The organism is Kitasatospora sp. NPDC002551, assembly GCF_040296005.1.
GTDB lineage: Bacteria > Actinomycetota > Actinomycetes > Streptomycetales > Streptomycetaceae > Kitasatospora.
Genome location: NZ_JBEOWI010000022.1, coordinates 54,952 through 112,622, shown reverse-complemented (window position 1 = coordinate 112,622; position 57,671 = coordinate 54,952). Strand labels below are relative to the sequence as shown.

51 protein-coding genes and 1 pseudogene (1 of these 52 running past the window's edge) are annotated in these 57,671 nt (G+C 71.9%); 18 read left to right on the top strand and 34 right to left on the bottom strand.

The genetic code is table 11. From position 1 onward, the window contains the following. Positions 1–498 precede the first annotated feature (498 nt). From ABT093_RS20165 to ABT093_RS20155, 3 genes are all read left to right on the top strand, one after another. Positions 499–1,575, top strand: a complete 1,077-nt coding sequence (locus ABT093_RS20165; protein WP_350566069.1) for a bifunctional DNA primase/polymerase — start codon at positions 499–501, stop codon at positions 1,573–1,575. Further along, on the top strand, positions 1,572–3,149 hold the full coding sequence (locus ABT093_RS20160) for a DNA primase family protein (protein ID WP_350566067.1): 1,578 nt from the start codon (positions 1,572–1,574) through the stop codon (positions 3,147–3,149). Before ABT093_RS20165 ends, ABT093_RS20160 begins: the two co-directional genes overlap by 4 nt. 123 nt (positions 3,150–3,272) lie before the next feature. Then, positions 3,273–3,641, top strand: a complete 369-nt coding sequence (locus ABT093_RS20155; RefSeq protein ID WP_350566065.1) for a DUF6009 family protein — start codon at positions 3,273–3,275, stop codon at positions 3,639–3,641. A gap of 249 nt (positions 3,642–3,890) precedes the next feature. On the opposite strand, the gene ABT093_RS20150 is transcribed toward ABT093_RS20155, so the two are convergent. The 5 genes and pseudogenes from ABT093_RS20150 to ABT093_RS20130 form a co-directional block, all read right to left on the bottom strand. Next, positions 3,891–4,577 (bottom strand): cytidylate kinase family protein, encoded by a 687-nt coding sequence (locus tag ABT093_RS20150; protein ID WP_350566063.1) that lies wholly within the window; start codon positions 4,575–4,577, stop codon positions 3,891–3,893. 55 nt (positions 4,578–4,632) lie between these two features. Further along, positions 4,633–4,962: pseudogene (locus ABT093_RS20145) on the bottom strand (transposase); the annotation flags it as partial. A gap of 129 nt (positions 4,963–5,091) precedes the next feature. Next, entirely contained in the window at positions 5,092–5,607 is a 516-nt protein-coding gene (locus tag ABT093_RS20140; protein WP_350566061.1) for a hypothetical protein, read from the bottom strand. 275 nt (positions 5,608–5,882) lie between these two features. Then, positions 5,883–6,596: a hypothetical protein gene (locus tag ABT093_RS20135; RefSeq protein ID WP_350566059.1), complete on the bottom strand. Its 714-nt coding sequence runs from the start codon at positions 6,594–6,596 to the stop codon at positions 5,883–5,885. Beyond that, complete coding sequence (locus ABT093_RS20130) at positions 6,593–7,210, bottom strand: RNA polymerase sigma factor (protein ID WP_350566057.1); 618 nt, start codon at positions 7,208–7,210, stop codon at positions 6,593–6,595. Before ABT093_RS20130 ends, ABT093_RS20135 begins: the two co-directional genes overlap by 4 nt. A gap of 888 nt (positions 7,211–8,098) precedes the next feature. Here ABT093_RS20130 and ABT093_RS20125 point away from each other — a divergent pair. Then, positions 8,099–9,925, top strand: coding sequence for a hypothetical protein (locus ABT093_RS20125; protein WP_350566055.1), 1,827 nt, complete (start codon positions 8,099–8,101; stop codon positions 9,923–9,925). Between the two features lie 7 nt (positions 9,926–9,932). Here ABT093_RS20125 and ABT093_RS20120 read toward each other — a convergent pair whose 3' ends face one another. After that, positions 9,933–11,678: a hypothetical protein gene (locus ABT093_RS20120; RefSeq protein ID WP_350566053.1), complete on the bottom strand. Its 1,746-nt coding sequence runs from the start codon at positions 11,676–11,678 to the stop codon at positions 9,933–9,935. Positions 11,679–11,972: 294 nt separating this feature from the next. Here ABT093_RS20120 and ABT093_RS20115 point away from each other — a divergent pair, with 294 nt between their 5' ends. After that, complete coding sequence (locus tag ABT093_RS20115) at positions 11,973–12,128, top strand: hypothetical protein (RefSeq protein WP_350566051.1); 156 nt, start codon at positions 11,973–11,975, stop codon at positions 12,126–12,128. A 73-nt stretch (positions 12,129–12,201) separates the two neighbouring features. Here ABT093_RS20115 and ABT093_RS20110 read toward each other — a convergent pair whose 3' ends face one another. Then, on the bottom strand, positions 12,202–12,900 hold the full coding sequence (locus ABT093_RS20110) for a hypothetical protein (RefSeq protein ID WP_350566049.1): 699 nt from the start codon (positions 12,898–12,900) through the stop codon (positions 12,202–12,204). A 290-nt stretch (positions 12,901–13,190) separates the two neighbouring features. Here ABT093_RS20110 and ABT093_RS20105 point away from each other — a divergent pair, with 290 nt between their 5' ends. Continuing rightward, the gene (locus ABT093_RS20105) at positions 13,191–14,903 is read left to right on the top strand and encodes a hypothetical protein (protein WP_350566047.1); all 1,713 of its coding nucleotides are present in this window, start codon (positions 13,191–13,193) and stop codon (positions 14,901–14,903) included. Positions 14,904–15,239: 336 nt separating this feature from the next. Here ABT093_RS20105 and ABT093_RS20100 read toward each other — a convergent pair whose 3' ends face one another. The 3 genes from ABT093_RS20100 to ABT093_RS20090 all read right to left on the bottom strand — a co-directional run bounded on the left by ABT093_RS20100 (position 15,240) and on the right by ABT093_RS20090 (position 18,197). Next, complete coding sequence (locus tag ABT093_RS20100; protein ID WP_350566045.1) at positions 15,240–15,668, bottom strand: hypothetical protein; 429 nt, start codon at positions 15,666–15,668, stop codon at positions 15,240–15,242. 45 nt (positions 15,669–15,713) lie between these two features. Next, entirely contained in the window at positions 15,714–16,394 is a 681-nt protein-coding gene (locus tag ABT093_RS20095) for a replication/maintenance protein RepL (RefSeq protein ID WP_350566043.1), read from the bottom strand. Positions 16,395–17,168: 774 nt separating this feature from the next. Next, on the bottom strand, positions 17,169–18,197 hold the full coding sequence (locus ABT093_RS20090) for a hypothetical protein (protein ID WP_350566041.1): 1,029 nt from the start codon (positions 18,195–18,197) through the stop codon (positions 17,169–17,171). A 107-nt stretch (positions 18,198–18,304) separates the two neighbouring features. On the opposite strand from ABT093_RS20090, the gene ABT093_RS20085 reads away from it, so the two are divergent. From ABT093_RS20085 to ABT093_RS20075, 3 genes are all read left to right on the top strand, one after another. Beyond that, positions 18,305–19,123, top strand: coding sequence for a type I-G CRISPR-associated protein, Cas3-extension family (locus tag ABT093_RS20085; protein ID WP_350566039.1), 819 nt, complete (start codon positions 18,305–18,307; stop codon positions 19,121–19,123). A 31-nt stretch (positions 19,124–19,154) separates the two neighbouring features. Continuing rightward, complete coding sequence (locus ABT093_RS20080) at positions 19,155–19,964, top strand: NUDIX domain-containing protein (protein WP_350566037.1); 810 nt, start codon at positions 19,155–19,157, stop codon at positions 19,962–19,964. A 410-nt stretch (positions 19,965–20,374) separates the two neighbouring features. Next, the gene (locus ABT093_RS20075) at positions 20,375–20,647 is read left to right on the top strand and encodes a hypothetical protein (protein ID WP_350566036.1); all 273 of its coding nucleotides are present in this window, start codon (positions 20,375–20,377) and stop codon (positions 20,645–20,647) included. A 210-nt stretch (positions 20,648–20,857) separates the two neighbouring features. On the opposite strand, the gene ABT093_RS20070 is transcribed toward ABT093_RS20075, so the two are convergent. After that, on the bottom strand, positions 20,858–21,643 hold the full coding sequence (locus tag ABT093_RS20070; RefSeq protein ID WP_350566034.1) for a hypothetical protein: 786 nt from the start codon (positions 21,641–21,643) through the stop codon (positions 20,858–20,860). 144 nt (positions 21,644–21,787) lie between these two features. Between ABT093_RS20070 and ABT093_RS20065 the strand changes: the two genes are divergently transcribed. The 4 genes from ABT093_RS20065 to ABT093_RS20050 all read left to right on the top strand — a co-directional run bounded on the left by ABT093_RS20065 (position 21,788) and on the right by ABT093_RS20050 (position 24,986). Beyond that, positions 21,788–22,327, top strand: a complete 540-nt coding sequence (locus ABT093_RS20065) for a hypothetical protein (RefSeq protein WP_350566032.1) — start codon at positions 21,788–21,790, stop codon at positions 22,325–22,327. Next, positions 22,324–23,286: a coiled-coil domain-containing protein gene (locus tag ABT093_RS20060; RefSeq protein WP_350566030.1), complete on the top strand. Its 963-nt coding sequence runs from the start codon at positions 22,324–22,326 to the stop codon at positions 23,284–23,286. The genes ABT093_RS20065 and ABT093_RS20060 overlap by 4 nt, the downstream gene beginning before the upstream one ends. Then, on the top strand, positions 23,283–24,077 hold the full coding sequence (locus ABT093_RS20055) for a hypothetical protein (protein WP_350566028.1): 795 nt from the start codon (positions 23,283–23,285) through the stop codon (positions 24,075–24,077). Before ABT093_RS20060 ends, ABT093_RS20055 begins: the two co-directional genes overlap by 4 nt. A 141-nt stretch (positions 24,078–24,218) precedes the next feature. After that, the gene (locus ABT093_RS20050) at positions 24,219–24,986 is read left to right on the top strand and encodes a hypothetical protein (RefSeq protein WP_350566026.1); all 768 of its coding nucleotides are present in this window, start codon (positions 24,219–24,221) and stop codon (positions 24,984–24,986) included. Positions 24,987–25,265: 279 nt separating this feature from the next. Here the strand turns inward: ABT093_RS20050 and ABT093_RS20045 are convergent, their stop codons facing one another. Continuing rightward, entirely contained in the window at positions 25,266–25,901 is a 636-nt protein-coding gene (locus ABT093_RS20045; RefSeq protein ID WP_350566024.1) for a helix-turn-helix domain-containing protein, read from the bottom strand. Positions 25,902–26,569: 668 nt separating this feature from the next. On the opposite strand from ABT093_RS20045, the gene ABT093_RS20040 reads away from it, so the two are divergent. Then, on the top strand, positions 26,570–27,427 hold the full coding sequence (locus ABT093_RS20040; RefSeq protein WP_350566022.1) for a ParA family protein: 858 nt from the start codon (positions 26,570–26,572) through the stop codon (positions 27,425–27,427). Beyond that, positions 27,424–28,620: a hypothetical protein gene (locus ABT093_RS20035; protein WP_350566020.1), complete on the top strand. Its 1,197-nt coding sequence runs from the start codon at positions 27,424–27,426 to the stop codon at positions 28,618–28,620. The genes ABT093_RS20040 and ABT093_RS20035 overlap by 4 nt, the downstream gene beginning before the upstream one ends. A gap of 79 nt (positions 28,621–28,699) precedes the next feature. Here ABT093_RS20035 and ABT093_RS20030 read toward each other — a convergent pair whose 3' ends face one another. After that, positions 28,700–28,909, bottom strand: coding sequence for a hypothetical protein (locus ABT093_RS20030; RefSeq protein WP_350566018.1), 210 nt, complete (start codon positions 28,907–28,909; stop codon positions 28,700–28,702). 161 nt (positions 28,910–29,070) lie between these two features. Between ABT093_RS20030 and ABT093_RS20025 the strand changes: the two genes are divergently transcribed. From ABT093_RS20025 to ABT093_RS20015, 3 genes are all read left to right on the top strand, one after another. Further along, positions 29,071–29,355, top strand: a complete 285-nt coding sequence (locus tag ABT093_RS20025) for a hypothetical protein (RefSeq protein WP_350566016.1) — start codon at positions 29,071–29,073, stop codon at positions 29,353–29,355. Beyond that, positions 29,352–29,624 (top strand): hypothetical protein, encoded by a 273-nt coding sequence (locus ABT093_RS20020; protein WP_350566014.1) that lies wholly within the window; start codon positions 29,352–29,354, stop codon positions 29,622–29,624. Before ABT093_RS20025 ends, ABT093_RS20020 begins: the two co-directional genes overlap by 4 nt. 174 nt (positions 29,625–29,798) lie before the next feature. Next, on the top strand, positions 29,799–31,316 hold the full coding sequence (locus tag ABT093_RS20015) for a DUF2637 domain-containing protein (RefSeq protein WP_350566012.1): 1,518 nt from the start codon (positions 29,799–29,801) through the stop codon (positions 31,314–31,316). Positions 31,317–32,770: 1,454 nt separating this feature from the next. On the opposite strand, the gene ABT093_RS20010 is transcribed toward ABT093_RS20015, so the two are convergent. The 21 genes from ABT093_RS20010 to ABT093_RS19910 all read right to left on the bottom strand — a co-directional run. Next, a complete protein-coding gene (locus ABT093_RS20010; RefSeq protein WP_350566010.1) occupies positions 32,771–33,532 on the bottom strand; it encodes a prepilin peptidase in 762 nt (253 codons plus the stop codon). 89 nt (positions 33,533–33,621) lie between these two features. Beyond that, a complete protein-coding gene (locus tag ABT093_RS20005; protein ID WP_350566008.1) occupies positions 33,622–36,840 on the bottom strand; it encodes a LysM peptidoglycan-binding domain-containing protein in 3,219 nt (1,072 codons plus the stop codon). A 6-nt stretch (positions 36,841–36,846) separates the two neighbouring features. Further along, entirely contained in the window at positions 36,847–37,266 is a 420-nt protein-coding gene (locus tag ABT093_RS20000; RefSeq protein ID WP_350566007.1) for a hypothetical protein, read from the bottom strand. Next, the gene (locus tag ABT093_RS19995; RefSeq protein WP_350566005.1) at positions 37,263–37,721 is read right to left on the bottom strand and encodes a TadE/TadG family type IV pilus assembly protein; all 459 of its coding nucleotides are present in this window, start codon (positions 37,719–37,721) and stop codon (positions 37,263–37,265) included. Before ABT093_RS19995 ends, ABT093_RS20000 begins: the two co-directional genes overlap by 4 nt. Next, positions 37,718–38,131 (bottom strand): TadE family protein, encoded by a 414-nt coding sequence (locus tag ABT093_RS19990; RefSeq protein ID WP_350566003.1) that lies wholly within the window; start codon positions 38,129–38,131, stop codon positions 37,718–37,720. The genes ABT093_RS19995 and ABT093_RS19990 overlap by 4 nt, the downstream gene beginning before the upstream one ends. A gap of 43 nt (positions 38,132–38,174) precedes the next feature. Beyond that, a complete protein-coding gene (locus tag ABT093_RS19985) occupies positions 38,175–38,405 on the bottom strand; it encodes a hypothetical protein (RefSeq protein ID WP_350566002.1) in 231 nt (76 codons plus the stop codon). A gap of 32 nt (positions 38,406–38,437) precedes the next feature. Next, on the bottom strand, positions 38,438–39,337 hold the full coding sequence (locus ABT093_RS19980) for a type II secretion system F family protein (protein WP_350566000.1): 900 nt from the start codon (positions 39,335–39,337) through the stop codon (positions 38,438–38,440). Beyond that, positions 39,334–40,230 (bottom strand): type II secretion system F family protein, encoded by an 897-nt coding sequence (locus ABT093_RS19975; protein ID WP_350565998.1) that lies wholly within the window; start codon positions 40,228–40,230, stop codon positions 39,334–39,336. Before ABT093_RS19975 ends, ABT093_RS19980 begins: the two co-directional genes overlap by 4 nt. Continuing rightward, positions 40,227–41,783: a TadA family conjugal transfer-associated ATPase gene (locus tag ABT093_RS19970; protein WP_350565995.1), complete on the bottom strand. Its 1,557-nt coding sequence runs from the start codon at positions 41,781–41,783 to the stop codon at positions 40,227–40,229. The genes ABT093_RS19975 and ABT093_RS19970 overlap by 4 nt, the downstream gene beginning before the upstream one ends. Next, positions 41,776–42,591, bottom strand: coding sequence for a CpaE/TadZ family protein (locus ABT093_RS19965; protein WP_350565994.1), 816 nt, complete (start codon positions 42,589–42,591; stop codon positions 41,776–41,778). The genes ABT093_RS19970 and ABT093_RS19965 overlap by 8 nt, the downstream gene beginning before the upstream one ends. After that, positions 42,591–43,280, bottom strand: a complete 690-nt coding sequence (locus ABT093_RS19960) for an SAF domain-containing protein (RefSeq protein ID WP_350565992.1) — start codon at positions 43,278–43,280, stop codon at positions 42,591–42,593. Before ABT093_RS19960 ends, ABT093_RS19965 begins: the two co-directional genes overlap by 1 nt. A 51-nt stretch (positions 43,281–43,331) precedes the next feature. Next, a complete protein-coding gene (locus tag ABT093_RS19955; protein ID WP_350565990.1) occupies positions 43,332–44,039 on the bottom strand; it encodes an ATP/GTP-binding protein in 708 nt (235 codons plus the stop codon). Between the two features lie 260 nt (positions 44,040–44,299). Beyond that, positions 44,300–44,662, bottom strand: a complete 363-nt coding sequence (locus ABT093_RS19950) for a hypothetical protein (RefSeq protein WP_350565988.1) — start codon at positions 44,660–44,662, stop codon at positions 44,300–44,302. Between the two features lie 1,052 nt (positions 44,663–45,714). Continuing rightward, positions 45,715–48,519, bottom strand: coding sequence for a type IV secretory system conjugative DNA transfer family protein (locus tag ABT093_RS19945; RefSeq protein WP_350565986.1), 2,805 nt, complete (start codon positions 48,517–48,519; stop codon positions 45,715–45,717). Further along, on the bottom strand, positions 48,516–49,172 hold the full coding sequence (locus ABT093_RS19940) for a hypothetical protein (protein ID WP_350565984.1): 657 nt from the start codon (positions 49,170–49,172) through the stop codon (positions 48,516–48,518). The genes ABT093_RS19945 and ABT093_RS19940 overlap by 4 nt, the downstream gene beginning before the upstream one ends. A gap of 14 nt (positions 49,173–49,186) precedes the next feature. After that, positions 49,187–50,290 (bottom strand): C40 family peptidase, encoded by a 1,104-nt coding sequence (locus tag ABT093_RS19935; RefSeq protein ID WP_350565982.1) that lies wholly within the window; start codon positions 50,288–50,290, stop codon positions 49,187–49,189. A 2-nt stretch (positions 50,291–50,292) separates the two neighbouring features. Continuing rightward, positions 50,293–53,289 (bottom strand): hypothetical protein, encoded by a 2,997-nt coding sequence (locus ABT093_RS19930; RefSeq protein ID WP_350565980.1) that lies wholly within the window; start codon positions 53,287–53,289, stop codon positions 50,293–50,295. Continuing rightward, on the bottom strand, positions 53,286–55,877 hold the full coding sequence (locus ABT093_RS19925) for an ATP-binding protein (protein ID WP_350565978.1): 2,592 nt from the start codon (positions 55,875–55,877) through the stop codon (positions 53,286–53,288). The genes ABT093_RS19930 and ABT093_RS19925 overlap by 4 nt, the downstream gene beginning before the upstream one ends. Then, a complete protein-coding gene (locus tag ABT093_RS19920) occupies positions 55,874–56,506 on the bottom strand; it encodes a hypothetical protein (protein WP_350565976.1) in 633 nt (210 codons plus the stop codon). Before ABT093_RS19920 ends, ABT093_RS19925 begins: the two co-directional genes overlap by 4 nt. Further along, on the bottom strand, positions 56,503–56,832 hold the full coding sequence (locus ABT093_RS19915; RefSeq protein ID WP_350565974.1) for a hypothetical protein: 330 nt from the start codon (positions 56,830–56,832) through the stop codon (positions 56,503–56,505). The genes ABT093_RS19920 and ABT093_RS19915 overlap by 4 nt, the downstream gene beginning before the upstream one ends. After that, a protein-coding gene (locus tag ABT093_RS19910) for a hypothetical protein (protein WP_350565972.1) crosses the window boundary here: on the bottom strand, positions 56,829–57,671 show its 3' portion. Its footprint extends 249 nt past the window's final position; 843 of the gene's 1,092 nt are visible here — the last part of the coding sequence; the start codon falls outside the window, past its right edge; it ends in the stop codon at positions 56,829–56,831. Before ABT093_RS19910 ends, ABT093_RS19915 begins: the two co-directional genes overlap by 4 nt.

The following is a 57,671-nucleotide window of genomic DNA, read 5'->3' as shown; positions in this document are numbered from 1 at the left end:
TTCGCTGATAAGGGGGAAGGTGAGTCCCTTCAGTCCCTGTCGCATCATCCATACATGCCCTGAGCTGGGATTTTGTGGCAGGGACTGAACAGTTCGCGCGCTCTGCCGCAGCCGATCACGGCCCCTGCGGTCGATTCGGTCCCTGGAGGACGGGCTCCGGACGGCCAAGGGTCTGGAGGGACTGGGCGGAACCATTCGGTTGCGGGATTTCGGCGTGTCCCGGGGACACCGACGCACCGGCCGATACAGTTTGCGGGTTCAGTCCCTTCGGTCTCTCGCAAATCCGGCAGACCGGCTGACCTGAGCCGGTCGTAGCCGGGCCCGGCCGGGTGAGGGTGGTGTGCGGTCGTGCGGCGCCGGGGCGAGGCGGGCGGGGCTGGGGTGCGACGACACGCTAGGCTCTGGATCCCGTTTCAGAATCCGGTCCCTTCGGTCCCTTTGGTCTCTGTCCATTCGACAGCCGGCCTAGCGGCCCGGGAACCCTTCGAAGGATCCGTTATGCCCGCAGCCGAGCAGACCCGCGGCCTAGCCGCCGTGACGTTTCCGCGCGGGCACGAGGTCGCCCGGTGGTGTGCTGTTCAGGGCTGGCCGGTGCACCCCCTGGCCTTCGGTCGCAAGACGCCGGCGGGCAACTGCCGGGTATGCCGGGAGAGCAGGGACGACCCGCAGCACTGCCCGTGCATCGCACAGGGGCGCTACTGCCACGGCTTCCACGCCGCCACTACCGACATGGAACTGGTGGACCGCTGGTGGGGCCAAGAGCCCGGCCTCGGCGTCGGGGTCGCCTGCGGCCCGGCCGGTCTGGTCGTCATCGACATCGACGCGCACGCGCCAGAGGTGCCTGACCGCTCCGTGCTTCTGCCCGGGATCCGCATCCCCGACCACATCGCCCTCGACGGCCTGGCCTCCGGCTACGACACCCTGGCGCTGCTCGCTGCCTACCGCCGCAACAGTGACCCGGCTAAGGACACCTCGACCCTCCGGGTGCGCACCCCCAGCGGTGGCCTGCACATCTGGTACCGCACCGACACCGCGTTCCGCTGCTCCACGGGATCAAGCTCCCGAACCGCCCTGGCCTGGCAGGTCGACGTCCGCGCCCACGGCGGCTACATCGTCGCCCCCGGAACCCAAACCCGCGTCGGCGCCTACACCCCGCTGGCGGGCGCCAGCCTGCCAGCGCCGCTTCCGGTCTGGATCGCCGATGAACTCACCCGCACCGGCCACCGCCTCGACACAGACCACGACACCCAGCCTGAGCCCATTCTGGGAAGCAGACCCCGACGTCCCAGCCCCAAGGTGGCTGGCCGGCTGCTGCAGCCGTTGCTGGCCGAGGTCACCGACTGCTCCCGCGTCGCCCAGGGCGCCGGGTTCACGGAGAAGCTCAACCGGGCCGCCTTCACCGCCGGAGGCCTGATCGCCGCAGGACACCTGGATCTGGCTGAGGGCACGCAACTGCTACGCGAGGCCGCACTCGCAGCCCGGCCCGGGCGGTCACGCCGCATCGACGCCCTGATCACCTCCTCACTCGCGGCCGGTGCCCGCCGCCCGCTCCACATCGAAGGACGACGACGATGAACGCCGCCGACACCCCGCAGGGGTTCGACGCCGTAGCCGCGGCCCAGCAGATGCTGGCGTTCGAAGAGGAGCTCGCCGCCGCACCCCTCACGCCCAGCGCGCCGCTGCCCGCTCAGAAGGCCACTGCGGCTGCCCGTACGCCCAGGCCCGCAGACCAGGACGGAGTGCTCCCCGCGTCGCTGACCGACCGGGGCAACGCCAAGCTGTTCGCGCGCCTGCACCACGAGCAGTTCCGCCACGTCGAAGGCCTCGGCTGGTACGAGTGGGGCGGGTACCGGTGGAAGCGCGGCTCGGAGAAGGCCGTCCTGTGGGCGGCCGGCGAACTCGCCGAGCAGATGCCCACCAGCGACCCGGACATGATCTACTCCAACCGGGAGATCGCCCTGCACCGGCGGCGCACCAGCTCCACCGCAGGGATCAAGGCTTTCCTGGAACAGGCCAAGGCCAGTCCCCATCTGTCCATGGCGCCCGACCAACTGGACAGCGACCCCTGGGCCCTGTGCACTCCCGCAGGGGTGGTCGACCTGCGTACCGGCGACCTACACAAGCCCTCTCCGCTGGCCGGGTCCCACTCGCGTGCCACCAGCGTGGCGCCGGAGGCCTCACCGACACCGCGCTGGGACCGCTTCCTGGCCGACACGTTCGGCGACGACGAGCCGGGCCGCGAGATGGTCGACTTCCTGCACGTCCTCCTCGGCTACTCCACCACGGGCGACGTCGGCGGCCAGGTGCTGCCCTTCCTGCACGGGCTCGGTGCGAACGGCAAGTCCGTGCTGCTGGACGTCATGCTGCAGCTGCTCGGCGACTACGCCGACGCCGCCCCACCCGGATTCCTGATGGACCGCGGCGCGTTCACCGAGCACTCCACCGAGCTGACCGAGCTCCACGGCCGGCGCCTGGTGGTCTGTTCGGAGCTCAAGGCCACCGACCGATTCGACGAGGCCCGCGTCAAACTGCTGACCGGCGGCGACAAGATCAAGGCACGCCGGATGCGGCAGGACTACTTCTCCTTCACGCCCACCCACCACCTGTGGCTGCTCGGCAACCACCGCCCCGAGGTCACCACCGGCGGCTTCGCCTTCTGGCGCCGGATCCGCCTCGTGCCGTTCGAGAAGACCGTCTCCGACGAGAACAAGATCGACAACTTGGCCTTCGAGCTCGTGCGCGACGAAGGGCCCGGCATCCTGCACTGGATCGTCCAAGGCGCCGTGCGCTACCACCGCCTGCGCGAAGCCCGTAAGAACGGCCTCACCTCGGCCGACCCGCTTGAAGGCCCCGCCCGAGTGCGCCTGGCCACCAACGCCTACGCCACCACCGAGGACACCATCGGCCGCTTCCTCGCCGAGTGCTGCACCCGCGACAGCGACCAGGCCGCCGATCTGCGCGTCGAGCAGGGCCAGCTCTACGCCACTTACACCACCTGGTGCAACTCTGGCGAAGGCGTCCGCCCCACCAGCGCCCGCGCCTTCGCCACCCGGGTCCGCAGCGACCTCGGTCTGGCCACGCCCAACGACATGCTCAAGAGCAACGGCCGCAAGTACTACCCCGGGATCGGCCTCCTTGCCACCGACTGACCCCGCCCAACGCGGGCACCACCACGGCCGCCGCTCATGCCACCTACACCCCGCGCCCCCTGCCGCTCTACGATGCAGACACCACCCACTCCCGGCGCACCGCGAGGAAGGAAGCCCCCAGTCATGAGCTCGCTCCTGAACAGCAGCGTTCTCAGCCACGAAGCGAATGTGGTCTGGCTGGAGGACCCCGCCGCACTCGACTACGTCCGCCAGACCATCGACAAGACCCCCCGCCGCCGCGGCAAGCCCCGCTGGCTGCGCGACGGACGCATGGTCGGCTACGCCGAACTCGACGACACCGCCCAGGCCGACCCTGACAGCGGACTCCACCGACGCCGCGTGTTCTTCCTCCTCCCCCACGACCGCGACCTCGACCCCCACGGCCTCTACGCCGCTGGTGCCCCGGGCGAGGCAGTCGACCCGCGCACCGTCGAACCCCGCACCGTCGGTGAGAAGACCCCACGCTCCCAACGCGGCACCACCCCGTCCTGACCGAGCGCCCGGGCCCGACCTTTCCGCCCAGACACCAGTGCGAAGAGACGAGAGGGCACAGGAACGGCGGACCGCTGGACGCTCGCCGTCCGGGTGATCAGCGGATGAGCGAACACCCTGCCCGGCAACGTGATCCCCGGCCAGGACGACCGAGTCCGTGGCTCGACCCGGCTTCTCGACGCGCCGTACCTGAACAGGAGGTCGGACGACCTGTCCGACCCGAGCAATTGTCAAATCCTGTGGATCAGATCAGCGTGATCGTATTTCCCAGGCCGGCCGCTGGAGCTCATCGTTGTGGACGATGATGTCGGCGTGGTCAGTTGGGCGAGCCGTGGCGAAGTAAAGCTGCTGGGACGGGATGTAACGGTTGCGCCAGGCCCGTTCGATCTCGGTTGCGCTGGCTGCGGATCCGGCCAACGCCTCACCTCGGGTCTGGGCGCGATCTAGCGTCCGCTCGAACGTGACAGAGACGAAGATGCTGAGGTCCCAGCGGTCGGCCAGCTCCGGGCGCAAGAGGAAGACGCCGTCGAAGAGCAGTACGGCGTCCGCGGGTGCTTCGGTGATAGGGAGGCACAACGCGGTGTCGCTGCCTCGGTCGTAGACCGCCTGCTGGAACTTTCGGTCACCGGTTGGGCCCAGCGGGTCGAGCAGGACCTGGCACATCGTGTCGTGATCGTGGCTGTCGAAGTAGCAGCCCTCGGGCGAGTACTCGCCGCGCTGATAGCGCTGCGCCTTGGGGAACAGGAAGCCCTCGATCGTCGCGCGGATGACTTCGCGGCCCTGTGCGCGCAGGACAGCGGCAAGTTCGTCGGCCAGTGTCGTCTTGCCAGCGGCGGGCGGCCCGTCAATGGCGACGCGCACCGGGTGCCCGACCGTGACGGACTCAATCGTCTCGGCCAGGCGGCTCAGGAGTTCGCTGCGAGTGCCGCCGTCCATGCTGCCACCGTCCCTGTCTCGTGATACGAGCACACCCTATGGCCGGTCACGTGTGTCAGGCTGCTGCCGTCTCCTCTCGCTCGACCAGGATGCCGTTCTCGAACCGGGCACCGGCGCGGACGAGCGGGACCAGGTGGGCGCCGGTGATCGCACGCCAGCGTGCCTGGGCGGACTCGACGAGCTTGAACACCATCGCCAGGGCCGCAGCGGGGCTGCCGGCCCCCCGGGTGACCTTGGTTCGCAGCTTGACCGTGGAGAACGTCGACTCGATGGGATTCGTGGTCCGCAGGTGCACCCAGTGCTCCGCCGGGAAGTCGTAGAACGCCAGCAGTTCGTCACGGTCGTCGGTGATCTTCGCGATGGCCTTGGGCCATTTCGTGCCGTATGTGCGGGTCGCCCGTAGGGCCTTGGTGCCCGGCCACCGCGGTTCTCGGCCAGCAACCGGGGCGTGTCGGCGGCCGGGCACGGAACGCCGACCACGGACCCTGGCGCTCTTCCCTCTCGGGCTGAGCCGCTACCAGGGGCGCGGCATGCGCCGCTGATGCCCGGCCGACCCGTGGTGGTACTCGGCCACCGCCCGCAGCAGCTGCACCCGAGCCCACTCCAGCCGCTCGTCGAGTCCTCGCCCGGCATCGACCGCGTCCGGGTGGAGCCCGACCAGGCCGACTTGCGCGCTCCGTTCGACCAGCGCGGCCGCCAGGCCCGCCAGCTCCGCCTCCCACCGTACGAGGTCCCCCAGCGCGGTCCGGACCGCGGTGTCGACGGCGTCGACAGGGCTGCGCCCCTCCCTCCGGGCCTCCGCGGCGATCTCCCGCAGCTCGTCGCAGTCCGCCGACAGGACCTGCTCCTCCCAGGCGGCGACCCGCTGCGCGCAGGCCTCGACCAGGGTGCGGGATTCCTCGACGACGTCCTGGAGGGCGGAGTTGAGCAGCCACTCCTGCTGCCTGGCCGTCGGGGCGGGCGGGGCGGTGAGCTGGTCCAGGGCGCCGCGCAGGGCTGTTCCGGGACCGAGGTGGCGACGGCGGGTCATGCCCCTTCCAACGAGCCGGCCGCCGCAGTCGATGCCGGTGAACGCGGCCGTCGATCTGCGGATTCCCGTCCGGCCGGCGGCGCACGGCCGCTTCGGCCTCCGGTGCGCCGCCAGCCGTCCCCGCGCCGGACAGGCGTTCACGCCGCCACTGGCGGGATCGGCGGCCTGTTCAGGCGGTGCTCCGGCCCTCGGGGTGTCGGGCCTTCCCGGGCCCGCCGACCCTGCGCCGGGAGATCGGCGCCTCCTCGACGGACGCCCGCGGGAGCCGGTGCGGGCTAGCGGGTGCCGACGTCGAAGGCGGCCAGCTCCCGGAGGGCACCGACCAGCGATGTCTCGGGCAGGGGAAAGGTGCCCAGCACCGGGTGGACGCGCTTGACGATGTGCTCGGAGACCAGGTCGGGCAGGTCGTCGGCCAAGACCGGCGCGTCGGCCCGGCTGCCCCACTGCTCGGGTGCGAAGCCGAACTGGCTGAGCTGGTGACCCCAGACCAGGGCATCCTGAAGCTCGCCGCGCCGGGCGTGGTCGAGCAGGAGGCAGTACACGGCCGTGCCGTCACCGGCACCTGCGGCCCACTGCCACCACCAGCGTGCTCCGTCTGGATGGCCGGTCAGGTGGAGCAGGCAAGCCAGCACCCGGGCCCCGGCTCCATCGTCGACGTAGTCGTCCTTGATGAACGCCCCGAGACGCTCCGGCGCCTCGTTGTCGACCACCATCAGCGTGCATACCGCCCTCAGGTCCCACCGTGCCTGATCGACGGCCGCGTGCCCGTCAAGAGCCGGCCGCGTCCACCACGCCTGGGCTGCGGAAGAGCGGGCCACCGGGCCGAGCGCGCACCCCGACGGGTTCAGGCAGCGCGAACGGGCGGCTTGGCGCAGCGCCATCCGCTGTTCCGCGCCGTCGAGGTCGTAGGCGTCGTACCGGCGGCCGGTGTTCAGCCGGGCGAGCAGCGCCTCCAGTTCCGGTGTTGCCGCGTCGCGATCGTCGATCATTGCTTCTCTCCCTCGGGTCCCTCCACGTCCTCGCGGAGTCGGTAGGCCAGGCGCTGGCGCGCCTGTCGGATGTGCGAACGCACCGTGGCGCGCTCCACCCCCATCAGGTAGGCGACCTCCTCGGTCGTGAAGCCGAGGCAGGCGCATAGCTCCATCACGTCGCGCTGCCGTTCCGGAAGCCGGCGCAGCTCCTGGAAGGCCACCATCGCCTCGGTCAGGTCCTGGAACGGGTCACGGGTCCGGGTGGCCACGGCGGCGTCGAACACCGCGTGGTCCATCGGCACCGCGTGCCGTCCCTGGCGCCGCAGCTGGTCGACGACCCGGTGCTTAAGCACCGTCCAGGCATACCCCGGCAAGTTCTTCATCCGCAGCATCTGATCCCATTTGTCCGTCAGTGCGTCGAATGTGGCGTCAACCGCTTCTTCCGCGTCCGCGTCGGACCCCAACTGCAGGTAGGCCCACTCCAAGTACCGGGTCCGCACCTGGCTGTGGAACGCCCAGAAGGCGGCCTGCCAGGCCGGCGGCCACGTCTCGTACGGCACCCTCTGGTGCGCACCTTCGGTCACGGCGGACTCGACGGCTCCGTCCTCGGGATCGGTCTCGGCCTGGGTCACCGCTGCCCCCGCTTGAGATGCCTGCCACCCTCGGCGCGCCGGCCCGTGCGGGCCCTGCGGCCGATCCAGCTCCGCAGGCCGGCGGACAGAACCCGGCGCGCGAGACGAAGTCCGTCACGGGTGAACGCTCGGGTCGCCACGGCCACCGTTGCCAGCTGCGCTGCACTGTCCTGGTCCACAGTCCCTCCCCTTAGAAGGTCGTTGTGAGGAGGCGCCGACCCCTGCCTGCGGCGCCGGAGGCACGTAGGCCTCCACCTGTGAAGCGAACGGGGAAGGCGAATCGTGCAGAAGAATCTCAACTAAAAGTGTTTAGACAAGTGCGGAAAGTAGTGATCGGTTTCGATCAGCCGACCGGAGGGTCCACCGCCGGCATCTGCGGCCGTCGCCGACCAGCCCGCCGCCTGAACCCGGCCGGGCAGCCGGGCAGGAAGGCCAGCCCGCCAGGCCCCGCCAACTGTCCCCCATCCAGTCCTCCGCGACCAGGCGCAGCGCGGCGACCTGCTGGCAGAGCAAGGGCTTCCCCGAGCACCACCGGAGCCTGCCGCCGCCGTTCAGCACGCGCGGCGGCATCAACGACCGCATCGCCGCCGCAGCCCAACCCCGGCAGCCGTCGCTGCCACCGCAAGGGCTCAGGTGCCCGCCTCGGTCCGTCGGCCGGCATCTGCCGCCCCAAGCCCCCCGATCCCGGGCAGCCCAGGGAAGCCCGCAGCCACCGCACGACCGCCCAGAGCAGCTCACCGAACCAGCCGTCGGCCGTCCCGCCGTCAACGCCCTGACCGAAGATTCACGCGCCCCGGTGCCCTCCGGGCACGCGGCATAACCCCTGACCGGGCGCCCTCGTTCCCCGGCCGGCGGCGAAGGAACCGCGGCGGCGCGAAGGAGACTGCAGTGCAGGTCATCGTGGAGTCCCAGGGGTTCAAGACCGACGGCCGGGAAGCCGAGCGAAGCCTGACCGCCCAGTGGGTGTCGGTCGAAGGAGAGAGCGACGCCGGGAAGTCCACCGGCATGGAGGCGATGTTCCTCGCCTGGGGCCCGGCACCGTTCCTCAAGGCGATGCCGGCCATCAAGGCGTGCGACCAGATCTGGACCACCATGGAGATCGGCGGGTCACGATGGCGGATCACACACAACCCCACCAGCAGGAGCGTGGACTTCGAACGCACCGGCACGGGTGAAGCCCCGATGCGCCTCCCCCTGACCTCCCGCGACCCCGAGCGGCCCACCGCCTCCCGCTTCCTCCTGGAGCAGTTCGGCATCCCCACGCTGCGCCAGGGCGGCAAGGTCCTTCGGATCGAGCACATCATCCCGTTCATGTACGTGCGCCAGGCCAGCACCGGCGCCACCTTCCTCGGCGGAATGAAAGCGGAGCTGCGCGAGCTCGCGGTACGCGCGATGCTCGGCCTGCGCGAGGACGCCATCGAGACCGCCCGCGACGCCCACCGCGATCTGCGGCGTGAGCTCACCTCCGCCCGACGGCAACTGGCCGGGTTCGAGGCCCTGCGGGCGAAGTTCGGATTCAGCACGCCCGAGGAACTCGCCCACCGCCGCCACCAGGTCGAACAGGACCTCGCCCAGGCACGCGAGAGTGCCCGCAAATCGGCCAAGGTCCTCGGCGACGCCAACAAAACGCTGCAGGAGCTACGCGACGCGGCGAAAAAGTCCCACCCGGCCGCCGACGACACCGACCGGGCCGCCACCAAAGCCGAGAAGCAACTCGGTGACGCCCTGCAGCGCCTCGGCAAAGCCGAAGGCCGCCTCGCCCAGCTCCGCTCCCCCGACCCGACCACCTGCCCCACCTGCCACCAGCGCCTGCGCACCGCTGGCCTGGCCGCCCACGTCTGCCCGATGTGCAAGGCGGAAGACCCAGGCCGACGCGGCCAGAACCCGGCGGAGGACGAGCGCCTTCGCACCGCGGTCAAGGCCGTGGAGGACGCCACGAAGCTCTGCGACGTGCTCCGCAAGCACGCGGCCCAGGCCCGAGAGGACGCCACCGCAGCACACCGGGCGGTGCGACAGGCGTACCGGGATGCCAGCGTGTTCGCCGAGGCGACCGTTGAACCTCTGCGGCTGACCACCGTCGAGGCCGAGAAGAAGGTCCGCGAGCTGACGGTGCTGGCCGAGCAGCTCGGTGAGCGCACCGACGAGCTGATCGAAGGGATCACGGCGCAGCAGAAGGCGGTGAAGCGGCTTGAGTCAGCTGTGCGGAAGGCGGCCCAGGCCCTGGCGGACGCGCAGTCGCAGGCGCGGGCGCGGCTGGACGTTCTACTGAAGAAGTGGTCGGTCCTGTTCGCGCGCCGCATGGCCGCTGCCGGCACCCAGTGGCGGCATGCCCACATCGCGCAGGAGGGGTTCACCCCCGTTGTCAACGGCGAGTCCTTCGACCAGGTGTCGGTGGCCGGCTCCACCCTTGCGCTGGTGGAGCTGAACGCGCTGGTGAGTCTGCGCGAGCTGGGCCAGCAGGTCGCGGGCAGCAGCGTTCCGGGCCTGCTGGTCGTCGACGCGGCGCTGGCCGGACTGAGCGACACGCCCGCCGACGCCAGGGTGCGCACCTACCTTCTGCGCCTGTTCGCGCAGACCGCCGCCGGTGACGGTCCGCTGTCCCAGATCGTGACCGCCTCGCAGGAGGCCATCGGCGGCCACCCGGGCGCGCGCACCATCGCCCTGAGCCGGCACGAACCCTACATTCCGGGCCTGGTCCTGCCCGACACCGCCTGACCGCCCCTCACGCCGTGGGTCCGGCGGGCCGGTGGCGCCCGGCCAGAGCGTGGAAGGCGCCTTCCCACGGAGCCCAGAGCCGCACCCTGGGCTCGCCTCGCCCAGGCTCGATGACGGGGCGGGACAGGACAGCGGCGATCCGGTTCAGCGGAACCCGCAAGGTGCTGCCTCGGGGCGGAGTGAACTCGATGATCCCCGCAGTGGGGGTTCGGGACAGCTCGCCCCCCAGGACGACCAGAGGCCCGTCGGCCCCGGGCCCCGACTGCACCACCAGGCGGCCGACGTGGAGGGTGCCCCCGAAGCCCGTCGCCAGTAGATCATCGAAGTGCCGCGTCCCGGGGATCCAGGCGAGGCCGCCGATCAGGTCCGGCCATGCGCAGAGCGACAGCCGCTCCACCGGATCGGTTCGGCTGCAGTCGGGAAACGGCCGCGCGGCCGCGGCCAGTTCGCCGCGCGCCCGCGCCACCACCTCCGACACCGGCGCCTGCGGCGCCAGGTCATCGGGAACCAGCGGGAAGGCCGTGCGCAGGAGAGCGGCGGCCATGGCCCCCACCGTGCCAGGGCCGTGCCCCTGTTCGATGACCGGCCCCAGGACCACGCGCCCGCGCCCGAGGCCGGAGAAGGCGCTGGCGGTGACGCGCTGGGCGATCACCGCCGCCGCGGCGGGGACCGCCAGTACCGCCGCGCTGCGCATCCCCAAGTCCTCGCCGTCCCGCGCATACCCCGGCAGCCACGGGGTCGGCACCGTCGGACCGACCTGCTCCCACGCCGACAGGAACGCCAGCCCCGAGTCCGAGGCCTCCGTCAACGGCCACCCGTGCACGAGCACCAACTGCGCCGGCTTCTCGCACGCCGTCAGCGCCTCGGCCAGCGCCTCGTCGAGAAGACCGCACCACCGGATCACCACCGCCCTGGCATGGTGATCGGCCTCGGCCCGCGCCCAGCTTGCCGGGCCGTCGTGGCCCTCGGCGGAGGTCACCGCGGGTGTCGGCAGGAGCGCCACCTCACGAATCGGGTAGGTGCTCCAGGTACGGGCCACCGTCTCCAGCGCGGCGGCGAGCGCCGCCGGCGGCTGCGCCCCGATCGTTAGCGCCTTCCCCCACGCCGCCGACGCGACCCGCCACAAAGGCGCTGGCCCGCCCCGCAGGCCGTGGAGACGGTCCAGCTCCGCCCCTCGGCGCTCGGCACCGGCTGACTCGACCCGATCGACCGCACCCGTCACGGCGGCCGAGAGAAGCGGAGGCGGCAGCACCTCCCGGAACCGCTGCGCCGCAGCCCTCCACCTCTCCAGAACCTGCTCCCACACCGACAGGACCTGGCCTCCCTGATCAGCCAGCTCGCCGCCGACCAACGGCCCCAGGAGCATCCGGAGCTCCCCATCCCGGCCGAGAGGCGAACAGCTGAGGGCCACCGCGTACCGGGACCACGACGCGCCCTCACCGTCCGCCGCCTTCTCCAGCGAGACCGTTGCGGCCTCGGCGTCGACCACCATGGCGCAGGACCGCCACAAGGCGCCCGTCGGCGCGTCGATCTCCACCCGGCACCCCGAACACAGCCGCGGCAGCGCGTCCAGGAGCAGCACTTCCTCGGACCGGGCCGCGGCCGGCATGGACGAACAGGTCCTCTCCGACGCTCCGAGCGGGATGTGCCACTTCTGCCGGGAGTTGCCCCGCGCCAGCACCGCGCTAGCCCGCAGCACGGCCGGGACGTCCAGCCCCAGCCGCTGCACCGCTACCCGATCCAAGATCTCCACGCGCCTGACCTCCACCACCGCAGGACCCCGAGCCGGCCTCGGAGGTCCGCTGCACCCAACGATCCCCCCGGTCCCAGGGCACGCACCCCGGCCGCAACGCCCTTCTCCGACCTGCCCGGCATGCCGCCGACGTTCGGTCAGAACTGCGATGCCGCGCCCGTTCGCGCCCCGTACGATCCGCCGCAACGGATTCCGAAGCGGTCGGCGGCCGCGTCGGCCTGGCCGCGCCGCCAAGCGCCTGCAGGAGATCACGGGCCGCCCGGCGGGCACCGTCCACCGGATGATCGGCAAGTCGTGATCGGTGACCCCGAAGCCCTCGCCACGGCCATCAAGCGGCCAGCCGACCCCCGAAACTCCTCCCTCGCCCTACGGCTCCACGAGGCACTGACCGGCAACACGATCCTGCCCCGCCCCACCCGCAACGCCGACGGGCAGGCCACTCTGTGCTGACCCGCCCTGCTGTGCTGCCGGCATTCGCCATAGCGGCGATTGCCGGCAGCAACAGGCGGATCCCGGGCGCTTCTCACGCCCCGTCGCCCTCACAGGTGCCGTCACAGACCAGAGGGATGAGTCCAGAGGGCAGGTCGAAGCCCCAGCCGCCGATCGTCTCCGGGCGCATACCGGCCGCGCCGAGGTGGAACTCCAGGAAGGCGCTGGTCAGCCATTCCCGGCCGGTGACCACGTCGAAGGCCTCTCTCGTCAGGAGCGACCGTGCCCATGGCGCACGGCGTGCTTCCGGCGGAATAGCGCTCTGCAGCGCCTCCAGGGCCCGCAGCCGTTCGTCGAGCAGGCCCAGGCGCCGTTCAGCGAGGGCGTTCACGGCGACCGTGCCACCGACCCTGCAGGCGGACCGCAGCTCGGGAGCGGTGGTCAGGTTGGCTACCAACCGGTGGCGGACGTCGACGTAGGCGGCCACGGCGGTGCGGTACTCCTGCGGCACGTCTTCGAACTCGGCCACATCGCCCCACCCGGACTCAAAGAAGTCTGCTTCCCATCCTCTGGCGACAGGCCGGAGCCTCGGCGCTCCGTCTCCACCCCGGACCGCATGGACGTCCGGTCCCACCCGGCACCATCTGCCGTCGGGGACAAACGTGCTGGCGAGGTCCCGCACGAGTTCGGTGATGCAGCCGTAGGTCCTGAACAACTCGGGGCGGGCCCAGACGATGGGCCGCCCATCAAACGCCAGATCGTGCGGCAGAAGGTCGACAGTGGAATCGGTCATGGATCCGTGATCGGCACCTCTTCCCGTCCCCTTGATGCCGCCCCCGCACGGTGGCCGACCGCCCGATCGCGCACGGCGCAGCGGCCCTGGCCCGACACTCCTCGTCGCCGCCGCGACAGCGCCGACAGCGGAAGCCCGGCGTCGGCGCGCGGGCACGGCACCGTCGAGCCGACCGAAGCCACCGGGGTACGCCAACTCACGGGTATCAGGAGCTGAACCGCTACGCTCCCGACCGCACCCGTTCTCGTACCTCCACAGCCTGCCGGAGTTCCCCCGTGTTCCGAAGCACCATGTTGTACCGCACCGCCCTGACGATCGACTGCACCGACACCGAACAGCCTGACATCTTCAAGACCGTCCGCGGGGGCGCAGCCTCCTGGCTGGACAGCAAAGGCTACGGCGTCGAGGCCCTCGGGTCGTCCGGCCTTCACCAACTCGACGCCAGCACCACCCTCGACATCGTCGGGTCCTACAGCCCCGATGGGGACGAAGTCGGCCTGCGCCTGCAGTTCATCGAGCAGCGGGCGCAGCAGTGGACAACCACGCTCACCGCGGTCGGCCCTGACGCCCGCCGGACCGGCCTGGTGGCGGTCGAACTGGAATGCCAGAGCAGCGGCAGCGTCCCGCCGAGCGGACCGCCCCGGGTCATCCGTGAACTCGTCGCCGCCCTGCCCGTCATAGACGGCCTGGCCCCCGACGCCGGAGGGGGCTGGGAGGCGGTCACCCGGCTGACCGATTCCCCTCAGCACATCACGGCGGGAGACGTCGATCATCTCCTGGAGGTCCTCACCCACCAGGACCGCCGCCGCCCCGTCATCGTGGCCGCTCAGCCCTACCAGGAGACAGGCAGCTGGACCTGGCGCACCGGCAAGGTGTGGGAAGGGGCAGCCGGCTTCGCATCGCTCTTCCTGCTCACCGACCAGGCTGCCGTCAGCGCCTTCCGACGCGAGATCGGCCCCGACCACTGGGTCGCCCCCGGCTCGGTACGCACCTACCTGCCCGGCGTAGATCCGGCTTGGGCGGCTGACGGGTACCGCCACCGGTTCCTGACCTATCAGCGCCTGAACGACCGGCGCGACGAAGCGTGGAGACACATCGCCGGCGGCGTCCAGGAGCACACCCTTGACTCGCCCGTCCCGGAACGGCTCGCGGGCCTGGTCCTGCTGAACACCAGACCGGCGGCGCTGTCCCTCCAACTGCAGGAGAAGCCCTCATCGGGGCACCTCGACCTCGCCGAGGCGCGCGGAGAGGTCAGCCGGCTGGCGGGCATGGTCTCCGTCCGCGATGAGGAGATCACCCGCCAGCAACGTATGCAGCTCAGCCTTCAGCAGCAGCTCAACGACGCCAACGGCAAGCTGACCGCCTCCGAGGCCAGCAACGACAGCGAACTTGCCGAGCACCTCGACTCCCTCGACCTTCTCGACCGGGCCAACCGGGAGATCAACCGGCTCCGTGTCCTCTTGATGTCGCTGGGCGCAGGCAACGAGGCCTACGCCCAGCAGGACAGCGAGGATGCACCGCGTACCTTCGAGGAAGTCCTCGGCCGCCTCTCCTTCCTCCCCGGCGTCCAGTTCACCGGTCAACGCTCCCGCACCCTGAGCCTCGACGACACCGACACCCGCAAGGTCCCGGGCTGGGCCCGTAAGGCCTGGCTGGCACTCCAGGCCCCCAGCAGCTACGCGGAGATCTCCACCAGCGAGGGCTTCAACGGCAACTTCCTCCAGTTCTGCCTGCGCAGCCCCCGCGGCGCCGTCGTCATCTCGGGCAACACCGTCGCGATGGTCGAGTCCGAGGAAACCCTCAACCAGTGGGCCGACGAACGCGTCCTCCCCGTGCCGGCCCAAGTCCGCCCCGAAGGCGAGATCCTGATGGAAGCCCACATCAAACTGGACGTCCGTGGCTCCATTTCACCCCGGATCCACTTCTACGACGACACCGCCGGTCCAACCGGCAAGATCCTCGTCGGACTGATCGGCCGGCACCTGACCAACAGCAGGACCTGACCGGCGGGTCCGCCCGCTTGTAGCGTCTCAAATCCGGCTTCATAGTCTCACCGCTCGCTTCATATCGACTGCACATGTGAAGCGGGCGGTGAGACATCGCAGGTCAGAGGCTTGCCCGTTCAGCGGTAGCTCGGCGAACAACGAGGAAATGCAGCGCAGCTGAGACGACCGGCAGGTGAAGCGGCCGTGAGACAGCCTGAAAGCCGCAGGTCACGGAGTCGCCGTGTGAAGCCGAGCGCGAGATCCTACACCGCTGAATGGGGCCCGGCTCGCGAATCCGCATCGCGAGCCGGGCCCCGCCCTGCAGGTTGGACCAGATCCAGGGCCGTGCCAACTTCAGCAGGCAACCTGCAGATCGGGCTTTCCCTCGGTCGGATCCGGCGGTGCGACCTGGTAGGACGGCAGGCGCAGGACAGGGAGTTTCCGCGCTTTGATCAGCCTCAGGGCCTCGCGGAAGGCTTCCTCCATCGCTTCGTGGTTCTCGTACTTGGCCACCAGCGGATGCAGCCGGTACGTGTTGCCATCGCGGGTCTCGGACGGCGGCCGCAGGACGATGTTCAGTTCGCACAGTGGCGCCATCAGCGCACTGATCCCCTGAGGCGTCTTCCCGTACTCCTGCGCCATCACTTTCTGATTGTGATTGACCGGTAGGTTCCCGCCGTACTTGGACCGGGCCAGTAGGTACGCAAAGAACTTCACCGACGCCGGTGAGACGGGCAGTGCCCAGATCCGGTCCCAGAGGAACGGAGACATGACCTCAGCCACAGATGCACCTTCTTCCTCGTGTGTCCATTAGATGATCTCGGGCTGTCACCCGGTGCGCTCCTGCCGGGTGCTGCTGGCCCCTTCGCCCAGGTTGTCGAAGGGCAGCGGCATCTGAAGGTCAGGGCCGATGTAGTTCGGGAACGCCGCCGGGTCGTCGCTCTTCAGCTCATTGAGCAGCTGGTGCTGCTCTTCGCTGTTGCCCCGGAACCAGAGCTTGACGTTCAGGCGAACCGCGCCGTTGCCGTGGCGCTCCACCCAGCCGTAGTCGCACAGGACCCTGATGGCTCGGTTCACGGTCGATCGGGAGATGCAGGGGGCGCCGGCTTCCTTGGCGCGCTCGTTCAGGCCGTTCGCGATCTCCTGCTGGGTGTATGCCGTGACGCCGGTCCCCTTGATCTGACCACCGGCGACGTACAGGAACACGCACAGCTCTGACTTGGTGATCCGCTTGGCGATCGCGAGCTGTGCGAGCAGCTGGGTAAACCAGTTGCTCGCCAGGCTGTACCCGGCGTCGCCCGCCATGTCGTGAACGCCGCGCCGGTTCTCATACTCGACGGTGACGGACTTGACCTTGGGACTGGAGCCCTTCCCGCCGGAACGCTCGTCAGACTCGCCGAGCTGGAGGCCCAGCAGGTGGACCAGGTCATTTGCGAGGACGTCGTCCATCGTGGCCGGCACGGCTCGGGGCGCGACTCGGCGGTGCCGGTTCGCCGGTTGGTGGGTCACGTGGTGCTCCTTCTGCTCAGGCGCCACACAGCCTAGTTGAAAGTCCACCAGGACTTGTCTTTCGCGTGATCTTGGGCGCGTCGCGCGCCTCCGCCGAAGATCCGCGTGTGGTCCTGCGCCGAGAATCAACTGTGACTGGAGTTCCTGCCCGCTTTTGCCGCGAAAGACAACTGCTACTGGATTCTTGGTGCCGGGGCCGACACGTTCCCGAACCCCCCTCGGGTCTCTTCTGCTCCCCACGGTAGCGCGCTGACCTGCGGAAACGTAAACGCAACTGGAGCTGTACTTTCACCGCCTAATGTGCTGTTGCGGTTCACAAAACGGACTTCTGAATGTGCTGCGACGAACACGTCCGATCCTTCATTCATGCAGGTCAGAGGCCTAGTGAGGTGGCGTTCCTCTTTCAAAAGACGCCAACCGCCCGCATCTGCGGCCTGCTGAGGCCGCTCCTGCGGTACGCGCACCACATGCCACTCGAACAACCCCACCCGCGCCCGACAGGAGTTGACGGCCGATGACTCGGCGCGGTGTCGCCTCCACATCTGGCATGCTGCCGCGCACGCCGCCGTTTTTCGGCGATGTCCTCCAGCACGGTCATGGGAACCACCGCACGCCAGATACAGCGCGCAGGTGTGAGGCAACGTCAACGGGCCTCAGCCATGGTGATTCATGGGCGCGGAAAGGGCCGCTAGGCCCGGGTCCGGCGGCAGCCGGACTTTCGTGACCGGCAGAAGTAGCGCGAGCCCATCACCGACAGCCAGTCAACCTGAGCCCTCAGCTCGGGTCGCGGCAGCGGCACGGACGGTCAGCCCGCCGGAGGCCGATGCGGCGGAAGGGGGCGGTGCCGGGCGACGGCCGGGAGGCCGGGACCGCTGCGGCGGTGAACCAGCTGCGGTCGGAGTCCGAACACCGGACCCCGCGAGCGCCCAGGGGGACCAGCGGACGCGGACGTAGTGCCGTGCCGTCGCCACCGGGACGGGCGGGCCGTCCGCCCCCTGGCGCACCGGTGCCCGCCTGGGCGCGCTGCCCGCCGTCGACGGGATCCCCCGGCGCGTCGGTGTCGGAAGCGGTGTGGCTGGCGGCGGCATCCAGGACCGGCCCGGCGGAGGCCTGAGGCCGGCCCGCGGGCTCGTCAGCTTGGACGGTCTGCTCGACGGTGCCGTCCGCCTTCGGCGCGGCGACGGCGACGGCCGCGGCGGCGGTGGCGGTGCCGGCGGGGCGGCCGTGGCCCTTGATGCCGTGGGCGGGCTTGCGGGCCCCGTTCCAGGCCTCGATGGTGGCGCGGAACCAGAACGAGACACCGTAGAAGACGGCGTCCGCCGGCGGCAGGGCCGTCTTGCTGCCGTTGCAGTAGGACTCCATCGTCGACTTCGTCGGCCGACGCTCCTGAGGCACCGACATCCGGGCCTCCTCCAGCGTCAGGAGCTCGTGGCCGCGGACCCAGTCCCGCAGCTCCGGCTCGGTCAGGGCGTCCAGGGCCTCGACCGTCAGGCCGGCCACGGCGCCGTCCTCGCACTCCTGCAGGAGAACCTCGCGGACCAGGGCCCGCAGCTCCTGCGCGCCGAGCTCGTCGTGGTCCGCCGGCGCCGGGACCGGCACCGGGGCCTCGCCCTTGCGCAGGCGCACGTTGGCGGCCGCGACGCAGGCCTGCTCCAGGTCGTAGAGCTCCTTGGCACCGCGGCCGCCGCCGGCCACCGCGTCCAGCTCCCGGAAGACGCCGGCGTTGCGCAGCGTCCCGACGGCCCTGCCGGCCTTGACGGCCAGGTCCTCGCGGTCGATGACCTTGCGTCCGAAGCTGATCACGATGGCCTCCTCTGGTAGGCGATAGACACCCGCTGTGGCAAGACAATGGATACCATGAAGAAGTCATCGAATGCAACTCGGGGTCCGCCCCCGTCCCGGAACCCGGGATGCCGGCCAACGCCGTCGCACTCCAGCGCACCCTGATCACCGAGCAGGGCCACCAGGCCGCCGCCTGGGTAGACAGCATCCTCAGCATCCACTGCGACAGCCACAAGACGTCCCGCGGCAACCCGGCCGGGGCCAAGCCCGTGAAGCGGGCCCGCCTCACCCCCTCCATCGCCCGCACCGGCCAGCAGACCGTCCACTCCTTCTTCGCCGCCCCGCTGGAAGCCGTCCGCGCGGACCCGCACCGCCTGCTCACCGAGGCCCTCACCGGCTGGAAGCGCTACGAAGGCGTCACCGGCGAAGGCCTCGACCACCACGCCCCGGTCCCCGCCCACCTCTCCCCCGACGGCAAGCCCAACAACTGGGGCGTGCCCGGCGCCACCTGGCTTGCGACGCTCTCCATCGCCCTGACCCGCCTCATCGCCCGGGCCGGCATCCACGGCCCCGAGCTGACCACCACCCTGTGGCACCGCACCGCCGCCGGCTCCAAACCGGTGATGGTCTGGCCGCTGTGGTCACCTCCGCTCGACCGCCTCGCCGTCGACGTCATGCTCTCCCTGCCCTACATCGGCCTGCTCGACGAACCGGCCGCCGACGGTTCCCTCCCGACGCCCGGCACCGTGCTGGTCCACCTCGACACCGAACCCCACGAGCAGGACTACGACGACGACCGCCCCCACCCGCTGCACCTCGCCAACTACGGCATCACCAGCGTCCACGCCGCCGCCCGCGAACGCGGCAAGCACAACGACGGCCCGCTGCGCCCGGTGCGCTTGACCGTCACGGACACCCCCGTCCGAGCGGCAGCCCTGCGGGCCTAGACTGGCGCGCACCAGTTGGAAGGGTGGGAGAGTGCGAAACGGCACGGGAGATAAGACCGAGCGGCTGGAACAGACCATCCGCGGGTGGATTGCGGCTGGCAGGTTCGCTGGAGGCGCCAAGCTGCCGTCCGAGCGCACGCTGGCGGCAGATCTGAGCGTGGGGCGGACGACGGTCCGCCTGGTCCTGTCGCGGCTCGCCGCCGAAGGCCTGGTGGTCGCCCACCACGGCAGCGGCTACTTCGTGAACGCCGACCGCGCCGTGGAGCAGCACCCGGCCACGGAGACCCCTCGGCGGGAGCTGGAGCCGTGGCGCGTCCATGGTGAGCGCCTGGTCTACGACAACGAGTGGGTGAAGCTCGCGCTCGTCGACGTCGAACCTCCCGGCGTCGAGCGCTTCGAGCACCACGTGGTGCGCCTCCAGCACGTGGCCGTCACGGCCGTGGTGGACGACCAGGACCGCGTCCTGATGCTCCACCGCTACCGCTTCGTCCCGGGCAGATTCGGCTGGGAGCTGCCCGGCGGGATCGTGGAAGCCGGCGAGGACGGCGCTGCCGCGGCCGCCCGCGAGGTCGAGGAGGAAACGGGCTGGCGCCCCGGCTCCGTCGAGCACGTGCTCACCTACCAGCCCATGGTCGGCATGGTGGACTCCCCCCACGAGATCTTCGTGGCCCGGGGCGCCGCCAAGGTCGGAGAACCCACCGACGCCGAGGAAGCCGGCCAGACCGAGTGGATCCCCCTCACCGACGTCCCGGGCATGATCGCCCGGGATGAGCTCCTCGGGTCGGGAACGCTCGTCGCCCTCCTCCACCTCCTGGCCAACCGCCCGCACCACGCCCGATAGGACGCTCGACCCGTCTCCTGGTGAACCGGACCCGCCCAGCTCGCCAGGAGACGGCGCTCCCCCCGGGCGCCTCCCCGGCGCAGAGACGGGCGATGCCGGACCGGCCGCCCCGCCACACCCGCCCGAGCACGCACGACTCCCCACCGCCGGCCGCGGGCCCCAGGCCCTTGCTCCGCGACGCCCGCAGCAGGGCCGCCACGTCCTGCGCAGACGGGCCGCCCGGGCGCCGTCACCGGCCCGAACCGGCCATTGCGCAGCCATTGCGCAAGCCTGACCAGCAAAAACACGATTCTTCCGCCCTGCTGCGCAACGCCCGTGAAGCCCTGCGCAAGAGGCCCTTGCGCATGATCATCTCTGCGCAAGGACGCCGTTGCGCAGACCGTCGATGCTGCGCAATCCCCGCCGGAACGGTGATCATCTCCGACCGAGGCAACGCCGCGTGGGCCAAGGCCAACGGCCGCAGCGTCTACGACACCGGCGAGCCCACCTGGGCCTGCATCGACGGCAAGCAGCGGATCACGACCGCCCGCTTCTGGTTCGACGACCAGCTCGCCGTCCCCGCCTCGTGGTTCCCCGCCGAGCACGTCGCGACAACCGAGGAGGCCGGCGACGGCCCCTGCGTCCGCTTCTCCGGCCTCACCAGGCCCGGTCAGCTGCAGTTCGAGCGCATGGCCACCCTGTAGGTCGCCGAGGCCCAGACCGCCGAGACCGTCCAGGACGAAGCGGCGATCTATCTGCTGGTCAACGGCGGCGGAACGGCCCAGACCGACAGCGACCTGGCCCAGGCTCTCGCCGTCTCCCGCGCCGACTGACCTCCCCGGCATCGGGACGCCAGGCGGCGCGGGAGCACCCGCTCCTTCCCGCTCCGGGAGGCCGCCGGGCCCGCGCCGGGACTACTCCAGGCCGGGCCACGCCTCCAGCGCCTCACGCAGGTAGCCACTGAGCCAGCGGCACTCGAACTCGTCGTCGCCCGCCCCCTCGGGGCCCGGGCGCAGCCCGGACAGGCGGTCACCGGCGGCCGCGAGCAGGCCGGCGAGGGACGGTGACGTCCACACCTGCGGGTCGGGGATCTCCTCCTGGCCGTCCTCGGGATCCGGGGAGTCGATCGCGATCCAGCCGCAGCCGGAGGCGTGGAGCACGCCCTGGAAGGACTCCAGCCCGAAGTCCTCGTCGAAGCCGGTCTGCTGGAAGAAGTGCACCGTCACCACCGCGGCGCGCAGCCGCTCCAGGTCGACGTCGCGGGCGGGAGCGGCGAGCAGGTGCTGCTGGAGGGCCGAGGCCGCGAACTGGGCGAGGTCGTCGTCGCCCTCGCCGGGCACCGCCAGGCGCCACCGCTCCATGTTCCAGCCGCCCTCTTCCGGGTGGAGGGAGTGGAAGCCCTCCTCGACCACCGCACGCCCCGCGCCCGGATCACCGGAAGGGGTGAGGTCGAGGCAGGGCGGCGCGTAGACGCCCTTGTCGTACAGCTCGCGGCGCAACGCGTCCTCGTACTCGGGGGACACCTGGCGAACGGCGCCCAGGACGATGCCGAGGAAGCGGTCCTGGACCGGGCCGGTGAGCTCCACCCCGTCGGGAAGGCGCAGCGGTCCGCCCTTGACGACGGAGGTCATGGTCTCGGCGAGCAGCAGCGCCACCTGCCGGTCGGTCCCGGCCGGCTCGGCCTGCGCGGTGGTCTCCATCAGCGGGTCTCCTCTGCTGTGCCGCCCGCACCGGTCCGGTGCGGGCGGGCTGTCACTTTCCGGAATTGGTGACGAACTGTCAGTGCTCATAGATACCGTCTGGGGCGGAGCGGCAGGGGCCGTTTCGGGAGACGGAGGGCACGGGTGGACGGGATTTCCGCACGGTTCGCACAGCTGCAGAGGGACGTCGGGCGGCACCATGCCGCCGCGGCAGCGCTGGAACCCGGCGCCGACGGCCGCCAGGGTGCGTTCGACGCCCTGCTGGCCGCCGCCGACAGCCTCCTCGCCTACGACGCGCAGGTGCCCGGCCTTCGTCAGGAGCCGGCCCGCCGCGCCACGCAGGCGTTCGTGCTGTGGACCTCCCGGGGCGCGGCTGTGGTCGCCGGCTTGACGGCCGCCGCCGTGATCCCCGGCTGGGTGTCCTGGGGCTGGCTGCTCCTCCTGATCCCCTTCTTCTGCGGGACCCTGGCCGGCGGCTGGCAGGACGTCCCGCTGCCGAAGGGCCGTCCGCACGGGCGCTACCGGGTCAGCGCGGTGGTGCGCGCCGCCGGGGTGCTGCTGCTGAGCGCCGTAGCCACCGGCGTGCTCAGCCCCTGGTGGGTCATCGCCGTCGCCGCCTGCGAGGGCGGCGCCTACCTCACCGCCCTTCCGGACGGCCCGGGCGCGAACAGGAGCAGCAAGTGACCAGCCCCTACGACCCCGGCCTGGAGCGCGAGGTCCGCGAGCTCGGCTACTCGGTGGGCAGCGTGGAGTCGGGCCTGCGGAGCCTGCGCGAGGAGTTCGAGGAGGACAGCTCCCGCAGCAGGGGGCGCCTGGACTCCGTGGAGCGCGACCTGCGGGAGCGGCAGGAGGAGATCGAGGGCCTGGTCGAACGGGCCGACGACCACGACGAGGACGTCGTGTTCCTGCGCCGCGCGGTCGACGACCTCGGCCAGCGGGTCGCCTGGCTGGAGCGCCGGGTGCGCACCGCGGCCGGCGGGAGCGCCGTCGACCTCGACGCCACCGGCCACGAGACCGAGCAGCTGGTGAAGAGGATCGCCGCCGGCCGGGCCGCCGAAGCCCAGCTGCTGCCCGCCGCCGACCGCGCCCGCCACGTCCGCAGCCTGACCGCGCACCAGGAAGCGGCCGCCCGCCTGGAGAAGGCCCGCACCGCCGTCCTGGAGGCCGCGTCCACCCTGGCCACCGCCGCCCACGGCAGCGACGCCTTCAAACGTGCCGCCTCCGCCTACCTGCAGGCCGCCACGAACGCGCGTACCGCGGACACCCACGTCCGCAGCAGCCAGGTCGCCGCCGACACCGCCCGCAGCGCCCTGAACCGCGACGACTCCCTCGACCGGACCCTCGCGGAGGCCGCAGCCGCCGGCCAGGCCGCCCACGAACACCTCGTCCGCATCGCCCGGGACCGCATCAGCACCGCCCTCGCCGGCACCGACCTCCTCCCGGTGTGGTTCGCCTCCGCCCTGGGCCCGATGCCGCCGCGCGAGGACACCGAGGCCTGGCTCGACACCGCGACCCGGGCCCTGACCTACCGGCTCGCCTACGGAGTGCGGGACGAGGTCCTGGCCCTCGGTTCCATCCCCGCCCAGGCCACCGACCGCCGCCGCGCCGACCACCAGGCCGCCGAACGGGCCCTGCGCCGTTGACCACTGCCCCGCCGGAGCCGGGCTCCGCCCGGCTCCGGCTCGACCCCGTCCTCGCCGACCGGGTGATGGACGCCCTGCACCTGGCCGGCCTGCCCCTCGCCCACGGCGGCCACGGCCCCGGCGTCCACCTGCGCCCGGCCCAACCCCTCGACGACGGCGACCACTGCCGCGGCCTGATCGCCCTGCACTGGCTGCCCTCCCGGCGCCTCGCCCAGGCGGCTGCCACCGAAGAACACCAGCAGCCCGCCCACGACGCCCAGCAGCTCGTCGTCAACGCCGTCCAGCACGCCCTGACCGAGCTCCTCCCCCTCCTCGGCACCACCGCGAGCCAGGCCTTCCACCTCTGGGAGATCCGCGTCAGCGACGCAGTCCCCCTCCCCCGCGACCTCGCCGGCCCGCCCGGCCCCCGCCCCCACGGTCCCGCGCCCATCGCCCCCGGCATCCGGCCCGGCGTCATCACCGCCGTCCACCGCAGCGCCCACCTCGCCGGCCTGCCCGTCGCCGCCCGCCCCGGCGACCCCGGCATCACCCTGCGCCCGTGCCCGCCGCTGGACCCCGACGACGACATCTCCGGGATCGCCGACCTCGGCTGGAACCCCTCGCGCCGACTCACGAACGCCACCGGCCCCGCCGCCCGGAACCTGCGCACCGCCGTCGAAGAGGCCGTCCGCCGTTCCCTGGCCGTCGCCCTCGGCGCCTGCGGCCTCGACGTGTGGTGGCGCCGGCCCGAGGGGCTTCCCCCGCAGCTGCGCGCCTTCGGCCCCAGCGAGAACCCGCCGATCCGCCGCTGAGGCCCGCCGCGGTATCGCGAGTCGGCCGCCCTGCTCCCTACAGCTCCGGTCCCCGAGAATCCGCCCCGCCCGGACTCCCGCTCTGGGAGACTGTGCGTCACCTAATCAGTACGTTGAGACACCTTCAGGGGGCGACAGCCGGTGACCGAGAGCCAGCACGACCTGACGCTGACCTACGATCCGAACAAGACCTGGACGCACTTCCTCCTCTACACCGAACCCGAGCGCGGGATCATCGGCGCGAGCATGAACGCCACCGTCGTCATCGAGCGCAGCAGCCCCTACGTCCAGGAATGGGAGCGGCGCCTGCAGCGCTGCGTCCCCAACCCGCTGCACACCACGATGGTCGACAACGACAAGATCCCCGCGCTGTGGCACGCCTGCGTGGACGAGGACACGGAGAGTCCGGCTGCCATCGCGGGATCCGGATGCACCTGCTACCGCACGTTCACCGACCCGGAGACGGGGATGCCCGTCGTCTCCGAGCACTACCGGACCTGCTCGGGCCCCGGCCTGGCGGACATCATGGGCTGGAAGACCCAGGACGGCCCGACCGACCGCTGGACCCACCGTACCTACGCCCCGCTCGGACTTCGGGAGGGGGAGTCCTGCGCCTCGCTGATTATCGACCGGCGCAGCGGGCTTTTCTGGCTGCGGTCCAACCGCGGCACCCTCTACCCGCTGCCTCAGCTCAACGGCCGCGGCTACGATCTCGAAGGCGCGAGCGGGCGCGGGGCGCTGGCCGACTACATCCAGCAGCTCGCGGACTCCGACGGCCACGACACCTTCATCGCGGTGCCGCGCCGGCGCACCCCGACCGCCCGGGGGATCGAGGCGTTCCTGGGGAGCCAGGAGGCCAGGCGCACCCAGGAGCTCACCCTCGCGGACCTGAAGAACCTGGCAGCCTGAGCACGCCGCCCCTCCGCCCGCGGCCCGGACCGAACCAGGGCGCTAGCGCGGACGGGCGGCCCGCAGGCAACCAGCGGGAAAGGACGCACTGCGCCCCGGCGCCGGTTCTGCGCCGCTCGGGCCCCCCCACCGCCGCCAGCACGGGCCGGGCACCGGTGCCCACCGAATCGGCGCCCGGCCCGCGACCGTTGGCAGGCCTCCCTCCCCCGGCGCGTCAGCAGCCGACCGGCACTGCCGGTACGACTACCCGAATCCGCAGCGCCGCACCGGGCCGGACGGTCAGGCCGCCGACTCCAGGTGTTCAAACGCGGTGCGCTGCACCGTGTCCAGCTGGGCCAGCTCCCTCTTCTGGAGGATGACGGAGCCGAAGAAGGCCACCGCGGGATGCGGAATCGTCTGCCAGTGGGTGCGGCTGCGTACCACCAGGTGGTGGGAGCGCAGCTCGGTGAGGCTGCGGCTGACCGTCGACGTGGAGACGCCGAGCCGCTCGGGCATCTGGTCCTTGCGAAGGCCGCGCAGCCACGGCTCTTCGACGAGGCGATCCCAGAAGCGCCGGGCCCGGAGAGACAGGGAGGCGAGGGCCTGGCCGGCCTCCGGGTGGACCTGGCCCAGAGCCGGGTGAGCGCCGCACCGCCGTCCCACCTGTACTGGGCTCATACAGCGGCTCATGCCGCCGAAGTCGAGTTCCGCCGCGCACACGGGAGCGCGGTACTGCCGGAGGTAGTCCAGCGCCGCCGCAGGCACCGGGAGGTGGCGCTGGCGCCTCTCGAACAGCTCCAGGAAGGCGTCGAATGCCTCGGGGTCCATGACCACCCGCATCCGGCCGTCCTCGTGGACGGAGCTGTACCCCACGCCGTCGATCAGCGCAGAGGTCAACGGGTCGTGGTCGGCGCCCGGCTCGGCGTTGGTGCACATAAAGGTCTTCCCTTCCGTGGTGCTGCTGCCGGAAGACTGTCGCAGGGGCGGCAGTGATCTCCCGAGGACGCGCGGGGCGCTCGCCCGTTCGGGGTCCTTACCGAACAAGAATGGAACGTTCTGTCCCGCACGCGGGACAACACCGACCCGCACACCGAGCCGACTGGGCTGGGCGCCACGACAGCGGCTCGGCCGGGCCGTGCCGGCCGAGCCCTTCAGCAGCCGTCCGACTCCGGCGGCTGCGAGACCGCATCGGCGGGTCGCCGCAACACCCGCCCCGGTGCCCAGGGAACCACCTCCAGTGGCTCACCAGGCGTCACCCCGACACGCTCGCCCGTGCCGGCCTCGGGGAACGTGTCGACTCGCAGCGCCGCAAATGTCCGGCGCGGCGTCAGCGCTCCGGGCGGACGACTGCCCGCGTGCGACCCCGGAACCAACCGCCAACCCGGGAACCTGCGGTGACCACCCTTCAGCAGCACGGAACCCAGCCGGCGGTACCCGCGCCGGATCGGGAGGACTCCCTGCGGAAGAAGCAGCGCCCCGCCGGTCGGGGACCGGACGGGGCGCTGGGGGTGTTTCACCCGCTACGGTTGCGGGCTATGCGAGAAACACAAGACCCGAAGGTACAGGTTGCGCCGCTCAGCGACGACCTGGCATTCCTGGACATCGTGACCGAATGGGACGTCGAGTCCGCATATCACGACTGGAAAACCGGCATCGTCGTGCCGGAGACCTTCCAGGCCGCCTCCTTCCCCCGGGTCGTGGCCGTCTGCAACCAGAAAGGCGGGGTCGGCAAGACGACCACGGCCTTCGAGCTGGCCATGGCGCTCATCGCCCACGGCCTGAAGGTGCGGATCGTCGACGCGGACGACCAGGAAGCGTCCGTGAGCGTCTGGCTTCGCTACCTCCTCGAAGCGCACCCGGAAGACCGGCGCCTCAACCTGCGCGACCTGTTCTTCGACGCCAAGGTGAAGCTGGCGGAGGTCAGCTACCCCACCCCCTACGAGCGACTGACCCTCGTCCCGTCCTACCCGGACCTGGCCGACGTCAACGCCAAGCACCCCACCGGGACCGACACCTGCCTGCAGCACCACCTACGCAAGGCCGACGACGTCGACGTCACGATCATCGACTGCGGTCCGAGCCTGGGCGCGATGACCGTCTCGGCCCTCATCGCCGCCGACGACGTGATCATCCCCGTCCAGGCCGCCAGCGGCCTCGACGTTCGGGGCGCCGGCGCCCTCAACCGGACCATCGCGACCGTCCAGGAGCGGATGAACCCGGACCTGCGGGTGGCCGCCGCCGTCCTCACCGACTTCGAACGCTCGACGATCGCCCGAAAGATCGGCGGAAGCCTGGCCCGGGCCTACCCCGGCGCCGTCATCCTCCCCGCCCGGACCAACGTGAAGATCGGTGAGGCGCAGCTGGCCAAGGAGCCGCTGCGGCTGTTCGCTCCCGGCTCGACCACCGTCCGCGACTACGACAAGGGCGCGCGCATCCTCTTCGGCCTCGGGGCCGCCGCATGACGACGACCGTGAACACGGGCGGCGTGGACGACGTCCTCGACGACCTCCTCGGCACAGGCGGCGCATCCGGCAGTCCCAGCGGCTACGCCGCAGGCGCCGGCGCGGCGGTGACCGCCAGGGCGAAGGCAATCATCGAAGGCCCCTCGCCCGAGGACACCATCGACGCCGTCCTGCGGCTGGCCGAGGTCCTGCCCGGCATGGACGACGTCCGTGAGGTCGGCGAAGACGACTTCTCCGACCTCACGGACACGGAACTGGAGCAGAAGGAGCGGACCGAGGGCGTCATCCGCACGGCGCTGGCTACCGGCGACGCCTCCGTCTGGGTGATCGCCCAAGGCCTGGAGCGCGCGAAGAAGGGCAAGTGGTGGCGGCGGAGCCACCACACCTACGGCGAGTACGCCGTGTGGCTCACCGGGCGCTCGGCGGTCTACAACCGCCAGCTGCGCCAAGCCGCTCCGCTGGCCCTGGAGGCCGGCCGGGAGACCGGCGTGGTGCCCAACCCCGGTCAGGCCAAGGAGATGGTCCGGACGGAAAAGGCGTACGACCGCGAAACGGCCGTCACCGTCTACTCGGTGATAAGGGACCAGAGCGCCGCGCTGGGCGAGCGGCCGACCGCCGCTGCGCTGCGCGCCGCTCACGAGGCGCTGCCCGAAACTCTGCCGGATGTCCCCGAGCAGAAGCGCGCGGTCATCGAGGCGGCGGCCCGTGAGGTCCTCGGACTCGACGAGCCCGGCACCGACGAAGGAGCCGGCCAGCCCGGCGGGGAGGTGCCGGGCCAGGACCGCGGCGCTGCAATTGCAGCGCCGGTGTTCGAAGAAGAATCGAACAAAAGCGCTGCAATTGCAGCGCCGGGCCCCGAGACCGTTCCGGAAACCCCGGCCGGCGCCGACGGTCGCGAGGACCACGGCTCCGCCCGGGACGGCGGCGGTCCCGCACCGGAAGTCCAGGGCGAAGGCGGCGGCACAGACCCGGGTGACGGTGACGACATCCCCGAGGCGGAGATCGTCCCCGAGCACCTCGTCACCCTCCAGCACGTGCTCAAGCTCCTGAGGGACGCCAACCGGGCCGCCACCAAGCAGGTCTTCGCCGAAGCCGCCACCGACACCACCGGCCAGTACGACAAGCTGCGCGAGGACATCCGCAAGGCGGCCACCGTGCTGCGGAACCGGGCACTGCACGCACCCGGCGCCTAACCCCCCTACCGCAACGGCCCCGCCCCCAGTACTCCCGGGGGCGGGGCCGCGTCGTGAAACCGGTGAACCAACCCCAGCCCTACAGCCAGACCCTGTCGTAGCCCCGGGCGCCGACCCCGGCGGCCAGGACCTTCACCACCAGCGCACCACCGGCGGCGTCAGCCCCGGCCGTCGGCCGGACTGCCCCCACCAGGCCGCCATCCCGGACCAAGGCGCCCAGATCCACCTCCGCCCGGGTCTTGTCCGGACCACCGCCCTGAACCGCCGCCACCCGCACACCGTCGCCCATGCCACCTCCAAAGACCCGCGGCACCGCAGAGGCGCCGACCGAACCGCATTGTTCCGGAGCATGCCGACACCAGCCGCGCGACCGGCCGATATCCAGGAACGCTTCCTGGCACCCCGGCAAGCCGAGTAGCGTCGCCTGTACGACAACGAGAGGAGCAGCCGGTGAGCACCGCAGCCCAGCACACCGCCCCGACCCCGCCCCCCATGGACACCCTGCCCCAGCTGAGGGCAGCGCTGGCCGGCCTGTCCTCGCTCGGCATCGACACCCGGCTGGACCGCCTGGAGGAGGACCTCGCGACCACCCGGCTCGACCAGGTCCCGGCCCTCGCCGAGCGCTACCGCCAGTACGTGCGCCGCAACACGACCGAGCAGGCCGTCGCCGCACTGCGGATGCCCGTCTCCGCCTCCTTCGCCGAACTGCGCGAGAAGAAGGCGGCCGCCCGGTGACCACGTTCGTCGCCTACTCCGACAGCGTGGAGAAGGAAGGCCTCCCCGAGCTCACCGAAGCCGAGGCCCGAGCAGTCCACACCGTCCGCGCCCAGCTGGAGCTCAACCCGAGGACGGGGGAGAGGCGCGTCTCCTTCGACCCGCAGGCGGAGGACTACGTCGTCCACCTCGACCAAGCGGCCACCGGCGGACGGCCGATCAGCATCCTGCACCGGTACCACCCCACCCTCGACGCCGACCTCATCTACTGGCTGGTCATCGGCCCCTGACTGACACCCCGCCAGCCGACCACCGCTTCCGGGCCGCCTCCTCGCCCTCAGCAACCGCAATGTGGCGTTGAGTATCCGAATGCTCCAAGCGACGGGCCCGGAAGCCGCCCAGCCGCTATGTCCTGTGACTACCCCCCAGCTCACGTGACACAGTGACCCCTTGAACATGAGTACGTGAGCAAGGGGGAGCCAGTGACCCGGCCGGTCCTGAAGCCAATCCACAAGTGGTTGATCGGCGGCGTCGCCGTCGGCGCGCTGATCATCGCGGCGATCGGCTTCTGGGGTTCCTACCTCGCCGTCCGCGACATCGCCTTCCGCAAGGGCATGGGCGACTTCGCCCGGATCTTCCCGATCGGGGTCGACGCCGGAATCCTCGTCCTCCTCACCCTCGACCTCGTCCTCGCCTGGCTGCGCATCCCGTTCCCGCTGCTGCGCCCGACCGCCTGGCTGTTCACGGTCGCCACGATCGCGTTCAACGCGTCGGCGTCGTGGCCGGACCCGCTCGGCGTGGGTATGCACGCCGTGATCCCGATCCTCTTCATCATCGTCTCCGAGGCCGGCCGCCATTCCGTCGCCCGTCTGGCCCGGCTCAGCTCCGACCGGTCGATCGACCGGATCCGCCTGATCCGCTGGGTGCTGGCACCCGTTCAGACCTGGCGCCTGTGGCGCCGCATGCAGCTCTGGGAGATCCGCAGCCTCGACGAAGCGATCCACGGCGAGCAGGCCCGGCTCACCTACCGGGTCCTCATCGCGACGACACACCCGTCGCGGTTCAGGCGCCGTGCCACGCGCAGGAAGCCGCAGCTCCCCCCGGCGGCGCGGCTGCCGCTGCAGCTCGCCGACCTCGGTGTGCCGGTGGAGGTCACCTACGAGGCGGGCCTGGCCGCCGTCGGCGTCGACGCCGAACCGCTGAGCCGCCTCCTCGCCCACCAGGAGCGCGCCCGCCAGCTCGGCACCGCCGCCCCGCGCCAGGACGACCAGGCCATTGCGCATGCGCAGCCGGGCGAGCTTGCGCAGCGCAAGGCTCTTGCGCAGCCGGAGCCGGAGCCGATTGCGCAGGATGATCTTGCGCAGGGAAGTCCTGCGCAGGCTCCGGAAGCGGAGGTCGGGCAGGCTGCGGCCGCGCAATCGAATCCGGTGTCTGTGCAGGTCAACGGCCATGTGCCCGTGATTGCGCAGGCGTATCCCGAGCAGGCCGAGGAGCCGTTCGGCCTTGCGCGGCACCCTGAGGCGCCGGCCGGGGCGATTCCGGAAGACGATCTTCTGCGCATCGGCCATGCGCACGACGCCCCGGCGGCACCGGCCGCGCAGAACGCCGTTGCGCAGCCGGCCACGGAGGCCGTCGCCGAGGACTGGCACCCGGCGGCTGCGCAGCCCGTTCCCGCCGCCCGGGTCTCGGCGCTCGGTTCGGCGGCCGGCCCGGTCGTCACCCAGCAGACCGATGACGCCCAGCGGATCCCGTCCGGCTGGGCCGAGGGCTTCTTCACCTTCGTCACCGAGCACCAGCGGCACCCGGAGCAGTCGGAGCTCGCCGAGTTCCTCCACACCCGGGGCTTCAAGAGCAACAAGGCCGGGGACGGGCCGGTGAGCGCGGACAGCGTCCGGCGCTACTACAACCAGCTGTGCGAGAGGTTCCCGACCCCGGAGGACCCGATCCAGCCCAGCCTCGACCTGCAGGACATGCGAGTGTGAGCCGGTCGCCCGGTCGCCCGGTCGCCCGGTCGCCCGGTCGAACCGGCCGGGCAGCGGCCGGGCCGGGAGAAGCGGACTGTGCCCGGACGGTCGGACGGCGGCCGGAGCCCCGGTCTGAAGCAGCGCCTCGACACGGCGGCTACGAGAGCTCAGGGAGCGGTGCGGTAGTGCCAGGCGGGAGCCTGCCCCCCGGGCCGGCCATCCGCGGCAGTCCCATGGCGGTGGTGACCATCACGTGCCCGGCCAGGGTGCGGAACCCGGCGCGGTTCAGCACAGAGAGGACCAGCCGGGAGCCTGGGCCGCACGCAGGACGGGGCGGTGGCGGCGAAGCACGCGCCGGCGACGGCCGCCGCCCGTCCAAGGGCCTCGCCGAGCTCGCTGGCGCACAGCAGCACCGCGACCCTCGCGTACCTCGACCACGCAGGGCCCCGCGCTGGCCGCGTGTGGGTCCAGCCCGAAGGCCTGGCCGTTTACCAGGCCTACGACCCCGCCGCCGGGTGGGAGCAGCTCTTCGACCGGGCGAGGGAAGCCGTCCTGGGTGTCGCCGACCGGGCCCGGCTCGCCTACGTCGACATGCTTCCTCGGTGGGCCTACAGCTTGAACGACAGCGCCCGGCCGCTGCCGGCCCTCCCCATGCACGTCATGCACCGGAACACTGCGTTGTGGGCCCGGCGCCTGCCCGACGCCCACCCCCTCCAGCTGCACACTGGCAGCCATCTCGATCAGGTACACGACCTGTCTGGCTGGCACGTGACCGAGGTCCACCCAGCCGATTCCTCGTCGAGACTCTCGACCTTGCCGCCCGGTGCGCGCCTGGCGGGCTCTCAGAGGACCTGCCTGGGCGCTCCGAGCGGACTTCGGGGCCGCGATCGCTACGGAGCGCGATCTCCCCTGACTCCCAGCGAGAAGGGCTCTCTGCTCAGCTGGCCCACGTCCGGTCCGCGCCGTGTTCTGGTGCCGGGCCGGGTCGCCATCATGGTCTCGCCGGCGCCCGAGGCCCCCGTGGTACCGACCTCCCGCCCAGCAGCCCCAGACCCCCGCCGCGCCCGCAGCCGAGTCCCAGTCGCCGCTCACCTGGCGGCTGGCGCGGCGCTGGCCGGGGCACTCTGCTGCGGGGCCGGGGCCGGACTCTCCGGGGTTGCGGGCTGGGGCTGGGCCGCCTGAGCGGCCGGCGCTTCGGCGGGGGCGGACGGCTGGCTCGCGGCGGCGGGCGGAGCCGAGGTTAGCGCGTGGGCGGGGATCACGATCAGGTCGCCGGGGAACAGCCTGCCCGGCCGGTGATGTGGCCGCCACAGAGTCGTTCGATCCTCTGGGTGGCTTCCAGGTCCCCGAGCTCTTGAGCGGCGATCGCAGAGAGCCGAGGACGGCCGGTGTCAGGACAGCACCCCGCAGCACTACATGCGTTGTGCAAGAGGTTCCCGACAGCCCGCCGCCCGGGAAGATGCGCGGTCGGATCAGCCGAGCAGGGCGGACACTGTCAGGGCTCCGACCAACAGGGCCGGCCCGAGCGCCAACTCCTCCTTGCGTCCTGCCCCAACCCTGACCGACAGCACTACAGCGTGCGCGGCACCCAGCAAGAGGCCGGCGCCAATTCCCCAGAACACCGCAGTCCAGCTGTGCCAGCCCAACACGGCTGCCAGCGTTGGTGCCAGCTTGACGTCGCCGAGCCCCATACCCAACAGGGCCAGCACGACGAAGACGACCCCCACCACCAGGGCGGCCAGTGCAGCCCTGCCGAAGGCCTGCCACCGGCTGTCCATCACCGAGGCGATGACCAGCAGCACCGCTACGCCCACCGCCGCCGCCGCGCTGAGGTGGTCCGGCAGGCGCGTCACCGCGAGGTCCACCAGCAGCAGCGCCGCGCCCACCATGACCATCCACAGCTGCATCGCCAGCAGCCAGCCCGGTCCTCCAGCCCAGGCGACTGCAGCGGCCCCGCCGCCGGTGAGCGCCTCCGGAAGGCCAGGCAGCGGCCCGATGCGCGGACCCCGCTCCCCGTTGTCCTCGCCAGCGGCGCCGTGCGGGCACCGTGGGCGGATCAGCACCCGGCTGACGGTGCCTGCCAGTCCTACGACCACCGGGAGCCCGCAGTGCGGGCACCCAGAACGCCGGCCGTCGGGAACGGAGTAGGCGAAGACAATCGGCCGCACGGCCAGTGCACCCACAGCAAGGCCTGCGGCAGCGACCAAGCCGATGCCGGCGAGGGACAGGGACATGGGAACTCCTCGGGAATGACGGCCATACGCGGAGACAAGAGATGGGCCCGACCGGCGACCCGGCCGGGCCCAAACGGACCAGAGGAGAACTACACGCCGCTGGCTGTCTCCCGAACTGCGGTCAGGCGGCGGATCAGCTCCTGGGTCTGCGGCTGAAGGCCACTGAGCTGCCAGTCGACCGTCATCTTGTGGACCCTGGCGATCACGTCCCGGACTGCAGCAGGGTGCCCGGCGCGGTGCTCGATCCGCATCCACGCCCGGTACAGCTTCTCGGCGGTCGGCTCCACGCTCAGGCCGGTGTCGATCGCGGCACGGGCCGCGTCGATGTTCAGGACCTCGTCACTGGTACGCAGCTCGGAGATCCGCTCGGCCGTGTCGACGATCCGGGAGATCATTGTCTGGGCCAGCGGAGCAGCCCAGGAGTGGTCGGCGGTGCCGGCGAACGGCTTGCCACGGACCAAGCTCATCGCGTTCTCCAGGTCGAGGATCCCGGCCGCCCCTCGCGGAATGCCGCGTTCGGCCAAGGCCACGAACGTGGCCCAGTCCGAGGTGATCTCCTCGCTGAGGGAGTACATCGCCACACCGCGCGGCTTGTGCCGCACGTGGGCAACGCCGTTGGCGTCCAGGCCGAGTCGGGAGCGCAGCCGGGACATCTCCTCCGCCACCAGCTTTGGGCCCCACGGTGTCGCCGGGTTCATCGCGTCGCCGATGCTGCCCGGATCCCGCTCGTTGCGGAACATCAAGTAGGCGGCCAGCAGGACCAGTTTCGCCGGCACCACCGTGCTGCCGATCCCGACGATCTGCAGCGGCCCGAGGATCTGCAGCTCGGGAGCGCCATCCTGGCCGGCGTCCGGTCGGGGTTCGCGGACGACGTCGACTCGCGCCGGCGCGGGGGCCGGGACCTGGCCGGGGACGGCGAACGGAACGACGGTGGACGGGCCGACGGATGCCGTGCCCTCGCCGGGTGCCCCTTCGGGCTTGTGCGGCCCTTCGCCCGCGACCACCCGGCCGGCCTCGGCCGCGGGGGCGGCCACTGTCTCGACCTCCTCCGCCTGGCCCTCGTCAACGTGGCCGTCCTGTGGGCCACCGGCCAGGGACAGGTGCCGCGGCACCGGTACAGGAGCGGTGACCACCCTCACCAGATCAGGGTCAGGCAGCTGCGCCCACGCTCCCTTGGCCGGGAGGGCGGGTTCCGTCGCCAGGGCGATCGCCGAGGTCAGCTGCCGGTAGGCCTCGTCGGTGACCCGCTGCAGGACCACCTCTACGCCCAGCGACTCGACGAGCTGAGGCCCGGCCTCGGAGGCGTTCAGCACTTGGGCACTGGGGAAGAACTCCATCGCGCCGGCCGCCGGGAGCACGGCGGCGATCTGCTGCCCCTTCACCTTGCCGATCACGTCCGCGAAGGCGTAGAGCTCCTCGTGGCTCGCCGGCGAGGAGGAGATGACCATCCACGGCAGAGGGGGCTCACCGCCCTCGTGCTCCGCCTGGTGTGCCTCGATCCACACCCCGGCGAGGTCGGCGGTCGCCGCCCCCAGGGTCGGGGTGTACATCACCCGGCACGCCGGGAGCAGCTGCTGCAGCTCCACCCCGAAGCCGCAGGTCCGTACCTCCACGTGCCCACCCCACGCCGAGGTGCCCGCCTCCATGGCGATGCCGCGGGCGACTTCGCGGACCTGCTGCTCGTCGCCCTCCAATAGGAGCACACCGGCCTGCGGGAGATTGGCCAGGACGTGCGTGCCGTCCGGCGTCGCCCCGATCGTGGACAGACCCGGGTAGGGCGCCGGGACGTGCTGCGCCTCCTCGGCGGCGAGCAGATCGGCCCGGTCAACGCGCACGCCCCACCAGCCGTCGGGGCGGTCGGTGAACGGCGGCAGGGCATCAGCGGCGGGATCGTCGACCAGGATCTCCACTCGGTCGGGGGCCACCTTCGCGCCGTGGATGGTGGGCAGGGAATCCGGGTTCCGTGCGGCCAGAGTCCGCAGCGCGAGATCCAGAAGCTCGACGCTGGCGGGCGAGGACGTGCGGTCGAGGACCTGCTCGGCAGCGCTGGTGGTGGCCGGCAGAGCGATCGTCTCACCGGGACGGCGGGCGTTCTGCTGCTCTCGGCGTAGCCACGCGAGAACCCCGAGCAGGCATGCGCCCAGGAGAGCGCCGATGCCTGCGATCTCCCGGAGGGTGACGGGCGACTGGGACTCGGCCGCCTCGGCCGCCTCGGGTACGGCGGCCGCCGGAGCCGGGCTCTGCTGAGTCGGCGCCGGCACCGGCTCAGGGGCGGAGGAAGCGGGGACGGAAGGAGGACCATCCGGAGAGGGAGTTGCCTCCTGGCTGGCAGGCGGAACCGTGGGGCCGGGTGGCTGTGGGGCTGTCGTTGTGGTGGGGGGTGCGGGCGGCTCCGGGGCGGCGGTGGGTGGAGCCGGGGCGGGGGCTACGGGCGGCAGGGCCGCGTTGGACGGGATCACGATCTTGTCGCCGGGGAAGAGCTTGTCGGCGTCGGCGAGACGATGGCCACTGGGCTGGTCGACGTCCTGGGTGGCGTTCAACAGCGCCGGGTAGGCATCGGGGTTGCCGAGCTCGCGGCCGGCGATGGCGGAGAGAGTATCCCCTTCCCGGACGGTGACGGTGTGCACCTCGGACTGGGCAGCGGCGGACGACGCCCCGGGCACCATCTGTGCGACAGCGGGCAGACGCAGGGTCCATCCGGGCTGGAGCATGCCTTGGGAATTGACCTGGGGGTTGAGGTCGCCGATCTCGTGCCACCGGGCGCCGTCACCGAGGTAGCGCTCGGCCAGGTCCCACAGGGTGTCGCCCGCCTTCACCTGGTGGGTGGGGCCTGTCCAGGCGTCCGGTGCCGATGTGGGCGCTGACATGGCAGGGGTCGAAGTGGCCGCCGGCGCGGTCGCCGCGACCGGAGCGGCGGACGCGGTGGGGGAGGCAGCGAACGCGGCGCTGGTGGGCAGAAGGAGCGCGACACCCGCGACGAGGGAGGCGGCCAGGCGCTGGGTGGCGCCGAACGCGCGGACGCGCGGAGCGCGGCGGTGGCGCAGCAGGGCACCGAGCTCGATCAGCGTGGAACCGACGAAGCTGAGCCAGCCGAGCCACCCGAGCAGGGTGAGCGCGCCGATGAAGAGCCCGCCGCTGTCGGGGCTGGTGAGAGCGGTGGTGACGTCGTCCCAGGCGGGTACCTGGTGCGGCAGGGTGCCAGTGCGCCACAGTAGGTAGGGGACGCCGCCGAGCAGAGCGAGCAGCACGGCGAGGGAGAGCACGCCTCGCAGCAGGGCTGCGAGGCGGGAGACGGCTCGGCGGGGCATCGGGGGTCAGCCTCCCTGGACGATCATGGTGGCGCTGCCGCGGCCGGTGACGGTGGAGCTGCTGGGCCACAGCACGGGGGAGTAGGTCTCGGTGACGGACACGACGATGGAGTCGCCGGACCAGCTCACTGTGCCACTGGTGCCTGCGGACTTGAGGTAGGCGAGGGCGGCGGCCTGCGCGGCGTTGCGGTCGATGGTGATGCCCTCGCCGGCGATGACGCGGCCGGGGTTGACGCTCTGCGCGCCGGCGCGGGCCGCCTCCTGGGCCGCGGACTCGGCGTGGTTCAGCGCCGACAATTTGAGGGAGCCGTCGTACACGAAGGCGACGACGAGGAAGAGGGAAGCGGCGGCAACGGCGACGAAAAGGCTGAGCGCGCCCTTGTCGCCGCGTCGGTGGCGTGCGCGCAGGATCCGGCGGATGGTCATGAGGCGGGCCTTCCCCGGTAGGGGTCGATCGGGCTCGTGAACGAGGCTTTCACGGTCCGGCTGCCGGGCAGGCCCGGCAGCACGAGGTCGGACAGCGGGACGGTGCAGCTGACCGTCACGGTGACGCTGGCCGGGACGCCGAGGGCGGCCGTGAACCCGCCTGTGGGGATGTCGACCTTGAGGCCGTCGCATCGCACGCCCTGGTCGGCGAGGGTCTGCCGGGCGACCGTGGTGCCAGCCGTGCGGGCGGTGGCGCCGTCGCGTTCCAGGGAGGCGGCGCGGGCGGCGGCGCGCGCCGCCGCGGAGACGGTGCCGCTGGCGCTGCCGACCCGGCCGGCGACGACGACAAGGGCCAGGATGCCGAACAAGACCGGAAAGAGGATCGCCGCTTCGAGACTTATGCTGCCGCGGTCGCCGGTGCGGCGCCGCAGCAGAGCGGTGCGGGTGCGGGTCATGGAGCGGTCACCCGCTCGCGCGCGGCGGTGGCGTGCTGGCGCACCGGCAGCGACAGGCCGGGGATCCAGGTCTCCACCCGGCCGGCGACGTCGATGCGCACGGTCGGGCCGTCGGTACCGGTGACGGAACGCCCGCTGATGCTGGCGCCCGCGCGGTCGAGGAAGTCGTTAGCGGCGGCGGTACCCGTCCCAATGCCGGCGCCCTGCACACGGGCGCGCTCCACCCCGCGCTGCGCCGCGGAGAGGGCGACGTTGCGGGCGTGGAACCACAGCCCGGCCTGGATGGCGGTGAACACGGTGAGCATGACGAGCGGGAACACGATGGCGAGTTCGAGGCTGATGGCGCCGCGGTCCCCGCGCCCGCGCGCCCGCCGGAGGCGGACGCGCGGGGCGGGGTGAGAGGTGGACACGGGGTGCTCCTGCGGTCGGTACGGGCCGGGGGCTGTGCGGCGGCTACTTGATCTGGCCCTGCTTCTCGGACAACTTGCTGGCGATGAAGGTGCCCAGGCCGATGGCGGCCAGGACCAGGGCTCCGATGAGGATGGCCGCCTCGATGGAGAGGCCGCCCTTCTCCCTCTCGGTGCGCAGGCGGGCGGTGTTGTAGCGGATGTGGGTGAGGAACGCCTGGACGACGGGGTCGGTGGCGGCGAGCGCCTGGTAGGCGCGGTTCGGCAGAGCACGCATGATCGTTGCCTTTCTGGTCGGTCGGTGAAGGGTCAGGCGGCCATGATCCGCGCGATGGCGGGGTAGCCGATGTAGACGGCCATGAGCATGACGAGTGCCGTGACGGGGATGATCATCTTTTCGCTGGCGATGTTCGCCTGGGCCTGGGCCTCGGTCATCAGAGCGCCGCGCAGACCGGAGGCCTGCGCCTGGAGGGTGGTGTAGACGGAGGCGCCCTCCTCACCGGCGACGGCGATGATGTCGGCCGGCGCGGCGAGCTCGGGGACGCCGAGTTCGTCGGCGAGCTGACGCAGGCCCTGCCACGGCGGCAGGCCGGCGAGTTCGGCGCGCCGCAGCGCGTCGCGCAGGCGGGTGAACACCCAGCCCTCGCCGATGGCCGCCGCTTTGTGCAGCGCCTCGCTCGGCCCCGCGTCGGCGGCGCGCTCCAGGCACACCAGTTCAAGGTAGGAAGCGGTGGCGGCGCGGAACTCCTGCCTCGCGACTGCCGCTTCCTCACGGACGTTCGCGTCCGGCACGAGCCAGGCCAGCGCGGCGAGGCCGATGCTGGCGAGCGCCGGCACGGTGAGGCCGAGCCGGCCGCCGCCGAGGGCGACGACGGCTGGCAGCAGCGCCGGGAACAGCAGGCCCAGCAGGGCGAAGCCCAGCTTCTCGCCGACGTGCCGGGCCGGGGTGCGGCCCAGCAGCTCCAGATCCCGGCGGGGCAGACGGATCACGCCTTCGCCGAGCTGACCGAGCAGCCGGCCGCCGAGCCGCTCCAGAACCGAGGTCTGCGCTGCGCGGGCGCCCGGGCCGGCGTGTTCCAGGCGCCGCGCGTCGGTGCGGCGCAGCAGGTCCGTGAGGTCGGGGCGGCTTCGGGTGGCACCGGCGATGGCGACGGTGAGGCCGAGGCCCGCGACGGCGCCGGCGAGGATCGCGGGGGCGGTGGCGATCACGTGCCCTCCTGGCTGGTGGTGTCCGGGCCGGAGAGGAACCGGGGAGTGGGCTTGGACAGGGCCATGCGCCGCATCCACACCAGCGTCGCGGCGAACGCGGTGGCCAGGAGGAGCAGCAGGAGGTGGCCGAAGGGCGTGCTGTAGGGGGCGACGTAGCCGCCGGACACGACGGACACACCGAACACGGCCAGGCAGAACAAGGAGACCCAGCGCATGTTGGCGCGCGGCTTCTCGCGGTCGGCCTCGATCTTGCGGCGCATGAGGACCTCCTCGGACAGCTGGCCGGCGAGCACCTTCAGGGCGGTGCTCAGGCCCGCACCGCGGTCGTGGACGTGACCGATCATCAGCGCCGCCACGGAGTCGGCGGTCGCGTCGTCCAGGTCGTCCGCGAACTGGCGGTAGGCGTCCTGAGGGCGCCACCGGGTGGCGAGCCGCGAGGCCAGGCGGGAGATCTCGGGCGCGATCCGCTCCGGGGCGCTGCGCACGCTGCTGGTGACGGCCTGCTCCAGGCTGATGCCGGCGGTGTGGATGTCGGCCAGGCGCCGCACCCACTCCTCCAGTGCCTCCAGGCGCTCGATGCGGTCCTTGCCGCCGCGGCCGGGCTGCAGGATCCACGGCATGCCGAGGATGGCCGCCGCGGTGAGCAGGCCGCCGAGCAGCCAGGACGTCAGCAGCCACACGAGCAGGCCGACCGCGCCGGCGGCGGCGATCAGCAGGCGGCCGCGGCCGCGAAGTGCGGTGGTGGCCTCGCGGGCCCGGCGCTGCAGCCGGCCGGGCGGGCGGGCGGGCGCAGGCCCGCTGGCGCCGACGGCACCGTAGACGGCGAGGGCCAGGCCGAGGACGGCGACGGTGCCGCAGACCGCGGCGAGCAGGGCGGTGGGGGAGAGGTTCACAGGGAGGTCACCGTCCTCAGCTCCTGCTCCCACCGGCCCCACGGCTGTTGGAAGACGTTCGGGTCGAGTCCGGCCCGCACCAGGTCGCCGATGCACTGCGGCTGCATGATGGGCACCGCGCGCGGTTCGCGACGGCCGCCGTCCTCGCGCGGCCCGAAGATCGTCTGCCGGGAGGGCCGGCCGCCCTCGCCGACACCGGTCAGCTCGACGACCTCGGCGACGAAGCGGTGGCGCGCACCGCCGACGGCGGTCTCATCGACCAGTCTCAGGTAGATCACGAAATCGATCGCGTTCGCGACGACCCTGTACGCGAGGGCGTCGGTCATGCCCGTGCCGGCCTCCATCGCCAGCATGACGAGACGCTCGATGGTCATCGCGGCCGAGCGGGCGTGGACGGTGGCCATCGACCCGCCCTCGCCCTCCTGCATCGCGTGGAGCATCGGCAGCACCTCGGCGCCGCGGACCTCGCCGACCAGGACGCGGCGCAGCGACATACGCAGCGACTGGCGGAACAGGTCGGTGAGGGTGACCTCGCCGACGTTCCGGCCGGTCGCGTCGCGTTCGCCGTTGCCCTCGCGGCCCTCCAGCGCGAGGACGCTCGGGCCGTGGGGGTCGGTGTGCAGCCAGAGCTCGTACTCGCCCTCGATGGTGCCGATCCGTTCGGTCGGCGGGATCTCGCGGGCCATCGCCCGCAGCAGGCTGGTCTTGCCGACGCCCTGACTGCCCGCGATGATCACGTTCTTTCGGGCCTTCACCAGGGCGGCCAGGAAGGCCTCCAGGCACGGGTCGATGGTGCCCCAGCGCCGCAGGTCAGCCAGGCCCTGGGAGCGGGTGCGGTGGCGCCGGATCACGACGTGCGGGCGGGGGGAGTTGAAGGCGACGGCGGCGAGCCGGGATCCGTCCCGCAGGCGGGTGTTGAGCAGCGGGCTGGCCGAGGTCAGGGCCCGCTCGCCCTGCCCTTGGGTGCGCACCAGCGTGTTGACCAGCTCGATCAGCTCGTCGTCGCTGTCGGCCACCGGTGCGACCTTCTGCCGGGGCCGGTCGCGGTAGTCGACCCAGACCTCGTCGCCGTCGATGACGATGTTCTCGGCGTCGGGGTCGTTGAGGAGAGGCTGCAGGCGGCCGGCCTGGAACAAGGCCTCGTACACGGCGACGCGCACGGCCTGTTCGTCGGCCTGGCTCAGCGGGCGGGAGGTGGCGGCGTAGTCGGTCGCCCACGCGCCGACCGCGGAGGTGACCAGCGACTGGCCCAGCTGGCCGAGGTCGGCCTGCGACATGCCCGGCTTGTCCGCAGTGGCCTGGGCGAGGCGCTCGGCCACCTGGCGGCGCAGGGCCACGACCTCCTCGTAGGGGACCGGGAGCGTGCCGGGCGCCTCCACGACGACCGGCCCCGGCACCACCGGGCCGCCACCGGACAACGCGGCGGGCCGGCCGGAGCCGGTGCCAGGGGAGGGGACGCTCCAGCCGGAGCCGCCGGCCTGACCGGCCAGCAGCGCGTCGCGGAAGCGGGCCTGGCGGCCCGAGCCCGCAGGAGCCGACGTGGTGTCAGACACGGGCGGCCTCCCGGGAGGTGCGCGGGGCGATCTGGACGCGGCGGCGGGTGGCCGCCAGGGTGATCGGCTCGTGGGCGGTGCGGGCCGCGCGGGTCAGCGGCGCCAGCGCGAACCGGCCCCGCGCCCGTCCGCTGCCGCCGAGGACGGCGGCCGTCGCCGGATCGTCCGGCAGCGTCGCCACCACCGGCACCCCGAGCGCGGCCGCGACCTCCGTGGCGCGGAAGCCCTCGCCCTCGATCAGCAGAACACCGAGCGCACCGGAGCCGGTGCCGTGACGGTCCAGGTCCTCGCGCAGCACCCGCACCACCGGCGCGGAGGCCGCCACCGACGACGCGTTCGCCCGCACCACCAGCAGCACCTGGTCGGCCAGACGCAGCAGCGGGGCGGGGGAGTACAGGGCGCTGAGCCGCTGCGCGGACTCCACCACCACCCGACCGGCGTCGACCAGGATGTCGAACCCGTCCTCCTCCATGACCTGGAGTAGCCTGTGCAGCGGCTCCCAGGTGCCGGCCAGCGACGGCGCCTGCGCCGGGTCGGTCAGCCCCGGCAGCAACAGCCGGTTCCCCTCCGTGTCCAGCGGCACCAGATGCTGCTCGAAGACTTCGGGCAGGGAGCCGTCCCGCTCGGCCGTAGCGAGGCGGTGCAGACCCACCGCAGCGGTCGGCGTCCCGCCGAGGAAGCCGGCCCGGACCGTGCCGCCCGCCGGGTCGCACTCCGCCAGCACGGTGCGCTTCGGGCTCGCGAGCGCCAGCGCCAGGCAACTGGTCGTCACTCCGCTGCTCTTCGCGGACGTCAGGGCGACGATCATCACGCCCTCGCCTTCACGACCAGGGCCACGCGGCCGGTGGCCGCCCACGACGCGACGACCGGACTGTCCACCGCCGAGACCGCCAGATCCACGACCCGGGCGCCGTTGGCGTCCGGCTCGCCGACCTGCAGCACCACCGCCTCGATCGTCGAAGGCCGGGCACCGGTGGCGGCCTTGTCGTCCTGCGGCCCGGGCGTGGCGACGACGTGGACCTCGTCACCGGCCTGCAGCGCGCGCGCCGGCACCTGGCCCGCCTTTACCAGCACGCCCACCCTCTCCTTGCCGGCCGCGATCGGCTGACCCGTGCGCACGGAGGAGTCGGTGACCAGGGCGCCGGCGGGAAGGTCCGCGGCGGCGGTCTTGCCGAGGATGTCGGCGCTGCGGGTGACCGGGACCGGGTGCAGGGCGGGGTCGGCGACCATCGACGCACTGCGCAGGTCATCGGCCGTGATCACCTTGCCGGCCGGGATGTCGCGCGCCACCGCGATGACGTCGGTGCGCTGGCCGGCCTGGTTGACGAGGTAGGCGCCGGCCAGACCGCCGACGGCGGCCAGCGCGACGCCGACGGCCACCAGCGCGGGACGGCGGCTGCGCCGGGTGCCCGGATCGGACACCGGCAGAGCGGCGGCCGGAGCGGACGTGCCCGCCTGGACGGGGGCACGGCGGGGCCGGGAAAGGGTAGGTGCCATGAGAGTCCTTCAGAGGAGTTCTTCGGAGCGCCAGGCGTCGTGGTGCTGTCGTCAGCGGACGTTGAGGGACTGGGCCTCGGCGATGGCCACGGCGGTCGCCGCCGTGCGGTCGGTGTTGATCCGCCCCGACGCGCCGGTGGTGGCGGTCCAGTCGACGACCCACTTGCTGGTGGCGTTGATCGCGTAGCGGCCCGGCTTGGTATAGGTGTGGCCGCACTCCGGCCGGGCTGTGCCGTAGGCGGGCAGGTACGGCTTGCCGGGGGTGGTGCAGGTGACCGTGGATCCGTCGCCGGTGGTCCACAGGATGCGGTCCACGTGCGCGGTGGCGGTCACGGTGACCCCGCCTGCGGAGGCAGATCCGCTCTTCGGGCCCCAGGTGGTGTCCTTGGGCGTGTTCCACAGCCACACCGGCAGGCCGACCAGGCTCGGCGAGCCCGGCTTGGGCGCGATGCCGATGTCCGCGCCCGTCAGCAGCATCGACTCCACCACCTGCTGGGCGAGGACGGCGGGGTCGATCACGACGGTTCCGCCCTGGCCGGGGGGAGGGGCGGCGCTGTAGATGTCGCCGCTCATCAGCTCGGCGCCCTTGGCCAGGCACACGCGGTTGTAGAGCGCGCCCTGCCCCGGCGTCCAGTCCTTCGGGATGCCGGGTGCCGTCTTCCAGCGATAGCTGTCCGGCGGCGGCTGGGGATCGAAGGCCTTCCAGTAGCAGCTGTCGTTGGGGTTGAACCACCCGTACTTCTCGACGGAGCACGGCACTTCGCCACCGTCGATCACGCACACGGCCTTGCCCCCGCCGGAGCCGCCGCCCGTGGTACCCGAGCCGCCGCCCGTGGTCCCGGTGCCTCCTCCGGTCCCGGTGCCGCCGCCCGGCTTCGTTCCGCCGCCCCCCGCGTGCAGGTCGCAGTTGGGCACACTCGGAGGGCACTCGACGCCCCCGTCGGCCCAGGCCATCGGAGATGGGAGTGTGAACGCGGCCAGCCCGAGCACGCCCAGGCCAGCGGCGGCCCGGGCTCTGTTCAGCACGTCTGTTCCCGGTCGTAGGCCGAGTCCGTGACCAGCCACCTGCCGTCGAGGAGCTGGACGACCGAGTTCATGACCTGCCGGTACTTGCCGTCGGTGATGGACTGCTGCCCCGTGGTCTTGTTGACGGGCAGGAAGTTGCTGGTGTCCACGCAGTCGCGGATGGTCACACGGTTCGGCTGGCCCTGGAGGTCCACGGCCTGCACCTGCGGGGTGAGCAGGGGATGGCCCTTTACTGCCAGGTTGTTCTTCTCGTAGTAGGCGACCGCGACCTTCACGCCGGCCAGCGCCTTGTCAGCGGTGTACGCCTCCAGGTTGTCGACGCCGTCGAGAGAGCCGGCGGTGTAGGCCTTCACCATGAGCGCCCACATGCCGTTGTAGGCGGCCAGAGCGCCTTCCTTGGCCTGCTGCGACGGGTCGGCGCTGCTTGGCGCCGGTGCAGGTGAGGCGGGCGGCGACGGCGAGGCCTGGGCAGTCGTGGGGGAGGTCTGAGGCTTGTCGGAAGCTGATGAGCAGCCGGCTGTGGCGCTCAGGAGCAACAGGCCGGCGAACACCACTGCAGGGCGTGTGCGTACCCGTGGGAACGGGCCCTCGGCTCGAATCGGCTCCGCCCCGTAGGTCGGCGTAGCCAGACCCCCGGCATCCTGCTTGCTCGTTCCTAGACTCACGTTCTCTGCCCAACTCGGGTTGATCCGGCGTGAACCGGCCTGAATTCGAATTTGACCCAGATGTGTCAAGAAATTTGGGTCAGCGTGCGACCCCGATCGTGCGGGAGGGAGTCATGCCGGGCCCCCACCTGCGGCTGATTGTGCGCTTCACCGACTGTGTCACGTGCTTAACAGTTGGATCCGCCCCCCGTTACTTGGCCTTGCGGCGGCGCCGGCCGGGCGACGAGGTCAGTGCAGCGTGCACGTATGGCCGCGTCAGCCCAGACGCATTTGCCTCAGGCTTGAGGATGGTCACGATACGCAACTTTTGAGTCGCTGTCTGCATGATTTTGGTCATAGCGAGTGTGCTCCTGGCATAGTCACGCGACTAAAAGAGCAATAGTCTTTAAATGTATACAAAGTGTTATTTAGTGTTAAATCGGTCAATTTGCCCACTCATGGAACCCCTGTCACCCGTCTGATTCACCGATTCGGGTGTAGCCATCGCTTCGCGGATCGAGCACGTCCTTGCCAGTTCCGGCGACTTCCGGCGGCGTTCCGCCGGTGTGAATGGCCCGGTTCATGGCACCCCTTCCCGGTTCACCGGAGACGGTCGTGCGGGTTCGGCAGGCGACCATGGTGGCCCGCGCCCGTGGCCACTGTCCTGAGTAGAAGTACTCAAGGCGCTCGGGGTAGTTTGCGGCCATCAGCCAGGCCCGGCCCTGGCAGTCGCCCTAGGGCCCGCCGGACATCCGGCCCCTCCGCTATTCGGCCCGGTTCACCGGTTTTGGTGCAGCTGGCGGGCGTCCGGGCCTCCGTCGCCGCGGGGTCTGAGGTGCCGTCAGGACTGCCGCCGTCCCGCCGCCAGGCGGCGGCGTTCCGCCCTGCTGCACCATCTGACCGCCGTTGCCGAGGGAGTTCAGGAAGGCGAGCACCACCGCGTCCTGGCCCTGGGCGCGCAGCAGGCGCTGCTCGACCGGCTGGGCCTGTACGGCCCGGTTCGCCGATGCGGTCATCCGTCCGACCAGCTGGGGGCTGTAGTAGTCCTTGAAGACCTCCTTGACCTGCGGTCCCTCCACGCGCAGCGGGCCGACCGGGGCGCCATTGACGGTGACCTGGACGTAGTGCTCGAAGCGGCGCAGCTCGGCGACGGCGGCCGGGTCGACCATGCCGTGCCACTCGTCGGTGACCGCCCTGATGGCGGCCACGGCGCCTGCGGTGGTGCTCACCACCGAGCTGTTCTGCATCAGTGATTCCCGGGTGGTCGGCTGGACGCGGCCCAGGTGCTGGACCATGACGTGCAGCCGGACCTTGAACTTGCGCAGCTGCTCGGTGATGCTCGCGAAGGTCGGCCCGCCGGCCGGGTCGAGGCTGATGAGCTCGTCGGCGAAGACGTGATAGGGCCGCCGGGCGTCCTCGGCGGTGTCCCGGCGTGACAGGCCGTCACGCAGGAGGTCCTGCATGATCATCGAGATCAGGAGGCGGTCGCTCGGCCCGGTGCCCTCCAGGCACAACCACACGATCTTGCCGTCGTCCATCGCCTTGCGGATGTCATAGGCGCCGGTCGGGTTGCCGAGGAAGGCCCGGGTGACCGGGTTCGCGGTCAGGCGGTCCAGGGGGTTGGTCACGGGGGCGAGGACGTCCGGCGGGTAGGCGGCGAACGTGGTCTCCCACCAGCGGCGCTGCTCGGCGGACAGCATGTCCAGGATCGGGCGCTGCACCTCCTGGTCGGTGAGCAGGGTGCGTACCTGCAGGAGTGTGGCTTGCGCGTCGGGGCGGCCGGCGTTGCAGGCGGCGAGGTTGTAGGTCACCAGGGCCTCGATCGCCTTGGTGAGGATGGTTGCGGCCCGCGGGTGGGTGGCTTCGCTCCACGACAGGGCCGTGGCCAGGGCGTCGACTGCGGCGGTGACGGTCCTTGCCGGGTTCTGGCCCCGGTCCATGCCGATCATGTTCCAGCTCGGGATGACAGCGCCCGGTTCCTCCGCCCGGGCCAGGTCGATCCGGCAGACCAGGGAGGACAGGGCCGGGTGCGCCAGATAGGGGGCGACCGAGCGCCAGGTGTCGCCGTGCGGGTCGACGAACAGCAGGCCTTCGCCGGCAAGGGCCACGGCCAGCGCCTGGACGAGGGCCCACTCGGTCTTGCCGTAGTTCGCCTTGCCCACCTTGATGCTGAAGAGGAACTCGGTGAGCAGGCCGGCGATCAGGCGCCGTCGGCCGTCGGGGTACTTCAGGTAGCCGTGCGGCACCAGGGGCTTGCCGGGCACGTAGTCGGGCAGCTCGGAGGCGAGCACGGGGAGCACGCTGTGCGCGGTCGGGGGCTTGAGAAGTCCTTGGAGCTCGGAGATGTGTACCCAGTTCGGCTTGCGGGGGGCCACCTGCCCGGTGGTCCAGCGCTTGTCGAAGGCGGCGCGGCGGTGGCGGCTGTCCGCGCTCCAGGTCAGCCAGAGGAACCGGCCGGCGTCCTGGGCGAGCCTGCTGCCGTCGCCGAACACGTCCATGGCGGCGGTCAGCTGGCCGAGCAGCTGGCGGGCGCGGCCCTCCATGGTGGAGGTGCAGCGCACCAGCACCTGGATCCGCACCAGTCCCCGCGAGCTGGCGAGCCGGCCGAGCGCCTTGTCGGTGTCGAGGGGCTGCGCGCGCGGAGCGGGAACCAGCGGAAGCCTGCGAGGCGGCGACGGCTCGAACAGGCTGGCCAGCTGGAAGCGCCAGGAGTCCTGGACGTCCTGGGCGTCGGCGGCGGCGTGTCCGGCGGCCTTCCGGGCTCGCGTGCGCTCCTTGTCCCGCTCCTCGTGGAGGATCTGCCACTGGCGCAGCTTCACCTGCCAGCGGGGGATGGGCTGCAGGTCGAGGACGACTTCGGCGACCTCGCCCAGCTCGGTGCGGATGTCCGCGACGGCGTCGATGATCGGCTGGAGCGGATCGGGCTCCAGCGGCACCTCGCGCAGCGCCGCCGACGCCCGGCCCCTGAGCACGAACTCGGCCCGTACGGCGTGCAGGCGCTCGGCCTTCTCCTCCTCTTCCTCGCCTTCCGGGGCCTTCTTCTTCCGTTCCTTGCGCGGCTTCTTCTTCTCCTCCTTCCTCGCTGCGGCCTCCGCCCGCAGTTGCTCGGCCCAGGAGTCCTCGGCGGGTGCCGCCTTCTCCACCGTGACCTCGCGGTAGCGGCTGTCGCGCAGCAGGGTCGCGGCGTCGCAGTGCGCCTCCAGCGAGTACTCCAGCGGGGTGCTGCCGTCCGCCCTCAGACGTACCCGCACTCGCTTGGCCGCCTTCGGCGCCCACCATGGACCCCTGCCCGCGGCGCGCAGGACGACGGCGGCCTGGCGCCAGAGGTCCTCCATGCTCGGATCGAAGCGGCGGGTGGGGGTGAGGATGAAGCGCTGCCGGTCGGCCAGGGTCTTCATGAGTAGCCGGTAGCGGACGACGAAGGCGGTGACCGCCAGCGGCGTGACCACCAGCAGCACCAGGTCGCCGTTGTCGGAGAGCCAGCCGGCCGTCGCGGAGGCCCAGGACCACGCCGCCCGGGAGACGTCGGCGAGTGCCCGCGGAAGGCCGGACGCGGTGTTCATGCTCATCGCCGGGGCTCCCAGGTGCCGTTGACGAGGGTGAAGGAGAGGGTGGCGGGCCGGTGGTCGCCGTACTCGCCGGTGGGGGAGGTCCCTGCCCACAGCAGGTCGACCGCGGCGTGCTCGCGGTCGCCCTTGGCGGTGTGGGCGATCGCCGCCTGCACCCGGAACCCGGTGTAGAAGTACGGCCTCCCGCCAGCCCCTTGGACGGCGGGGAAGTAGTCGGGCCATCTCTGGCGGCCCTCGCCGGTCGCCTCCGCCGTCCACACGGCCCGGGCCAGCGCGCTGAGCTGCTCGGCGGTCTCGGCCGGGAGGTCGCTGGGGTGCTGCGCGTTCAGGGCGGCCTGGATCGCGGGGTCGCCCTGAGGGCCGTCGCCCGCCGCAGCGGCGCCCGAGGGCAGCTGGGCGGCCGGCGTGGCGGTGGTGGCGGTCGCTTCGGGGGAGGGGGCTTCGCTGGTGGGCGGAGCGGTCGCGGTCGCGGGGGTGGTGGTGGCGGAGGCGGTGGTGCCGGCCGCAGGGGGTTCCGGGGCCGCCGTCGGTACGCCGGCGGGGGAGTGGGCGGCGCCGTGGGGGCTGCTGCCGGGGACGATCAGGGCGAGTCCGGCCGCGAGCAGGACGGCGGCACCGGCGGCGGGGACGATAATCGAGCGCTTTGTACGCATTTATGACGTTTCTCTCATTTCAGGACGCGGGCGCCGCCCGCGAAGTCGTAATTCCAGACCGCAGCCTGTTTGACTGAATCACCCGGTTTTGGGGCATTTATCATCTGTCCGCCGCCGATGTAGAGGCCGACGTGGTAGATGCCCTGCGCGGAGTTGCCGAAGAAGACCATGTCGCCGGGCTGGAGGGCGCTGACGCCGGCGGAGGCGGGGATGCGCTGGCCGACGTTCGCCTGGTCGGAGGCGACACGGGGGAGCTGGACGCCGACCTTCGAGAAGGCGTAGATCATCAGCCCGGAGCAGTCGAAGCCCGTCACCAGCCGGCCGTCCTGGCCGCCCCCCGAGCAGCAGATCCCCGTGGTCGGGCCACTGGCAGAGCCGCCGCCCCACGAGTAGGGGACTCCCGTTTGGCTGCGGGCCGCCTCGATCACCGTCCGCACCTGGTCCGGGACGTCGCCGGTCGGCGCCTGCTCGCCCAGCGCGGCGTACTGGCCAGCCCACCGCAGCACCTCGTCCACGTAGGCGTTCGAGGCGTTGTAGCTGTACACCGCCTTCCTCAGCTGCGCGTTGTCGGTCAGGTCCCGGCCGTCGCCGCACAGGTACAGGGCGGCGGCCAGGGTCTCGTCGTCCGCGTGGTTCGGGTTCGCCCCGCCCTCGGGGCGGACCCGGGCGGCGTACCCCGCGAACGTGGACGGCAGGAACTGCATCGGGCCGACGGCTGCGTCGAACTGGCTGTTGCCATCCCACTTCCCGCCGTCGGAATCCGGGATCGCCGTCGTGTTGCCGCCCGCGCCCGAGCCGTTGAGGACGGGGCCGATGATCGAGGGGGTGATGAGCCCGGCGGGGTCGATCTGGTGGCCGGAGGCGTGGTTCGACTCGGCCTTGCCGATGCCGGCCAGCAACTGCCAGGACATCCCCTTGCAGGCCGGGACCATCTGCGGCACGGCCCCGGCGGCCCGTACATAGGCCTGCACCATCCGGCCCGGGATGTCGCTGATCATCCCCAGCGGAGCGGTGCTGCCCGGGTCCGCCCCGTCGATCATGCTGATGACGGACAGGGAGAGCAGCCCGAGCACCATCAGCACCCCAAGGCAGCCGAGCCGGCGGACATGCCGGAACACCTTCACAGGTCCAGCCCCCCGTCGAAGCCGTCGCCCGCGCCGTCGCCGCCGCCCGGGTCTGCGGCATCGCCGGTGCTACCGAGGTGACGGCGCATCCGCCAGGCCTCCAGCGAGCGCCGCCCCGGGTCCGGGTCCATCAGCCGAGGGTTGACCCGGCGAAGGACCGAGGGGTCCATGGCGGGATCCACCGGATCTGCAGGATCAGGAACCACGGTGGGCTCCGGGGTCGGGGCGGGCGCGGGGCCGGACGGGATCTGGAGGCCGTAGACGAGTTCCCCTGTGATGGGGTCGACCATGAGATTCGGATCATCCTCGACCAGAACGACCGGGCTTGCCGGAGGCGCGACGTCCGGCCCCAGAGCCCCCCAGACGTTGGACGGCCCGCTGTCGGCCGGGCCGGCGTGCACGACAACCCTGTCCGCGCCGCCGGCGGTGCCGTCGTCGATTCCGGCAGTGATGGGATCGACCGCGTAGAACGGATACTCGCCGCCGCGGTCGCGGGCGTGCTCCCAGACCTGCCCGTGTTCGGCGGGGGCGTAGTGGCGCACCCCCTCGCTCGGCTCCTGGAAGGGGTCACCGACAGCCAGGTCGTATCCCACGGAGACGGTGTCCCGGGCCGACTCGTACATGCTGCGCATACCGTCGACCAGCGGGGCCACGTGGGTGTCCGCCATGACGGCGGCCTGAAGGTACTGGTGCCGGGCTGCGCCCTTGACGGTGTTGTAGACGCCCTGGGCGGTCTGCGCCGTCTTGAGGAACCCTGCCTTCTCGTCGTTCCACCAGGCCTTGCGCACGTTGGAGTAGTGCCGCCACTGCTGGTCGGCGTGGTCCCGCAGGATGCCGCCCGCCCGGTTGAGCCGGGTCAGCGTGGCCGGAGCCCCGGCGGTGACGTCCCACCCGAACTTGCCGGCCTTCCCCGCGAGCAGGGCCATCCGCCCGGCTCGCGTGTTCAGGAGCCGGTTGTGCACCGCGTGCCCGAGCGGTGTGACGCCGCCCCTCGGCATCAGCACCTGCCGGCCGCCGGCCGTGATGATCGGGGCGGACTGCCCACCCGGACCGGTGGGACGACCAGGGCGCCCGGGCCCGCCCGTTCCGCCGGGACCGTGAGGGCCGCCGTGCGGCGGCTGGATCGCCCCGCCGAAGGGCCCGACCTGGCCGACGGGCTTGAGCCGGCGGGCCAGCTTGTGCGGCGGCAGCGGATTGCCGACCGCCAGCTGGTGGGCCGCCCGCACCGGCAGGGCGAGCGCGGCCATGCCGCGGCGCACCTCCCCGTAGGCGCCGGCCGCCATCGCGGCGGCGTTCATCTTGCCCAGCCCCGGATCGGCCAGCGCGGCCAGGCCCTCACCGATACGGGCCCGGCGCAGCAGCGACGAGTTGCCAGCCGCCGAACTGCCGAACCCGCCACCGAATCCGAGCCCGCCGTGCAGGCCGCCGTACCCGCCGCCCGAATTCAGGCCCTGGTGGCCGAGCGCCTGCGACATGGCCAGCCCGAGCCCGGAATTCTCGCCCATGAAAAGCGAGCCGCCGATCCGCGCGAACCTCATGCGGTTCGCGAACCGGTCGCCCAGCCGGCTGGCGGCGGCGAACACCCGTCTGTGGAAGACGAGGATGACCACCGCGAAGGCGTCCATGATCAGCAGGCGCTGGATCATGACCGTGTCCTGTTGGTTCGTCAGGATGCTGTTGGCCCCGAGAGCGAACAGCGGGATCATCACGGAGACCGCCAACTCCGTCACCACACTTGTCAGGAACACCCCCAGCCACTTCCACAAGGCGGCCCGGTTCCCGCCCGGCAGCATCGCCCAGACCCCGGCGGCGCCCGTCAGGGACGCGGCGATCACGTCGGCGAACTGGCAGCCGAGGTGCACCAGCGCCATACCGAGCACCACGATCGCTATCAGCAGCACCGCCAGCAGCACCAACCCGACGCCGCCCACCCGGTCCCAGTTGCTGTTCACCGCGAAGTTGTAGGCGTTCTTGCCCTCGTCGCCGTGCTTCTTCAGCTCCGACTTCAGCTCGTCCCAGGACGAGGTGTCCTTGCAGATCGCGTTGTTGCCCGGCAGCCAGGAGATCCCGCAGTCGCTGCTGTCCTTGCCCTTGATCTGGCCGTGAATCCAACGGTAATGGACGTCCGCCAGCGCCTTCTCGTTGGCGCTGCTGGAACCGGGGTCCGGGATGATCCCGTACTGCAACAGCTGGTAGGGCTGCACGACGAGACTCTTCGTCAGCATCATGCGCATCGGGCAGGAAGGGTCCTTCTTGTCCTGGTCGGAGGTGCAGCCCGGATCGGGCCCGTTCACCCCGGCCGCGAGCTCGCCCGCCTGGTGCGCCGCCTGCTGCGCCTGGGCGACCGGGCCCCGCTCGCCGAGCACCGCGCGCGGGGTCAACGCGGGCATCAGCACGATCGTGGACAGCAGCAGGGTGATCAGCATCTCGCCGGCCCCGCGTCCCACCTTGCCTCGCATGATCAGCAGGCAGCCGAAGGCCACGCCTGCGGCCATGAACACCCCGTACATGCCCAGGTCGTTGCCGAGGATCTGGAAGAACTCGTAGTGCAGACCCTGGGCCGTCTCGATCAGCGTGCTGACGATCGGGAAGTCCCAGATCCACTGAATGGCCCAGCACATGAGGCCCACCAGCAGCCGCACCAGAGCGAAGCCTCCGCCAAGCAGCAGGTTGCACACGTGGCTGCGGATGTCCGTGGTGCCGCCGTTGTCGGACTTGAGGTCGTAGTTGTCGAGCGGCACGCCCTCGCTGCTCAGCACATTGAGGGGAGCGAGCACACCGCCGCGCTCGCCGTCCGCGGCGAACGCGGACTGCGTGCCTGCGGCCGTGAACAGGTAGGTCATGCCGAGGGTCATCAGCACGGTGCGCCGGCCGGGCCAGTACAGGGCGGCGAAGGTGCGAAGGCGCCGCCAGGCCGCGCCCGCCCTACGGGCACGCGAGACGAACCGGCCGGCCGTACGGGCCAGGGGCTCGGGGATCAGGCGGCCGGTCATCGAAGCGCCAACTTCCTGGTCTGGCCCGCGCCGCGCCCGGCGGCCGGGCGCTTGCTGACGGGGGTGGTGAAGATCGCGTCGTACTTGGGCAGATTCGGGATCAGGACCTGGATCAGGCCGATCCGGCCGCGGGTGTCGCGCAGGAGCATCTCGCCGGCGCGGTTGGCCTGGCCGTGCGGGGACAGGCCGCCGGTGACCAGCTGGACGAGCGTCTCGTCGTCGTCGGGCAGGCCCAGGAACTCCAGCCCCCGCCGGGCCATGGCATCGTCGGTGGTGCGCGCGAGCACCCGCTGCACGATCAGACCACGGACCGTCTCGTCGCCCAGGTCCAGCGCGTCGTGCCCGCCCGCGCACCAGCCCGCGTTGTGCTTGCGCCCGTCGTGCGCAAGCTCGTTGATCAGCGCGGAGCCCTCGGCGGAGGAGGTCAGCCAGTACACCTCGTCGAAGATCACAGCGGCGAAGCGGTGCAGGTCCGAGAACGAAATGTGCCTGCTGATCGCGGCGATCAGGTAGAGCACCGCCCTACCGATCAGCGCCTCCAGCGGCTGGGTGCGCAGCACCTCCGGCCGTCCGAGGGCCTCCTTCGGAGGCAGCGTCAGGCCGTTGGTCGTGAACACGACAAGGTCGGCGGTCAGGGCGGACATGCTCAGCGCCGGAAGCGACTGGTCGAAGACCATCCGGGCCAGCCGGGCGTCGGCCACCGTGCTGAGCAGGTCGAGGACGTCCGCGGCCGCCTCACCGCGGTTGCCGCCCTCGGTCGAGATGGACCGCAGCTCCTCCAGCACCAGCCCCATGTGCGGGTGCCGCGAGCCGGCGGCCGCCTTCACAGCCCGGCTCAGCGCCGCGCCGCCGGCCGACATCGCCTCCATCTGCGTCTGCAGCAGCAGGTAGCTGAGCGCGGCCGCCTCACCCTGCGCCGTCGGCAGCACCCGCAGCGGGTCGATGCTGACCGTCGCATCGGCGGCGTCGATCACCTGGTGGCGCCCCGGCGCGGCGGTACGCGCGAAGTGCGCGTACTCCCGGTGGTTGGTGCGGTCGATGACGATCGCCCGGTGCCCGCGGTCGATCAGGTCGGACGTGACCTTCTTCAACATCACCGACTTCCCCGACCCGAGGTCACCGAGGACCGCCAGGCTCGCCGCGATGTTGGCGCCAGGAGCGGAGGCCAGGTCCAGGTGCACCGGACGGACCGTGCCGCAGTCCAGCGACCGGCCGATCATCGGACCGGTGTCGTCGCCAACCTCCCCGACCGTCAGCGGACCGGTCATCGCCCAGTCCTCGGACAACTGGAACTGGGTGCACTCGCGGGCCCGCAGTGCAGGGCCGGCGCCCGGAAGCCCGAACTGGAACATCCTCACCTGCCCGCCGCGTGGCCGGATCGCCCGGTAGTCCGCCCCGCCCAGCCGGCCCTTCAGGTCGCGGGCCCGGTCGTCGCACAGCTGCGTGGTCGACCCCCACACCGTGAACACGGTGCGGGACTGAACCTCCAGCTCGACCGAGGTACGCCCGAGCCGGGCCTCCTGCTCGCCCAGGATCTCGGCCGCGCCGTGCAGCGAATCCGGGGTGCCGGTCGGATGAGCCGCCCACTGGTCCGCCTGGTCGCTGAGCTCTGCCTTCTTCTTCGCGATCGCCCGCTTGGCCTTCGCACTGTCGACCAGCGTCAGGTCGACGACCGCGTCCACCGGGTAGGGCAGCAGCTCCAGCTGCGCCAGGATGTCGGCCGAACCCTCCACGACGGCCTCGGGGATCTCCTCCAGAGCAAGGTGCGCCTGGTAGCCGGTCCCGTCCTCGGTCTCCACCTGGAGCCACACCTTCGACAGCGCGCCGCCGTCGAAGCGCGAGGCGAACCAGTTGCGCCAGCCGCCCGACTCCTTGCGGCGGGCTGCGGGCTCCTGTCCGGCCTCCAGCAGCCGGACCTGGCCCAGGCTCGCGTAGCCGGGGCTGCGCAGCCGGGCGCCGACGACCTTGCCCTCGAAGCGGCGGCCGTGCTCGGCCTCGGCCAGGAGCGGCTCGACCTGGCCGCGATGCACGGCGTGCTGGTGGATCCAGACGACCTCGGCCGGCCGGGCCGGGCGCACCTGCAGCCCGCCGCCGAAGTCCGACTCGACCTGCCGGGCCACTCCCCTATATAGCTGCACCTCGCTGACGGGCACCGGCGCGACGGGCAGGCCAGCCTGCTCCCCGAGGGTCGCCCACACGGAGCCGCCCGCCTGGGTGAGCTGGGCGGCCCGGCCGGGCACCTGCAGCGGCAGCGCCAGCCACAGGGTCCGGCGGTGCATCTCCGAGTCGTCGACCATGAACGCGGCCGCGGCCGCGCTCTCTCGGGTCCCGGGGTTGGCGTCCAGGTCTATGCCGGCGACGACCCGATCGAAGACCTCGCGGGCCTCGACCCGCGCGCACAGGCTGTACAGCCGGGCGTTGCCCGTCAGGGACCGCACCAGGGAGGTGACCCGGCGCAGGACCTCCTGGCGCTCCAGATCGGAGGAGTAGCGCGAGCCGATCGGCTCCACGCGCCAGAAGCCCCAGACGGTGCCGGTGGTCGACCACATCAGGTGGCCGGACAGATGGCGGAACGCTGCGACCCTCACGACGGGTCTCCCTTCTGTGCGGAGTGGATGGCCGCGGCTGCGGCGAGCATCTGCTGAAGCGGGGTGAGGGCCGGTGCGGAGGCCGCGGTCCGGACCGGCAGCGGGTCCGGGTCCGGACCGGGCGGACGCGGCTCGAAGATGCTGAGGCCGGGCTCCGGCTCCTCGGCCGGTTCCCCGCCGTGCGCCCCGGCCGGGGCGGCGGCCGGGGCGCCTGCCTCCTCGGGGAGGCCCTGGTGCCCGGCGGCGCCTTCGAAGGTGAACCCGGCGCCGGCCAGGACGACGGGGCGGATCGGCCGCACCGCCCGCCCGCCGATCTGTCCGGCCCGGGGGGACACCGCCAGCGACAGGGCGTCGGCCAGCACCAGGAACGGCGACCGGCCGGCGATCCGTGAGTGCCGCGCGGCCCAGATCGCCGCCGCCCACACCGCCAGCGGCAGCGGGCCGAGCACCGGCGCCCACCACGAGGCGGTCTTGACCAGAACGAACGCCCCGACACCGGCCACCACAAGCTGCGGGGGGGTGTACGGCCCCATGGGCAGGCGCCAGTCGCCGATCTTGCCCAGCACCCAGGGATGCCGACGGGCCTTCGTGTAGGAGCGGCCGATCCGGGGACGCGCGGCGCTGCTCACGCCCGGCCCAGCTGTCCGGTGAACACACCGCCGGGCACCTCACGGGGAAGCTCGCCGGCACCCAGGTAGGGAGCGGGTACTGCGGGCTTGGTCTCCTGGACCTCGTCCCGGAAGATGTTGGAGAAGGAGATCCGGTTGTCGAACAGGCTCCAGCAGATGACCAGGCCGATCACGCCGCCGATCGCCGCCTTGATCGACATCTTCCGCATCGCGTGAACGACCACGATCGAGGTCAGGCCGATCATGAGGCCGCTGGCGACCCAGCCGACGAGGGTCGTCGCCCAGCTGTTTCCGATGTTCTGCAGGGGTCCGGCGAGCTGGGTCACGGCCGCGCTCCGTTCGAGGAGGAGGGAGACGGCGACGGCGGGCTCGCCACGCCGGAGGGAGAGGCGGAGCCCGGCACGGTGGCGACGGCGACCGGCGCGAGCGCCGAGACCTCCCAGCGGCCGGCACGAGCAACGAGGCGCAGCGGGTAGACCAGCGGCCAGTCACCCGAGGCGTCCGTCGCCTGGACGACGGCCTGGACCACCAGGACCGAGCCGTCGGCAGGCGAGGCCAGGACGGAGGTGGTGGTGGCGAGTGCCTTGAGGGTGACCTGGGTGTAGGTCGAGCCGGGAGCCGGGATCGCCGCGCCGGGCGCCAGGTAGCGGGAGCTGTCCCCGACACCCGTCAGGTACGCGCTGAGGTAGCCGGTGACCGTCTCCCGCAACAGCCCGTCACCGACCTGGGCGCCGTAGTCCGGCACCGCCGGGTCCGGCCCGGACAGCGAAGAGGGAGCGGCCACCTGGGCGGGGGCCGCCGAGATCACGAGGGCGTCCGGCGCGCCGCCGGAGCCGGCGGTCCGGGTCATCGCCACCGGGACCGCGAAGTAGCGGACCTCCGTCGTCCCGGGCTGGGTGCCCCTGCCCTGCGCAGAGCCCTGCGCAACGTTCTGCGCAGGGTTCGGCGTGGGCTGGCCGCTCTGCGCATCGGCCGGCGGGACCACGACGGTGGCCGCCACCGTCACCTGCCAGGTGCGCCCGCCTATCGGCTGGCTGCGCACGGCGATCGTCTTCTGGACAGTCAGGCGCGCAGTGGACTTCGGCCGCGGCAGGTCCACGCCGGGGGCCATTGCGCGCAGCGCAGTCGAAGCGGTGCTGTCGCCGGAGCTGCGCAGCCACAGGTC

Bases quoted from the DNA above. Each gene is read 5' to 3' on its own strand.
- ABT093_RS20165 (WP_350566069.1), top strand. From the start codon at position 499: ATGCCCGCAGCCGAGCAGACCCGCGGCCTAGCCGCCGTGACGTTTCCG.
- ABT093_RS20160 (WP_350566067.1), top strand. From the start codon at position 1,572: ATGAACGCCGCCGACACCCCGCAGGGGTTCGACGCCGTAGCCGCGGCC.
- ABT093_RS20155 (WP_350566065.1), top strand. From the start codon at position 3,273: ATGAGCTCGCTCCTGAACAGCAGCGTTCTCAGCCACGAAGCGAATGTG.
- ABT093_RS20150 (WP_350566063.1), bottom strand. From the start codon at position 4,577: ATGGACGGCGGCACTCGCAGCGAACTCCTGAGCCGCCTGGCCGAGACG.
- ABT093_RS20140 (WP_350566061.1), bottom strand. From the start codon at position 5,607: ATGACCCGCCGTCGCCACCTCGGTCCCGGAACAGCCCTGCGCGGCGCC.
- ABT093_RS20135 (WP_350566059.1), bottom strand. From the start codon at position 6,596: ATGATCGACGATCGCGACGCGGCAACACCGGAACTGGAGGCGCTGCTC.
- ABT093_RS20110 (WP_350566049.1), bottom strand. From the start codon at position 12,900: ATGACCGATTCCACTGTCGACCTTCTGCCGCACGATCTGGCGTTTGAT.
- ABT093_RS20105 (WP_350566047.1), top strand. From the start codon at position 13,191: ATGTTGTACCGCACCGCCCTGACGATCGACTGCACCGACACCGAACAG.
- ABT093_RS20085 (WP_350566039.1), top strand. From the start codon at position 18,305: ATGCCGGCCAACGCCGTCGCACTCCAGCGCACCCTGATCACCGAGCAG.
- ABT093_RS20070 (WP_350566034.1), bottom strand. From the start codon at position 21,643: ATGGAGACCACCGCGCAGGCCGAGCCGGCCGGGACCGACCGGCAGGTG.
- ABT093_RS20045 (WP_350566024.1), bottom strand. From the start codon at position 25,901: ATGTGCACCAACGCCGAGCCGGGCGCCGACCACGACCCGTTGACCTCT.
- ABT093_RS20035 (WP_350566020.1), top strand. From the start codon at position 27,424: ATGACGACGACCGTGAACACGGGCGGCGTGGACGACGTCCTCGACGAC.
- ABT093_RS20030 (WP_350566018.1), bottom strand. From the start codon at position 28,909: ATGGGCGACGGTGTGCGGGTGGCGGCGGTTCAGGGCGGTGGTCCGGAC.
- ABT093_RS20010 (WP_350566010.1), bottom strand. From the start codon at position 33,532: ATGTCCCTGTCCCTCGCCGGCATCGGCTTGGTCGCTGCCGCAGGCCTT.
- ABT093_RS20005 (WP_350566008.1), bottom strand. From the start codon at position 36,840: ATGCCCCGCCGAGCCGTCTCCCGCCTCGCAGCCCTGCTGCGAGGCGTG.
- ABT093_RS20000 (WP_350566007.1), bottom strand. From the start codon at position 37,266: ATGACCATCCGCCGGATCCTGCGCGCACGCCACCGACGCGGCGACAAG.
- ABT093_RS19995 (WP_350566005.1), bottom strand. From the start codon at position 37,721: ATGACCCGCACCCGCACCGCTCTGCTGCGGCGCCGCACCGGCGACCGC.
- ABT093_RS19985 (WP_350566002.1), bottom strand. From the start codon at position 38,405: ATGCGTGCTCTGCCGAACCGCGCCTACCAGGCGCTCGCCGCCACCGAC.
- ABT093_RS19965 (WP_350565994.1), bottom strand. From the start codon at position 42,591: ATGATCGTCGCCCTGACGTCCGCGAAGAGCAGCGGAGTGACGACCAGT.
- ABT093_RS19960 (WP_350565992.1), bottom strand. From the start codon at position 43,280: ATGGCACCTACCCTTTCCCGGCCCCGCCGTGCCCCCGTCCAGGCGGGC.
- ABT093_RS19950 (WP_350565988.1), bottom strand. From the start codon at position 44,662: ATGGTGAAGGCCTACACCGCCGGCTCTCTCGACGGCGTCGACAACCTG.
- ABT093_RS19945 (WP_350565986.1), bottom strand. From the start codon at position 48,519: ATGAGCATGAACACCGCGTCCGGCCTTCCGCGGGCACTCGCCGACGTC.
- ABT093_RS19940 (WP_350565984.1), bottom strand. From the start codon at position 49,172: ATGCGTACAAAGCGCTCGATTATCGTCCCCGCCGCCGGTGCCGCCGTC.
- ABT093_RS19930 (WP_350565980.1), bottom strand. From the start codon at position 53,289: ATGACCGGCCGCCTGATCCCCGAGCCCCTGGCCCGTACGGCCGGCCGG.